The 53705-nt window shown below is 72.1% G+C and carries 64 protein-coding genes and 1 tRNA gene (1 of these 65 running past the window's edge); 42 read left to right on the forward strand and 23 right to left on the reverse strand.

Annotated features, from left to right (window positions below; genetic code table 11):
• Positions 1 to 107: 107 nt before the first annotated feature.
• The 4 genes from E1281_RS02435 (at position 108) to E1281_RS02450 (ending at position 3589) form a co-directional block, all read left to right on the forward strand.
• Entirely contained in the window at positions 108 to 1676 is a 1569-nt protein-coding gene (locus tag E1281_RS02435; RefSeq protein WP_131875456.1) for a 3-hydroxybutyryl-CoA dehydrogenase, read from the forward strand.
• A gap of 13 nt (positions 1677 to 1689) precedes the next feature.
• Positions 1690 to 2001 (forward strand): ATP/GTP-binding protein, encoded by a 312-nt coding sequence (locus E1281_RS02440; RefSeq protein ID WP_131875457.1) that lies wholly within the window; start codon positions 1690 to 1692, stop codon positions 1999 to 2001.
• A 10-nt stretch (positions 2002 to 2011) separates the two neighbouring features.
• On the forward strand, positions 2012 to 2734 hold the full coding sequence (locus tag E1281_RS02445; RefSeq protein WP_131875458.1) for an alpha/beta hydrolase: 723 nt from the start codon (positions 2012 to 2014) through the stop codon (positions 2732 to 2734).
• 63 nt (positions 2735 to 2797) lie between these two features.
• Positions 2798 to 3589, forward strand: coding sequence for an alpha/beta hydrolase (locus E1281_RS02450; protein ID WP_131875459.1), 792 nt, complete (start codon positions 2798 to 2800; stop codon positions 3587 to 3589).
• A 12-nt stretch (positions 3590 to 3601) separates the two neighbouring features.
• Here the strand turns inward: E1281_RS02450 and E1281_RS02455 are convergent, their stop codons facing one another.
• From E1281_RS02455 to mce, 3 genes are all read right to left on the reverse strand, one after another.
• Positions 3602 to 5137: an AI-2E family transporter gene (locus tag E1281_RS02455; protein WP_243716501.1), complete on the reverse strand. Its 1536-nt coding sequence runs from the start codon at positions 5135 to 5137 to the stop codon at positions 3602 to 3604.
• A 152-nt stretch (positions 5138 to 5289) separates the two neighbouring features.
• A complete protein-coding gene (locus tag E1281_RS02460) occupies positions 5290 to 6621 on the reverse strand; it encodes a DivIVA domain-containing protein (protein WP_131875461.1) in 1332 nt (443 codons plus the stop codon).
• Positions 6622 to 6963: 342 nt separating this feature from the next.
• Positions 6964 to 7386 (reverse strand): methylmalonyl-CoA epimerase, encoded by a 423-nt coding sequence (gene mce / locus E1281_RS02465; protein WP_131875462.1) that lies wholly within the window; start codon positions 7384 to 7386, stop codon positions 6964 to 6966.
• A gap of 107 nt (positions 7387 to 7493) precedes the next feature.
• Between mce and E1281_RS02470 the strand changes: the two genes are divergently transcribed.
• Positions 7494 to 8690, forward strand: coding sequence for an acetyl-CoA C-acetyltransferase (locus E1281_RS02470; protein ID WP_131875463.1), 1197 nt, complete (start codon positions 7494 to 7496; stop codon positions 8688 to 8690).
• Between the two features lie 192 nt (positions 8691 to 8882).
• On the opposite strand, the gene E1281_RS02475 is transcribed toward E1281_RS02470, so the two are convergent.
• Complete coding sequence (locus tag E1281_RS02475) at positions 8883 to 9554, reverse strand: DUF4230 domain-containing protein (RefSeq protein ID WP_131875464.1); 672 nt, start codon at positions 9552 to 9554, stop codon at positions 8883 to 8885.
• 122 nt (positions 9555 to 9676) lie between these two features.
• Here E1281_RS02475 and E1281_RS02480 point away from each other — a divergent pair, with 122 nt between their 5' ends.
• Positions 9677 to 9979: a DUF3817 domain-containing protein gene (locus E1281_RS02480; RefSeq protein WP_131875465.1), complete on the forward strand. Its 303-nt coding sequence runs from the start codon at positions 9677 to 9679 to the stop codon at positions 9977 to 9979.
• Positions 9980 to 10055: 76 nt separating this feature from the next.
• Here the strand turns inward: E1281_RS02480 and E1281_RS02485 are convergent, their stop codons facing one another.
• Both E1281_RS02485 and E1281_RS02490 read right to left on the reverse strand, forming a co-directional pair.
• A complete protein-coding gene (locus E1281_RS02485) occupies positions 10056 to 11396 on the reverse strand; it encodes a hypothetical protein (protein WP_207943062.1) in 1341 nt (446 codons plus the stop codon).
• Complete coding sequence (locus E1281_RS02490; RefSeq protein ID WP_243716502.1) at positions 11389 to 12213, reverse strand: ATP-binding cassette domain-containing protein; 825 nt, start codon at positions 12211 to 12213, stop codon at positions 11389 to 11391. Before E1281_RS02490 ends, E1281_RS02485 begins: the two co-directional genes overlap by 8 nt.
• A gap of 505 nt (positions 12214 to 12718) precedes the next feature.
• Between E1281_RS02490 and E1281_RS02495 the strand changes: the two genes are divergently transcribed.
• The gene (locus tag E1281_RS02495; RefSeq protein ID WP_207943063.1) at positions 12719 to 13657 is read left to right on the forward strand and encodes a tetratricopeptide repeat protein; all 939 of its coding nucleotides are present in this window, start codon (positions 12719 to 12721) and stop codon (positions 13655 to 13657) included.
• A 359-nt stretch (positions 13658 to 14016) separates the two neighbouring features.
• Positions 14017 to 15420: an NAD-dependent malic enzyme gene (locus E1281_RS02500; protein WP_131875468.1), complete on the forward strand. Its 1404-nt coding sequence runs from the start codon at positions 14017 to 14019 to the stop codon at positions 15418 to 15420.
• Between the two features lie 60 nt (positions 15421 to 15480).
• Here E1281_RS02500 and E1281_RS02505 read toward each other — a convergent pair whose 3' ends face one another.
• A complete protein-coding gene (locus tag E1281_RS02505; protein WP_131875469.1) occupies positions 15481 to 16122 on the reverse strand; it encodes a hypothetical protein in 642 nt (213 codons plus the stop codon).
• Positions 16123 to 16282: 160 nt separating this feature from the next.
• On the opposite strand from E1281_RS02505, the gene E1281_RS02510 reads away from it, so the two are divergent.
• From E1281_RS02510 to E1281_RS02530, 5 genes are all read left to right on the forward strand, one after another.
• Positions 16283 to 16858, forward strand: coding sequence for a YqgE/AlgH family protein (locus tag E1281_RS02510; RefSeq protein WP_131875470.1), 576 nt, complete (start codon positions 16283 to 16285; stop codon positions 16856 to 16858).
• 10 nt (positions 16859 to 16868) lie between these two features.
• Positions 16869 to 17135, forward strand: coding sequence for a DUF3039 domain-containing protein (locus E1281_RS02515; RefSeq protein ID WP_207943064.1), 267 nt, complete (start codon positions 16869 to 16871; stop codon positions 17133 to 17135).
• Positions 17136 to 17347: 212 nt separating this feature from the next.
• Positions 17348 to 18307, forward strand: coding sequence for a zinc metalloprotease (locus E1281_RS02520; RefSeq protein ID WP_243716504.1), 960 nt, complete (start codon positions 17348 to 17350; stop codon positions 18305 to 18307).
• A gap of 36 nt (positions 18308 to 18343) precedes the next feature.
• Complete coding sequence (locus E1281_RS02525) at positions 18344 to 20086, forward strand: DEAD/DEAH box helicase (protein WP_131875520.1); 1743 nt, start codon at positions 18344 to 18346, stop codon at positions 20084 to 20086.
• A gap of 344 nt (positions 20087 to 20430) precedes the next feature.
• Positions 20431 to 21048, forward strand: coding sequence for a hypothetical protein (locus E1281_RS02530; RefSeq protein WP_131875473.1), 618 nt, complete (start codon positions 20431 to 20433; stop codon positions 21046 to 21048).
• A gap of 18 nt (positions 21049 to 21066) precedes the next feature.
• Here E1281_RS02530 and E1281_RS02535 read toward each other — a convergent pair whose 3' ends face one another.
• The gene (locus tag E1281_RS02535) at positions 21067 to 21483 is read right to left on the reverse strand and encodes a MerR family transcriptional regulator (RefSeq protein ID WP_131875474.1); all 417 of its coding nucleotides are present in this window, start codon (positions 21481 to 21483) and stop codon (positions 21067 to 21069) included.
• Positions 21484 to 21511: 28 nt separating this feature from the next.
• Between E1281_RS02535 and E1281_RS02540 the strand changes: the two genes are divergently transcribed.
• The 4 genes from E1281_RS02540 to E1281_RS02560 all read left to right on the forward strand — a co-directional run bounded on the left by E1281_RS02540 (position 21512) and on the right by E1281_RS02560 (position 24314).
• The gene (locus E1281_RS02540; RefSeq protein ID WP_243716506.1) at positions 21512 to 22261 is read left to right on the forward strand and encodes a methyltransferase domain-containing protein; all 750 of its coding nucleotides are present in this window, start codon (positions 21512 to 21514) and stop codon (positions 22259 to 22261) included.
• 290 nt (positions 22262 to 22551) lie between these two features.
• Positions 22552 to 22926: a metalloregulator ArsR/SmtB family transcription factor gene (locus tag E1281_RS02545; protein WP_131875476.1), complete on the forward strand. Its 375-nt coding sequence runs from the start codon at positions 22552 to 22554 to the stop codon at positions 22924 to 22926.
• On the forward strand, positions 22923 to 23639 hold the full coding sequence (locus E1281_RS02550) for a cation transporter (protein WP_131875477.1): 717 nt from the start codon (positions 22923 to 22925) through the stop codon (positions 23637 to 23639). Before E1281_RS02545 ends, E1281_RS02550 begins: the two co-directional genes overlap by 4 nt.
• Before the next feature lie 486 nt (positions 23640 to 24125).
• Complete coding sequence (locus E1281_RS02560) at positions 24126 to 24314, forward strand: SEC-C metal-binding domain-containing protein (protein WP_131875478.1); 189 nt, start codon at positions 24126 to 24128, stop codon at positions 24312 to 24314.
• 74 nt (positions 24315 to 24388) lie between these two features.
• Here the strand turns inward: E1281_RS02560 and E1281_RS02565 are convergent, their stop codons facing one another.
• From E1281_RS02565 to E1281_RS02575, 3 genes are read right to left on the reverse strand one after another with little or no spacing between them, the layout of a single operon-like run.
• The gene (locus E1281_RS02565) at positions 24389 to 24910 is read right to left on the reverse strand and encodes a gluconokinase (protein ID WP_131875479.1); all 522 of its coding nucleotides are present in this window, start codon (positions 24908 to 24910) and stop codon (positions 24389 to 24391) included.
• 2 nt (positions 24911 to 24912) lie between these two features.
• Positions 24913 to 25494, reverse strand: a complete 582-nt coding sequence (locus tag E1281_RS02570) for an isochorismatase family protein (RefSeq protein WP_131875480.1) — start codon at positions 25492 to 25494, stop codon at positions 24913 to 24915.
• Positions 25495 to 25549: 55 nt separating this feature from the next.
• Positions 25550 to 26899 carry a nicotinate phosphoribosyltransferase gene (locus E1281_RS02575; protein WP_131875521.1) on the reverse strand — a complete coding sequence of 450 codons (1350 nt, stop codon included), beginning with the start codon at positions 26897 to 26899 and terminating at the stop codon, positions 25550 to 25552.
• A gap of 97 nt (positions 26900 to 26996) precedes the next feature.
• Between E1281_RS02575 and clpS the strand changes: the two genes are divergently transcribed.
• The 17 genes from clpS (at position 26997) to E1281_RS02655 (ending at position 37517) form a co-directional block, all read left to right on the forward strand.
• Entirely contained in the window at positions 26997 to 27293 is a 297-nt protein-coding gene (gene clpS / locus E1281_RS02580; protein WP_131875481.1) for an ATP-dependent Clp protease adapter ClpS, read from the forward strand.
• Between the two features lie 47 nt (positions 27294 to 27340).
• Positions 27341 to 27877 carry a DUF2017 domain-containing protein gene (locus tag E1281_RS02585; RefSeq protein ID WP_131875482.1) on the forward strand — a complete coding sequence of 179 codons (537 nt, stop codon included), beginning with the start codon at positions 27341 to 27343 and terminating at the stop codon, positions 27875 to 27877.
• Positions 27878 to 28013: 136 nt separating this feature from the next.
• Positions 28014 to 28937 (forward strand): MEDS domain-containing protein, encoded by a 924-nt coding sequence (locus E1281_RS02590; protein ID WP_131875483.1) that lies wholly within the window; start codon positions 28014 to 28016, stop codon positions 28935 to 28937.
• A gap of 26 nt (positions 28938 to 28963) precedes the next feature.
• Positions 28964 to 29818 carry an MEDS domain-containing protein gene (locus E1281_RS02595; RefSeq protein WP_131875484.1) on the forward strand — a complete coding sequence of 285 codons (855 nt, stop codon included), beginning with the start codon at positions 28964 to 28966 and terminating at the stop codon, positions 29816 to 29818.
• Positions 29815 to 30255, forward strand: coding sequence for an MEDS domain-containing protein (locus tag E1281_RS02600; RefSeq protein WP_131875485.1), 441 nt, complete (start codon positions 29815 to 29817; stop codon positions 30253 to 30255). The genes E1281_RS02595 and E1281_RS02600 overlap by 4 nt, the downstream gene beginning before the upstream one ends.
• Before the next feature lie 5 nt (positions 30256 to 30260).
• The gene (locus E1281_RS02605; protein WP_131875486.1) at positions 30261 to 30653 is read left to right on the forward strand and encodes a hypothetical protein; all 393 of its coding nucleotides are present in this window, start codon (positions 30261 to 30263) and stop codon (positions 30651 to 30653) included.
• Between the two features lie 43 nt (positions 30654 to 30696).
• The gene (locus E1281_RS02610; protein WP_131875487.1) at positions 30697 to 31113 is read left to right on the forward strand and encodes a M67 family metallopeptidase; all 417 of its coding nucleotides are present in this window, start codon (positions 30697 to 30699) and stop codon (positions 31111 to 31113) included.
• Between the two features lie 60 nt (positions 31114 to 31173).
• A complete protein-coding gene (locus E1281_RS39925; RefSeq protein WP_165958759.1) occupies positions 31174 to 31341 on the forward strand; it encodes a hypothetical protein in 168 nt (55 codons plus the stop codon).
• Between the two features lie 94 nt (positions 31342 to 31435).
• The gene (locus tag E1281_RS02615; RefSeq protein ID WP_131875488.1) at positions 31436 to 31708 is read left to right on the forward strand and encodes a MoaD/ThiS family protein; all 273 of its coding nucleotides are present in this window, start codon (positions 31436 to 31438) and stop codon (positions 31706 to 31708) included.
• Positions 31709 to 31728: 20 nt separating this feature from the next.
• Entirely contained in the window at positions 31729 to 32676 is a 948-nt protein-coding gene (locus tag E1281_RS02620) for a cysteine synthase (RefSeq protein WP_131875489.1), read from the forward strand.
• 135 nt (positions 32677 to 32811) lie between these two features.
• Entirely contained in the window at positions 32812 to 33603 is a 792-nt protein-coding gene (locus E1281_RS02625) for a thioesterase family protein (RefSeq protein ID WP_131875490.1), read from the forward strand.
• Positions 33604 to 33745: 142 nt separating this feature from the next.
• Positions 33746 to 34585, forward strand: coding sequence for a glutamate racemase (gene murI / locus E1281_RS02630; RefSeq protein ID WP_131875491.1), 840 nt, complete (start codon positions 33746 to 33748; stop codon positions 34583 to 34585).
• A 30-nt stretch (positions 34586 to 34615) separates the two neighbouring features.
• Positions 34616 to 35365 carry an MBL fold metallo-hydrolase gene (locus E1281_RS02635; protein WP_131875492.1) on the forward strand — a complete coding sequence of 250 codons (750 nt, stop codon included), beginning with the start codon at positions 34616 to 34618 and terminating at the stop codon, positions 35363 to 35365.
• 20 nt (positions 35366 to 35385) lie between these two features.
• Positions 35386 to 36120 (forward strand): ribonuclease PH, encoded by a 735-nt coding sequence (rph, locus tag E1281_RS02640; protein WP_131875493.1) that lies wholly within the window; start codon positions 35386 to 35388, stop codon positions 36118 to 36120.
• Complete coding sequence (gene rdgB, locus E1281_RS02645; RefSeq protein ID WP_131875494.1) at positions 36117 to 36740, forward strand: RdgB/HAM1 family non-canonical purine NTP pyrophosphatase; 624 nt, start codon at positions 36117 to 36119, stop codon at positions 36738 to 36740. Before rph ends, rdgB begins: the two co-directional genes overlap by 4 nt.
• A gap of 137 nt (positions 36741 to 36877) precedes the next feature.
• Entirely contained in the window at positions 36878 to 37081 is a 204-nt protein-coding gene (locus E1281_RS02650; protein ID WP_131875495.1) for a hypothetical protein, read from the forward strand.
• Between the two features lie 232 nt (positions 37082 to 37313).
• Positions 37314 to 37517, forward strand: coding sequence for a hypothetical protein (locus E1281_RS02655; RefSeq protein ID WP_131875496.1), 204 nt, complete (start codon positions 37314 to 37316; stop codon positions 37515 to 37517).
• A gap of 62 nt (positions 37518 to 37579) precedes the next feature.
• Here the strand turns inward: E1281_RS02655 and E1281_RS02660 are convergent, their stop codons facing one another.
• The 3 genes from E1281_RS02660 to E1281_RS02670 form a co-directional block, all read right to left on the reverse strand.
• Complete coding sequence (locus E1281_RS02660) at positions 37580 to 38524, reverse strand: sensor histidine kinase (protein ID WP_131875497.1); 945 nt, start codon at positions 38522 to 38524, stop codon at positions 37580 to 37582.
• A complete protein-coding gene (locus E1281_RS02665; RefSeq protein WP_131875498.1) occupies positions 38524 to 39450 on the reverse strand; it encodes an MEDS domain-containing protein in 927 nt (308 codons plus the stop codon). The genes E1281_RS02660 and E1281_RS02665 overlap by 1 nt, the downstream gene beginning before the upstream one ends.
• A 79-nt stretch (positions 39451 to 39529) precedes the next feature.
• A complete protein-coding gene (locus tag E1281_RS02670) occupies positions 39530 to 40546 on the reverse strand; it encodes a sensor histidine kinase (protein ID WP_131875499.1) in 1017 nt (338 codons plus the stop codon).
• A gap of 226 nt (positions 40547 to 40772) precedes the next feature.
• Between E1281_RS02670 and E1281_RS02675 the strand changes: the two genes are divergently transcribed.
• Positions 40773 to 40857: transfer RNA gene (locus E1281_RS02675), tRNA-Leu, on the forward strand.
• A 56-nt stretch (positions 40858 to 40913) separates the two neighbouring features.
• Here E1281_RS02675 and bcp read toward each other — a convergent pair.
• Complete coding sequence (gene bcp, locus E1281_RS02680) at positions 40914 to 41381, reverse strand: thioredoxin-dependent thiol peroxidase (protein ID WP_131875500.1); 468 nt, start codon at positions 41379 to 41381, stop codon at positions 40914 to 40916.
• A gap of 140 nt (positions 41382 to 41521) precedes the next feature.
• Between bcp and E1281_RS02685 the strand changes: the two genes are divergently transcribed.
• Positions 41522 to 41842 (forward strand): DUF3618 domain-containing protein, encoded by a 321-nt coding sequence (locus tag E1281_RS02685; protein WP_131875501.1) that lies wholly within the window; start codon positions 41522 to 41524, stop codon positions 41840 to 41842.
• Here the strand turns inward: E1281_RS02685 and E1281_RS02690 are convergent.
• The 5 genes from E1281_RS02690 to E1281_RS02710 are packed head-to-tail and all read right to left on the reverse strand — an operon-like array spanning position 41793 to position 46303.
• Complete coding sequence (locus E1281_RS02690) at positions 41793 to 42104, reverse strand: zf-HC2 domain-containing protein (RefSeq protein WP_131875502.1); 312 nt, start codon at positions 42102 to 42104, stop codon at positions 41793 to 41795. The two genes, E1281_RS02685 and E1281_RS02690, sit on opposite strands and share 50 nt — an antisense overlap.
• A gap of 51 nt (positions 42105 to 42155) precedes the next feature.
• Positions 42156 to 43427 (reverse strand): glycoside hydrolase family 4, encoded by a 1272-nt coding sequence (locus tag E1281_RS02695; protein ID WP_131875503.1) that lies wholly within the window; start codon positions 43425 to 43427, stop codon positions 42156 to 42158.
• Positions 43424 to 44098, reverse strand: a complete 675-nt coding sequence (locus tag E1281_RS02700) for an SIMPL domain-containing protein (protein ID WP_131875504.1) — start codon at positions 44096 to 44098, stop codon at positions 43424 to 43426. The genes E1281_RS02695 and E1281_RS02700 overlap by 4 nt, the downstream gene beginning before the upstream one ends.
• 29 nt (positions 44099 to 44127) lie before the next feature.
• Entirely contained in the window at positions 44128 to 45312 is a 1185-nt protein-coding gene (locus tag E1281_RS02705) for an amino acid deaminase/aldolase (RefSeq protein WP_131875505.1), read from the reverse strand.
• A 52-nt stretch (positions 45313 to 45364) separates the two neighbouring features.
• Positions 45365 to 46303 (reverse strand): PHB depolymerase family esterase, encoded by a 939-nt coding sequence (locus tag E1281_RS02710; RefSeq protein ID WP_131875506.1) that lies wholly within the window; start codon positions 46301 to 46303, stop codon positions 45365 to 45367.
• A gap of 146 nt (positions 46304 to 46449) precedes the next feature.
• Between E1281_RS02710 and purU the strand changes: the two genes are divergently transcribed.
• The 6 genes from purU to E1281_RS39930 all read left to right on the forward strand — a co-directional run bounded on the left by purU (position 46450) and on the right by E1281_RS39930 (position 51315).
• Entirely contained in the window at positions 46450 to 47298 is an 849-nt protein-coding gene (gene purU, locus E1281_RS02715; protein WP_131875507.1) for a formyltetrahydrofolate deformylase, read from the forward strand.
• 117 nt (positions 47299 to 47415) lie between these two features.
• A complete protein-coding gene (locus E1281_RS02720; RefSeq protein ID WP_131875508.1) occupies positions 47416 to 48030 on the forward strand; it encodes a DUF6286 domain-containing protein in 615 nt (204 codons plus the stop codon).
• Between the two features lies 1 nt (position 48031).
• Positions 48032 to 48589 carry a hypothetical protein gene (locus E1281_RS02725; protein WP_131875509.1) on the forward strand — a complete coding sequence of 186 codons (558 nt, stop codon included), beginning with the start codon at positions 48032 to 48034 and terminating at the stop codon, positions 48587 to 48589.
• Positions 48590 to 48833: 244 nt separating this feature from the next.
• Positions 48834 to 50438, forward strand: coding sequence for a sensor histidine kinase (locus E1281_RS02730; protein WP_207943066.1), 1605 nt, complete (start codon positions 48834 to 48836; stop codon positions 50436 to 50438).
• A complete protein-coding gene (locus E1281_RS02735; RefSeq protein ID WP_131875510.1) occupies positions 50435 to 51106 on the forward strand; it encodes a response regulator in 672 nt (223 codons plus the stop codon). Before E1281_RS02730 ends, E1281_RS02735 begins: the two co-directional genes overlap by 4 nt.
• Positions 51107 to 51153: 47 nt before the next feature.
• Positions 51154 to 51315 (forward strand): hypothetical protein, encoded by a 162-nt coding sequence (locus tag E1281_RS39930; RefSeq protein ID WP_165958760.1) that lies wholly within the window; start codon positions 51154 to 51156, stop codon positions 51313 to 51315.
• Between the two features lie 500 nt (positions 51316 to 51815).
• Here the strand turns inward: E1281_RS39930 and E1281_RS02740 are convergent, their stop codons facing one another.
• The 3 genes from E1281_RS02740 to glyA form a co-directional block, all read right to left on the reverse strand.
• A complete protein-coding gene (locus E1281_RS02740; RefSeq protein ID WP_131875511.1) occupies positions 51816 to 52199 on the reverse strand; it encodes a type II toxin-antitoxin system death-on-curing family toxin in 384 nt (127 codons plus the stop codon).
• Positions 52196 to 52405 (reverse strand): toxin-antitoxin system HicB family antitoxin, encoded by a 210-nt coding sequence (locus E1281_RS02745; RefSeq protein ID WP_131875512.1) that lies wholly within the window; start codon positions 52403 to 52405, stop codon positions 52196 to 52198. The genes E1281_RS02740 and E1281_RS02745 overlap by 4 nt, the downstream gene beginning before the upstream one ends.
• A gap of 162 nt (positions 52406 to 52567) precedes the next feature.
• A protein-coding gene (gene glyA, locus E1281_RS02750) for a serine hydroxymethyltransferase (protein WP_279433582.1) crosses the window boundary here: on the reverse strand, positions 52568 to 53705 show its 3' portion. The gene runs 119 nt beyond the window's last position; 1138 of the gene's 1257 nt are visible here — the last part of the coding sequence; the start codon falls outside the window, past its right edge — the gene reads right to left on this strand; its stop codon occupies positions 52568 to 52570.

The raw sequence follows: 53705 nt of genomic DNA on the forward strand, positions 1-53705 counted from the left end.
GCTGGAGGACGGTGGGGGAAGCGGGTGGTGAGGAGGAAGGTTCCGAAGCGCACGTCCCCGTCGTACCCGCCATCGTGGGCGCGCGAGCGCTTTGGGAGACTGCCGTCATGACTGGTGGTTCGTTCAGCAGGGTCGGCGTCGTCGGACTGGGCACGATGGGCGCGGGCATCGCGGAGGTGCTGGCGCGCGGTGGCCTCGCGGTCGTCGGCATCGAGGTGGGCACGGAGGCGCTGGAGCGCGGGCGCGGGCACCTGGAGGGCTCGACCGGACGGGCCGCCAAGCGCGGCAGGCTCACCGAGGATGCGCGGCGTGAGATCCTCGGCCGGGTCACGCTGTCGACGGACTTCGCCGACCTCGGCGGCTGCGACCTCGTCATCGAGGCCGTCCCCGAACGGCTCGACCTGAAGCGCACGGTGTTCGCCGAGCTGGACCGCGTGTGCCGGGACGACGCCGTCCTCGCCACCAACACCTCCTCGCTGTCGGTCACCGACATCGCGGTCACCACCGGCCGCCCCGCCGAGATCGTCGGGGTCCACTTCTTCAACCCGGCGCCCGTGATGAAGCTCGTCGAGGTCATCGGGACCGTCCTGACCGAGCCGGCCGCCGTGGCGCGCGTCGCGGACCTGGTGAAGGGCCTCGGCAAGACACCGGTCACGATCGGGGACCGCGCCGGGTTCGTCGCGAACCGGCTGCTGTTCGGCTACCTGAACCAGGCCGCGTCGATGCTGGAGTCGGGGCACGCGACCCGCGACGACATCGACACCGCGATCACGGCGGGCGCGGGCCTGCCGATGGGCCCGTTCACGCTCATGGACCTGATCGGCCTCGACACCTGTGTGGAGGTGCTGGACGCGATCTACGCCGAGTCGCGGGACCGCCGCCACGCCGCCTCCCCGCTGCTGCGCGAACTCGTCACCGCCGGGCTCCTCGGCCGCAAGACCGGCCGCGGCTTCCACGACCACGGCGGGTCCGCCGCCGGGGAGGAGGCCCCCGCGGGAGCGCCGCCGGTCGTGGGCATCATCGGCGTCGGCCCGCTGGCCGACGCGATCGCCGCGCGGTGCGAGCGGGCGGGCGCCCAGGTCCGCGACTCCGCCGCGACGCTCGGCGACTGCGACCTGATCATCGAGGCGGCCGAGGACGCCGAGGCCGGGCGGGCGCTGCTGTCGACCGCCGCCCAGGCCGCGGGGTCCGGCGCCGTCCTGGCCGTCACGTCGGTGGACGGCTCGGTGATCGCGCAGGCGATGGCCACCGGACGCGCCGCCGACGTCGTCGGCCTGCACCTGCCCGACCCGGCGGGGGACCTCGCCGAGGTCGCCTCCACGGTCGCCACCGGACCGGAGGTCGCCGACCGGGCCGCCGGCCTCGTCCGGCGGCTCGGCCTGACCGCCGTCCGCTGCCGCGACCGCGCCGGCTTCATCGTGGACGCCCTGCGCTTCCCTTACCTGAACGACGCCGCGGCGATGCTCGGCGCCGGCTACGCCGACGCCGACTCGATCGACGCCGCGATGACGCTCGGCTGCGGCTACCCGACCGGCCCGATCGCCGACCTCGACCGCCTCGGCCTGGACCGCGCCGTCACCGTCCTGAACGCCCTCCACGCCGAGACCCGCGAACCCGCGCTCGCGCCCGTGCCCCTCCTGACCGAGCACCTCACCGCCGGCGCCCCGCTGCGCTGAATATCCTCGAACCATGAGCCCCCGGAAGAACCGCCGTACCGTGTCGGGCGGCCCGTCGCGCGGCGGCGGGGCGTGGACTCAGGAGACCGAGGAGGGACCGGACGGTGAATGGATCGTCCGGGCGATCTCGGGGGCGGGGGCGGCCAAGGCGTACCGGTGCCCCGGGTGCGACCAGGAGATCCCGCCGGGCGTCGCGCACGTCGTCGCGTGGCGGGCGGACGACGAGGGCGGCCGGGACCGGCGGCACTGGCATCGTCCCTGCTGGCAGGCCCGCGACCGGCGCTCGCCCCGTGTCATGCGTTCGCGTGACGCGCCCCGCTACTAGAAGGAGACCCATGGCGGAGATCAGGGCGGCCACCGTGCTGCCGGCGCGGCGCGAGGAGATCACGCTGCACACCTCCGACGGCCTGGAACTGGTCGGGGAGCTGGCGCTGCCCCCCGAGCGGCCGCCGGCCGCGACGCTGGTGTGCCTGCATCCGCTGCCCACGGCCGAGGGCATGATGGACAGCCACGTCCTGCGCAAGGCGTCCTACCGGTTGCCCGCGCTCGCCGGCCTGGCGGTGCTGCGGTTCAACACGCGGGGCACGTCGTCGGCGCGCGGCACGAGCCAGGGCGAGTTCGGCGAGGGGGAGACCGAGCGGTTCGACGTCGCGGCGGCCCTGGAGTACACCGAGTACCACGACCTGCCGCGCCCGTGGCTGCTCGGCTGGTCGTTCGGCACCGAGCTGGCCCTGAAGTGGGGACGCGACCCGCTGGTCGAGGGCGCGATCCTGCTGTCCCCGCCGCTGCATCGCGCGGGCGATGCCGACCTGGACGCCTGGGGCGCCGACGGGCGGCCCGTGGTGGCGCTGGTCCCGGAGTTCGACGACTACCTGCGTCCGGCGGAGGCGCGTGAGCGGTTCAAGCGCGTCCCGCAGGCCGAGGTGGTCGCGGTCGACAACGCCAAGCACCTCTGGGTCGGCGAGCCGTACGTCCGGATCGTGCTGGACGAGGTCGTGCGGCGGGTCGCTCCGGAGGCGTTCCCCCTTCCCACCGAATGGGACGAACCGGGCGAATAACCTCATGCGGCCGATCGCGGCCACTCTCGTCACGCACGACCCCATAGCGGGTAACGATGGCGTATGACCGTGCAGCTTCACGCCAGGGACGTCGGAACCGGCACACCGCTCGTCCTGCTGCACGCCTTCCCGCTGTCCTCGGCGATGTGGCTCGCCCAGCGGGAGGGGCTCGCGAACCGGTTCCGCGTCATCACCCCTGACCTGCGCGGCTTCGGCGGTTCCGTGCTCGGCGACGACGAGCCGTCGGTCGACGCGATGGCCGACGACGTCGCGGCGGTGTTCCGGCGGCTGGGCGTCGGGCGCGCCGTGGTCGGCGGCCTGTCGATGGGCGGCTACGTGGCGATGGCGCTGTGCCGGCGGCATCCCGACCTCGTCCTCGGCCTGGTCCTGGCCGCCACGCGCGCCGCCGCCGACGCCGAGGCCGTCCGCGAGGTCCGGTTGCGGCAGGCGGGGCGCCTCGAAGCCGACGACAGCACGCAGGTCCTGGTGGACGAGGTGCTGCCCGGCCTCGTCGGGCCCACCACGATCCGCCAGCGCGCCCTCGTCTACGGGCGGGTCCGCGGCCTCGTCCAGGCCACCCCGCCGCGCGCCGCCGCGTGGGCGCAGCGCGCCATGGCCGGGCGCGCCGAGGCGTTCGACACGCTCCGGAGCGTGCGGGTGCCCGCCCTCGTCATGGTGGGGGACGAGGACGCGCTGGCCACCGAGGACGAGGCCCGCGCCATGGCCGACGCGCTGCCCAACGCGGAACTGCTGGTCATCCCGCGCTCCGGGCACCTGTGCGCCGTCGAGCAGCCGGACCTGTTCAACCAGGCCGTCGCGGAGTTCGCCGCCGCCCTCGCCCGGATCGGCCGCTGAGCGCCCGCCCGGTCAGAGCGTCTCCTGCCTCGGCATCGCGACCTCGCGGATCAGCAGCGCGATCGCCGCCGCCGTCGGGATCGCCAGCAGCGCGCCGACCACGCCGAGCAGGGCCGCGCCGACGAGCGCCGCCACGATCGTCACCGCCGGCTGCACGTCCACCGTCCGCTTCATGACGCGCGGATACAGCACGTAGTTCTCCACCTGCTGGTAGACGAGATAGAAGATCACGACGATGATCAGGTCCGTGGTGCTCCCGGTCAGGAACGCGACGAGGCCCACGACCACCGCGCCGATCGTCGCGCCGACGAGCGGGATCAGGGCCGTCACCGCGACGATCAGCGACAGCGCCAGGCCGTAGTCCACCCCGAGGATCGACAGGAAGATGTACGACGACAGGCCCGCGATGAACGCGATCGTGAACTGGCCGGCGACGTAGCCGCCGATCCGGTCGAGGATCTCGTCGCCGAGCAGGGCGACGCGCGCTCTCCGGGAGCGGGGCGCGAGCCGGTAGAAGAACGTCTTGATCTGCGGCAGCGAGCTGAGGAAGTACAGCGTCAGGATCAGGATCGTGACCGTCTGGAAGGCGCCGTTGATCGCGACCCTGCCGATGCCGGTGGCGGTGTCGGTGAGCGTGTTCTGGAAGTCCGGGCTGTTGACCGTCTGCTCCGCGCGGTCGAGCAGCCCGTAGCGCTCGTCCCACTCGGCCAGCGTCTCGTTCTCCTGCAACTGCCCGACGTACTCGGGGATGCTCTCGCGCAGCTCGTTGACCTGCTCGGTGACCGGCTGGACGAGGGAGGCGACGAAGCCCGCGAAGAACAGGAGCACGGCGATGAACACCGTCGCCACCGCCGCGCCGCGCGGGAACCCGACCTTGCGGAGCCGCTCCACCGCCGGGTTCAGGCCGACCGCGAGGAACATCCCCACCACGATCATCACGATCACGGACTTGGCGTTCGACGCGGCCTGCACGAGCAGCCAGGCGGTCATGACGCCGAGCGCCGCGGTGAACCCGAACACGAACGGGTGCGCCCGGCCGAGCGGCTGGCCGGGCCGGCCGAACGGGAACAGGTGGTCGACGCCGGCCTCGCGCCTGCGCTGCTCCACGTCGTCCACCGGGTCGGGCGAGTCCGGCCCGCGCGCCGGCTGCTCGGCCACCTGCACCGCCGGGAGGTTCACCGGCGCGCCGGTGGCCGGGTCGCGCTCCCCGGCGGGCTCCTCGGTCTCCTCGGGTTTCAGCGCTCCGCTGGGCGCGCGGCCGTCCTCGTCCGGCTCGTCGCGCCCGCCTTCCCGGGACGCCTCCGCTTCACCGCGGCCGTCCTCGCCGGACGTCTCGTCGTCGCCGGACGTCTCGTCGTCGCCGGACGTCTCGTCGTCGCCGGACGTCTCGTCGTCGGCGCGGCCGGGTCCGGTGGCCTGGTCGTCCTCGTCGGCGGGTCGGTCGTCGTCGGCGGGTGAGGTGGGAGCGGGGATCCTGCGACCGGTGGCGGAGCGACCCGTGCCGGGGGTCGCCTCCGGCTCGTCCTCGCGGGGGGTCTCGTCGGGCACGCCGCTCTCCTCTTCCATCCTGCCGTGGTCCGGCACGCGCGGCGCGGGCCGGGCCGCGCGCTCCTGGGTGAGACGACGGAAAGCCTAGAGGCGTTTCCTGCGCCTCTAGGCTCTCCCGTCACGGTGCGGCCGCCGTCAACCGGCCGGCCGGTTCACTCCTGCCACCAGTCCTCGTCGTCCTCGTCGGACTTCTTGGCCTGGGGGGCCTGCTTGGCAGGTGCTGCCTTGCCCGCGGGCTGCTGCTGCCGGGGCTGCTCGGCCTGCTGCGCCGGGGCCTGCTTGGGCTCGGGCGCGGGGATCGCGGCCGGCTCCGGCGGTGCGGCAAGCTCGTCGGCGCCCAGGTTCGGCGCGACGCCGCCGATCAGCTGGCGCAGCTGGTTGAGGTGACTGGTGATGCTGTCGCGCTGGCGCGTCAGCTCGTCGACCTGCCGCTGCGCCGCCGTCCGGACGCGGTCGGCCTCGGCCTTGGTCTCGGCGAGCAGCTGCTCGGCCTGCGCCTTGGCCTCGGCGATGACGTTGTCGGAGTTCTTGCGGGCGTTGGCCATGAGCTGCTTGGCGTGCGAGTCGGCCTCGCGCCGGGTCTGCTCGGCCTGCTGGGTGGCCTTGCCGGCCCGCTGCTCGGCGGACGCGGCGCGCTGCTCGGCCTCGGCGACGAGCTTCTGCGTGGCGGCCTGGGCGGCGCCGTGGCGCTCGGCGTCCTGCCGGTCGGCCTCCTCGCGGCGGGCCGCGAGCTGGATCTCGAACTCGGCCTCGGCCTGGGCGCGCTGGGCCTCGCTCTCCTCCAGGATGCGCTGGGCCTGGGCCCGCATCTCGTCGGCCTGCCGCTTGGCGGTGGTGAGGATCTCGTCCCGCTCGCGCTTGGTGGACGCGCGCAGCTGCGCGACCTCGCGCTCGGTGGTGGTGCGCAGCTTGGCGATCTCACGCTCGGCGGCGGCGCGCTTCTCGGCGACCTCGTGGTCGGCGGTGGCGCGCAGCTTGGCGACCTCGCGCTCGGTCGTCGAGGTGAGCTCGTCGGCCTCACGGCGGGAGGAGGTGCGCACCTCCTCGGCCTCCCGCTCGGCCGCGCCCCGCATGTCGTCGCCCTCGCGCTGCGCGTTGGCGCGCAGCTCGGCGGCGTCGTTCTCGGCGGTGGCGCGCTGCTCGGCGGCGTCGACCTTGGCCGCGGCCTTGATCTCGTTCGCCTCGGAGCGGGCGGCCTGGACGAGCTCGGTGGCCTGCTCCTCGGCGAGCCTGAGCAGCTGCTCGATGCGCGCGCCTAGACCGGAGTATGTGGGACGTTCCTGCTCTTGCAGCTGCCGATGGGCGTCCGACAGCTCCCGCTGTAGGGCCTGTGTCTGCTCGCGGGTCTGCCGGACCTCGTTGTCGAGCGATTTGATGTGCTCGTCGACCTGGTGCCGGTCGTAGCCGCGAAGCACCACGTCGAATTCGCGCGGGGGCGTGTCTTCAAAGAAGTTGCTGAGCTGGGCGTCGATGTCGGACTGCATGTGGCTCAATCCTGATGTGACGGAGGCTACGGGTAGTTCCGGGGACCGGTTGATCGCCTGGCATGACGGGCGCAGTGCCCCAGACCTCTTCCGGCGAATGAAGCGTACTCCGGACACTGCCGTGTTGGGGGCTCATCTTGACGCGCTGCGTATTTTGTCCCTTTTGTGAACTCCCTTGCCCCGCCGGTCGCCGCCCAGGTACGGGCACCACAAATGCACCAGATGTGTCGGAACGGTCACACAGCGGCAGTCGGCACCCCGCCGTCCGTGACGGTGATATCGAACACGTCACGATCCGGTCGCGCCCCTGTGGCGACGCCTCCGGAAGATCATGCGGGACGGTCAGCGCTTCTGCACGAGCTCCGTGAGGACGCCGTGGCAGTCCTTGGGGTGCAAAAAGTTGATCAAGGATCCCATCGATCCGTTGCGCGGCGCGTCGTACAGGACGCGGACGCCCTTGCCCGCGATGCCGGACGCCTCGTCCTCGACCGTCCCGTCCGTCCCGAAGGCGATGTGGTGCACGCCCTCGCCGTTCTTCGCCAGCCATTTCGCGACAGCCGAGTCGTCCCGGATCGGCTCGATCAGCTGCAGGTAGCTCGCCGCCCCGTCCCCGGTGTCGTTGATCTTGAGCATGCACTCGCGGACGCCCTGCTCCTCGTTAACCTCGAAATGCGCGTCGGTGAAGCCGTACGTCGCCTTGTAGAACTCGACGGTGGCCTCCAGGTCGTGACAGGCGATGCCGATGTGGTCGATGCGGGTCAGCATGGGCGTACTCCCTACTCGGGCGGCCGGGCCGGGGGCGAACGAAACCGGACAATGTTCTCCTGGGTATGGTGGCAAACGTCGCGCAGCACCACCCTGGAGGCCCCCTCATGAGCACGTCCGTGATCGTCGCCGGAGCGCGCACCCCCATCGGGCGCCTGATGGGTTCGCTGAAGGACTTCTCCGCGGCCGACCTCGGCGCGCACGCGATCAAGGCGGCGCTGGAGCGGGCGGGCGTGTCCGGCGACCAGGTGCAGTACGTGATCCTCGGCCAGGTGCTTCAGGCGGGCGCAGGCCAGATCCCGTCCCGGCAGGCGGCGGTCAAGGCGGGCATCCCGATGAACGTCCCGTCGATCACGATCAACAAGGTCTGCCTGTCCGGGCTGGACGCGATCGCGCTCGCCGACCAGCTGATCAGGGCGGGCGAGTTCGACATCGTCGTGGCGGGCGGGATGGAGTCGATGACCCGGGCCCCGCACCTGCTGCCGAAGTCGCGCGGCGGCTACAAGTACGGCTCTGTCGAGGTTCTCGACCACATGGCCTACGACGCCCTGACGGACGCGTTCGACGGCATCGCCATGGGCGAGTCGACCGAGCACCACAACGCGAAGCTGAACATCTCCCGCGAGGAGCAGGACGAGTTCTCCGCCCGCTCCCACCAGCGCGCCGCCGAGGCCATCAAGAACGGCGTGTTCGACGACGAGATCGCCCCCGTCGAGATCCCGCAGCGCCGGGGGGAGCCGGTCGTCTTCTCCGCCGACGAGGGCGTCCGCGGCGACACCACCGCCGAGGGGCTCGCCAAGCTGCGCCCCGCGTTCAGCAAGGACGGCACGATCACCGCCGGTTCGTCCTCGCAGATCTCCGACGGGGCCGCGGCGGTCGTGGTGATGTCCAAGGCCAAGGCGGAGGAGCTCGGCCTCACCTGGCTCGCCGAGATCGGCGCCCACGGCAACGTCGCCGGCCCGGACAACTCGCTGCAGTCCCAGCCGTCCAACGCGATCAAGCACGCCCTCGGCAAGGCGGGGCTGACCGTCGGCGACCTGGACCTCGTCGAGATCAACGAGGCGTTCGCCTCCGTGGGCATCCAGTCGATGCGCGACCTCGGCGTCGGCCCCGAGAAGGTCAACGTCAACGGCGGCGCCATCGCGGTCGGCCACCCGGTCGGCATGTCGGGCGCCCGCATCGTCCTCCACCTGGCCTACGAACTGAACCGCCGCGGCGGCGGCCTCGGCGCGGCGGGCCTCTGCGGCGGCGGCGGCCAAGGCGACGGGCTGCTTATTCGTGTCCCGACCCGAACCCTCGCCTAGCGGCTGCGTTCATTGCAGTTCCCTTGGCGTCGGGCCCTGGGGGCCCTCCTTCGGCGGGGACTGCGGTGCGATCGCTGCATCGCTCCGACTCGCTGCGCGATCAGGTTTCTCGCAGGCTCGAAACCTGCCTTCGGACGCGATCGCGATCGTTGAGGTTGTTGCGGTTACGGCGGTGGCTGAGGCCGGTGCTTATCACTGCGTGGCGGGGGTGATGGTGACCGTGGTGAAGCCCAGGGCCTTGAGCATGTTCTCCAGCATCGTCTTCGCGTTGGCGTCGGCTCGCTGCTTCAGGCCGCTCTGGGCGGCGGCCTCCTGGATCTTCTGGGACGCCAGCACGTAGAGCTGCTGCTGGTTGTTCGGGTTGTCGCTGAAGAAGTCGCCGAAGCGGTCGATCAGGCCGCGTTCGGTGGCGTGGACGTAGCTGTGCTTCGGATCCAGGTTGGTCTTCTCCAACTGGGCGGGCGGCAGCTTGACGGTCGCCGACGTCCGGTCGGCGTTCACCTCCACGGCGCCCGAGCCCAGCTTCGAGAAGTCCACATAGGCGTCGACGGACCCGTTGCCGACGAACAGGGTGCGCTCGCCGCGCAGCGATCCCGGCAGGAACTTGGCGTCCTTCTCCAGGTCCACGACGACCTGGAAGTTGCCGCGCGCCGCCTCGTAGCGGTGCATGTCGCGGATCGACTTCAGCAGGACGGGCCCGCTGCGGTCCTTGGTCTCCACGCCGAACGGGTTCAGCCATCCCGGCAGGCCGCGCAGGGCCTGCTGGGCCACCAGAACGACCGCGACGGTCGCGACGACGAGGAGGACGGGGGTGAGCAGGCCGCGCCACCGGGCGCGGGGGGCGTCGTTCTTCGGGCGAGCCATGTAGCGGGACATTCCCGGCTGGATCGCCCCGTACCTGACGCGCGGGTTAGGTCGATGTGAGCGAGGCCATAGCCCGGGACGAAACCCCGGGCTGAGGCCGGTGCGTTGGAACCGGCGTGGACATGATTCGTGTTTTCCGCCTGGTCTCCATCGCCGAGGCGGCCTCGTTCCTGTTGCTGCTGCTGGTCGCGATGCCGCTGAAGTACGGAGCGGACATGGAGGTCGGCGTGCAGCTGATGGGCCCGATCCACGGAATCCTGTTCATCGCCTACGTCGGGATGGTCTTCCTCGTCCGCGAGGCGCTCCGCTGGGACATGAAGCGCACGGTGCTGGCGCTGGGGGCCTCCGTGCTCCCCGTCGCCCCGTTCCTCGTCGAGCGCCACTGGACGACACCCGCCGAGACGCCCGCGTCGAGCGCCGCCTGAGCCGCGCGCCGATCGCGACACGGCCTTGTGCGGCCGCGGCCGGCTGGGGGTCCGCCGCGGCCGCACAGGGGCAGGCTCAGTCGTCGCGCCCCAGGGGGTTCTGCCGCGCGGTGTCGCGTAGGTCCCTCGCCGCGCGTTCCGCCTGCTTGGAGGTCCGGCGGGGCTTGATCGACCGGAAGTCGGCGGGGCCCAGGGCGCACGACCGGTATGCGGCGAAGTTGAGGCGCAGCCAGGCGCGGCGCTCCATCTCGCTCCACGACGCGAACCGTCCCGCCGCGCGCGTGTCGGCGATGGCGGGCGGGGCGTCGCCCAGGAGCCACGCGTCGACCAGCGCGCGGTAGCCGTTCGGGGACTCCGGGGACGCGGCGCAAGTGGCGGCGTCCCTGATGCTCCGGCTGATCTGCCGGACGGCCCGCGCCGCGTACCCGGGCGAGAGGTCCTGGTCGAGATGGACGGTGGCGACGCCGTCCGCCACCGAGACGGGCGTCCACGCCGGGCGCTGCTCCACCCTCGTGAACGCGCCGGGCGTGTCGTCCAGGCGTGCGGCGAGGGGGGTGGCCGCCGCCGTGAGCCGGGGCAGCGCGTCGCTCAGGGCGGGATGGACGCAGACGGTCAGCGGCCATTCCCGGCACACCGGCTCCGCGGCCATGGGCGCGACCGTCGTCCCGCCGGAGCCGTGCAGGCCGAGCGTCGCGGCGGACGTCGCGGCGAGCGCCGTCAGCAGGGGCAGGACGATCAGGAACCGCCGCGTCGCCCACATCACGTAGCCGAGGATCAGCGCGGTGATCAGCCCGGCCGTCCAGGTGGCCTGGTGGACGAGCACCTGGGGGCGCAGGGTGGTGAACAGGGCGATCTGGTCGAACGCCGCCGGCGGGAGCAGGCTCCACCAGGACATGCCGGGCACGCGCAGGCCGGCCCACAGCGCCGTCACGGTGAGGACCAGGGCGGCGGTCGCCCGGTGCGGGACGGCGCGTCCCGCCAGGTAACCGGCGACGACGTGCAGGACGAGCGAGCCCGCGCCCGCGGCCACGCCGGCCGGGTGGAGGTGCCCGGCCCCGCCCTGCGCGAGCGTGACGGCGGCGACCACGGCCGCGACCGTGGCGTAGGAGACCAGCGCGGCGGCGGACAGCAGCAGCAGATCGAAGAGCACGCCGGTGGCGGGGGAGCGCGCCGTGAGGTCGCGCAGGTAGTCCAGCGGACGCTCCCGTACCGCCGTCCAGGCCGCCAGTCCCGCGGCGACGGGCCCCAGGAAGCGGACCGCGTTGACCAGCGCGACGACCGCGTTGTCCCAGTACGCGACCGACGGGCACAGCGACAGCACGGCCGCCGCCGTCCCGACCACGGTGAGGACCGGCACCGCGACCAGCAGTGCCGTGCGGCGGGCGTCCAGCCGGAGCACCCGCCCGAGGTCAGACACCGGTGGCGCTCCTGGCGGGCGGCCGCCGTGCCCGCAGCCTCGTCATCTGCGGCAGCGGCACGCTGGGCAGCGTCATCTGCGGCAGCGTCAGCCGGGCGGGCCGGCGCTTGGGCGGCACCGGCACCGGCGCGGGCGCCGGGTCGGGGGCCCGCCGGTCGGCGGCGCTGCGCCCGCGGCGCGCCGCGGCGGACTGCGTGGGGTGCTCGGTGAGCCTGCCCCGGGCGAGCGTGAGGAGGCGGTCGCACCAGCCGGTGAGCGTGTCGGTGGCGTCCGCCGAGACCAGCACCGCCGGGGCGAGGGTGCGCAGCACCGGGATCAGCTCCGTCATGGCGGACGTGAGCACCTGCCTCCCGGGCCCGTCGGCGCCGGTGGGCCAGGGCTCGGCGGCGGCGCACAGCTCGCCGAACGGGTCGTCCAGGAGCAGCATGTCGGGCTCGTGGACGCACGCGGCGGCGAGCCCGGCGCGCAGCCGGACGTCGGGCGGCAGCAGCCCCAGCTCGGTGCCGGCCGCCTCGGCGAGGTCGAGCCGCCGGACCATGGAACGGGCCGCGGACGTGCTGGTCCGCTTGTAGTACGCCGCGTACTCGACGAACTCCCCGGCCGTCATGTGCTCCGCCCGGGAGAACCGCGCGGGCAGGTATCCGATCGCGGCCCGCGCGGCCCGCAGGCCGGTGGACTGCGCGATGTCGTGTCCGAGAATGTGCAGCGCGCCGGCGTTCGGCCTGCGCAAGGTCGCGAACGTGGCCAGCAGAGTGGATTTACCGGCACCAGGTGGACCGGCCAGGCCGACCACGCCTTCGGGCACGCCGAAGGTCACCGGGCGCAGGAGCCACCGCCCCCCGCGGCGGACACCCATTCCTCGGGCCACGATCACGGAATGCTCCGCGATCACAGTTTCCCCCCATTGCTCGTCATGCGGTCGCGGCGGCGGGCGGCGAGCCCCGGATGTCCGGGTGCGTCGGCGGCCTCGGTCCCCCAACCCTGCCGCTCGGCACCCGCCGGCCGGGCCGCCTCTCGGTGGTCCGGCACGCCGGTCGCTTTAGCCGTGCCGCGATGCATCGACATCGTGACTATAACCGGGCTTGGTGATGGCTGCCAGCAATCTTTTTGCCTTTACGGCAGGACGCCTGGATTCTTTGCCCGCCGCGCCCCTACGGCGAATTCGAAAAAGGCATTCAATTGCCGAATTGTGCGACGGATCCGGACGGATCCGGACGCATCGGCCGTCCGATGCGGGCGCCGCGCTCCGCTGGGAGCGTACGGACGCACAGCCACGGGCGCTCATGAGGCAGGATGGACCCATGCCTTCTCGGGACTTTTCGTTGCACGGGGCCATCGACCTGGGGGCGCGCCAGTCGGCCGCCAGGAAGCAGCAGGAGCGCCGGGCCCAGGGCGGCGGCGGCGCGTCCGCGGGCGCGGCCGGCGGCCAGTACGTCGTGGACGTCACCGACCAGACGTTCAACACCGAGGTCGTGGAGCGGTCGCAGTCCGTTCCCGTCCTCGTGGACTTCTGGGCCGAGTGGTGCGGGCCGTGCAAGCAGCTCGGCCCCATCCTGGAGAAGCTCGCCACCGAGGCGGCCGGCAAGTGGATCCTCGCCAAGGTCGACGTCGACGCCAACCCGCAGCTCGCGGCGTACATGCAGCAGATGGGCGTCCAGGGCATCCCGTTCGTCGCTGCGGTCGTCGCCGGGCAGCTGCTTCCGTTCCTGAACGGGGCGGCGCCGGAGCCGCAGGTGCGCCAGGCCATCGACCAGCTCTTCGAGGCGCTGCGCAAGGAGGGCATCCTGCCGGACGCCCCCGAGGGCGAGCAGCCCGCCGACGCCCTGGACGCGGCCGGAGCGCCCACCGCCGACCCTGTGTACCAGCAGGCGGAGGACGCCATCCAGCGCGGTGACCTGGACGGCGCCAAGGCGGCGTTCGAGGCCGTCCTCGCCTCCGCTCCGGGCGACGCCCAGGCCAAGCAGGGCCTCGCGCTGGTCGAGCTGAGCCTGCGGGTCCGGTCGCTGGACGCCGAGGGCGCCGTCCAGGAGGCCGCCGCCAAGCCGGGCGACGTCCAGGCGCAGATCAGCGCGGCCGACGTGGAGATGGTGTCCGGCGGGCCGGAGCGGGCGTTCGATCGGCTGCTGACCGCCGTGCGCGGGATGGCGGGCGACGACCGCGACGCGGCCCGCAAGCACCTGCTGTCGCTGTTCGAGATCCTTCCGCCGGACGACCCGCGCGTCGCCAAGGCCCGCCGCTCCCTCCAGTCGGCCCTGTTCTGACCGTTCCGGCGGGGTTCGCGGACCCGGGACGCCCGGCCGAACCGGGACGAGCTGCGCCGACCGGGGCACCCGACCGCGATGTTGAGCGTATGCTCGATGACAACGACCGCGCCCGGGACGGCCCTACGTGAAGCACTTCTACGGGGCCGATCCCGCCGATCCGCGGCTCTCCACCTCGTGATCGACACTACGAGGCCGTCCGTGCCCGCGACCGTCGAACCGATCGTCGCTGCCCGGCGCGTGTGAGCCGCGGGACGGGACCCGGCCGCGGCCCCCGGACGCACCGTTCCGCGCGCCGACCCGGCCGCGGCGGGGCGAGCGGGACATGGGTCACCCATTCGCAGTAGGGAGCATTTGCCGTGGCGAGCGTGCCAAGCGTGTCGTACTCGATCACCGTCCGGCTGGAGGTCCCGGCCGGCGGCCGGGCCGTCAGCCAGATCACCCACGTAGTCGAGAACGCCGGCGGCATCGTCACGGCCCTCGACGTCAACACCGCCGGCCACGAGACGCTGCGCATCGACGTCACGATCGCCACCCGCGACACCCAGCACGCCGAGGCGATCTCCGGCGCGCTGGAGCGGATCGAGTCCGTCAAGATCCACAAGGTCAGCGACCGGACGTTCCTGATGCACCTCGGCGGCAAGATCGAGATGCAGTCCAAGGTGCCGCTGCGCAACCGCGACGAGCTGTCGATGGCCTACACGCCCGGCGTCGCCCGGGTCTCCCTCGCCATCGCCCGCAACCCCGAGGACGTCCGCCGCCTGACGATCAAGCGCAACAGCGTCGCGGTCGTCACCGACGGCTCCGCCGTGCTCGGCCTCGGCAACATCGGCCCGGAGGCCGCGCTGCCCGTCATGGAGGGCAAGGCCGCCCTGTTCAAGCGGTTCGCCGGGATCGACGCGTGGCCGATCTGCCTCGACACGCAGGACACCGACGAGATCGTCCGGACCGTCCAGATCCTGGCCCCCGCGTTCGGCGGCATCAACCTGGAGGACATCTCCGCGCCGCGCTGCTTCGAGGTCGAGGCCCGGCTGCGCGAGCTGCTGGACATCCCCGTCTTCCACGACGACCAGCACGGCACCGCGATCTGCGTCCTCGCCGCGCTGACCAACGCGCTGCGCGTCGTCGGCAAGGACATCGGCTCGGTCCGCATCGCGATGGCGGGCGCGGGCGCCGCCGGCAGCGCCATCCTGAAGCTGCTGATGCACGCGGGCGCCCGCGACCTCGTCGTCTGCGACTACCGCGGCGCCGTCCACAAGGGCCGCGACGACATGGACGACTCCCTCGCCTGGATCGCCGACAACACCAACGCCGCCTGCTACGAGGGCGACCTGCGCGGCGCCGTCAAGGGCGCCGACGTTTTCATCGGCGTGTCCGCCCCCGGCATCCTGACCGGCGAGGACATCGCCACGATGAACGACGACGCGATCGTGTTCGCGCTCGCCAACCCCGAGCCCGAGGTGTCCCCGGACGAGGCCCGCGAGCACGCCGCCGTCATCGCCACCGGCCGCAGCGACTACCCCAACCAGATCAACAACGTGCTGGCGTTCCCCGGCGTCTTCCGCGGTCTGCTGGACGCCCAGGCCGACATCGTCACCACGGACATGCTCGCCGCCGCGGCCACCGCCCTCGCCGAGGTCGTCACGCCGGACGAGCTGGGCCCCAACTACATCATCCCCAGCGTCTTCCACCCGGACGTGAGCAACTTCGTCGCCGGCTCCGTTCGCGAGGCCGCCGGCGGCCGCCCCCGCACCGAGGCCTGACCCGGCCGTCCACCGCGCCCGGCGGGTCGGCCGGGTCGGCGGGTCAGTCGGGTCGGCGGGTCAGTCGGTGTTCTTCGGGAGCATCGGGTCGCGGCGGCGGGGCCAGATACCGCCGTACCAGAAGATGATCGCGCCGGTGAGGATGATGGCGACGCCGGTCGCGCCGCGCGCCCACAGCACCGCGTCGGGTCCGGTGTTCGGCAGCTCCTCCGGCGGCGTCTTCGTCGGTGCCGCGCCCGCCTTCTCGCAGTTCGCCTTCACGGTCTTGCTCTCGATCCGCTTGTTCGCCCAGTTGACCGTGATGCGGGTGGAGCGGTCCTCCCGGAGTTCGACGGCGACGGTGCGGGTCGAATTGGCCTGGATCTCACCGGGGATCGCGGCGGTGTCGTCGTTCTTCTCGACGGCGAAGTCCTCGTTGCGCTGCCCGGTGTTGCGGATCGTGACGTTCACCGTGCTCGCGGGGCAGGAGACCGACTCGATCGAGGCCGTCACCGCCTGCGCCGGCGTCTTGGACGGGCTCGGCGACGGCGAGGTCGCGGTGCCGGACGGGCTCGGGCTCCCGGACGGGTCCGGGCTCCCGGAGGTCGTCGCGCCCGTCGAGGCGCTCGACTCGCCCCCCGCGCCGTCGAAGATGGCGGGGACGGCGATCAGCGCCCCGATGACGAAGAACACGGCGGCGATGACGACCCTGGGCAACTGCATCGCTGTCCTCCCGGCGCGCACCAAGCGGGTGGCCGATGATCCTAGATCATTCTTAACCTAGGTCCTTGTCGTGCCGATATCCCCATCGATAGGAATGCGTAACAGGCTAACGAGTGGGGGGACGTGCCGCCGGAGGTCCGCGCAACGCATCATGGAACCCATGGAAGACGGCATCAGGGTGGGGCACCTGCTGGTCGCGACCCCTCAGCTGGAGGATCCCAATTTCCGGCGGAGCGTCGTCCTGCTCGTCGAGCATGACGGCGACGGCGGCACGCTGGGCGTTGTCCTCAACCGGCCGACCGAGGTCCCCGTCGACCGCGTGCTGCCGCCCTGGTCCGATTTCGTCACCGGCCCGGCCGTGGTGTTCCAGGGCGGCCCGGTCGGGCTGGAGAACGCGCTGGCCCTGGCGCGCCTGCCGGGGGAGGAGGAGCCGCTCGGATGGCGTGCGCTGGACGGCGGCGCGGAGGTCGCCAGGGTCGGCCTGGTCGACCTGGAGGCCCCGCCGGACCTGCTGGCGGCGGAGCTGCTGCAACTGCGGGTGTTCGCGGGCTACGCCGGCTGGTCGGCCGGGCAGCTGCACGCGGAGGTCGAGGACGGCTCCTGGTACCTGGTGCCCGCCGAGGCCGGGGACGTCTTCGCGGCCGACCCTGACCGGCTCTGGCAGGAGGTGCTGCGCAGGCAGGGCGGCGACCTGGCGTTCGTCTCCACTTTTCCCGAGGACCCCACGCTGAACTAAGGTGAGCGACGTGAGTACGAAGATTCTTCCCGACGGTGACACCCAGAGTGATGTCCGGCCGGACCTCTCGCACGGTGACGGCGACCACGAGCGGTTCGCCCACTATGTGAAGAAGCAGAAGATCACCGAGAGTGCCGTGAGCGGCACGCCGGTGATCGCACTGTGCGGCAAGGTCTGGGTGCCGAACCGGGATCCGAAGAAGTACCCCGTCTGCCCCGAGTGCAAGGAGATCTACGAATCCATGCGGTCGGGCGGCGACGGCGACGGCGAGAAGTGAGTAGGCCGCCCGGGGGCGGCTGAGGGCGCGCCGCCCGCTTCGGCGTGCGCGCGGACGGTCCCGCGGCCGGCGTTCCACCGCCGGGATGAAACCCGGTGGCGCGCCCGCCGCGGGACTTGGTGTTTTCCAGAACATACGGGGGATGAATGCGGCGGCTGGCCGGGGTTTCGGTGTGCGCACTACTGGTCACGGTGTGTGCTGTTTCAGGTTCGGTGAGTGACAGGACGCGGATCCGGGCCGCCCCGGCGGCGGAACGGGACGACGGGTGCGTCCCCGACCCCGCCGCACGGCGTGCGGGCGCCCGGCCGCACGACCACGCCGACCTCGGCCGCGAGCAGGTCGTCGCCATGCTCGGCGACCTCCGCCGGACGCTCCACGACCGTTTCGGCACGTCCGACGAACGGCGCCTCGACTCCACACTGCGCAAGGCGCGGCGCGTCGTCGTCCCGGTGCGGTTCCACGTCGTCCACAGCGGACGCGAGGGCCGGCTGTCGAAGAAGGCCGTCCGGCGGCAGATCTCCACGCTGAACGCCGCGTACGGAGGCAAGAAGGGCGGTGTGGACACCCGCGTCAGGTTCCGCCTGGCCGGTTACGACCGGACGGGCAACCCGTCCTGGTTCCACCACCCGCGGAAGCACGAGAGCCCGATGAAGAAGCGCCTCCGCGAAGGAGGACGCCGCACGCTCAACGTCTACACGGCCGCCGTGGGCACGGACGTCCTGGGCTACTCCACGTTCCCCCAGTGGTACCGGGAGGACCCGCGCATGGACGGCGTCGTCATCGACCACCGCAGCCTGCCGGGCGGGTCGTTCCAGCGGTTCGACCGCGGCTACACGGCCGTCCACGAGATCGGGCACTGGCTCGGCCTGTTCCACACGTTCGAGAACGGCTGCTCCTCGCCCGGGGACGGGGTCGCCGACACCCCGTACGAGGCGAGCCCCGCGCAAGGATGTCCGCACTCCCGCGACACGTGCCCGCAGAAGGGCCGCGACCCCGTCCACAACTTCATGGACTATGCCCACGACGCCTGCATGAGGGAGTTCACCGCAGGTCAGGGCCGTCGTATCCGGGCGGCCTGGGCCGCCTACCGCGCCCGTCCGAGCGGCCACCGCGGTGTGGATCTGGGCACACGTGAGGCGGCGGGGGCCCATTCTGTCGGCGGGGCTCGGTAGCCTCGGATGACCGTGAGCACCTTTGCCGCATCGAACATGCCTCCCGCCTTCCCCGAGCGGGCCGCCTGGGGGACGGCGTCGTCCCTGCGCGCCTGGCAGCAGCAGGCGCTTGAGGCGTACTTCGGAGCGGACGGTCAGCAGCCCGGCCCGCGCGACTTCCTCACCGTCGCGACGCCCGGCGCGGGCAAGACGACGTTCGCGCTCCGCCTCGCCCGCGAGCTGATGGAGCGCCGCGTCATCTCCGCGATCACGATCGTGTGCCCCACGGAGCACCTCAAGCGGCAGTGGGCCGAGTCGGCGGCCCGCGTCGGCATCAGGATCGACCCCGAGTACCAGAACGGCCAGGGACCCGTCGGCAAGGACTTCCACGGCGTCGCCATCACCTACGCGACCGTCGCCGCGCGTCCCGCCCTGCACCGCAACCGCACCGAGTCCCGCAAGTCGCTGGTCGTCTTCGACGAGGTGCACCACGCGGGCGACGGCCTGTCCTGGGGCGACGCCGTCCGGGAGGCGTTCGAGCCCGCGGCCCGCCGCCTCGCGCTGTCCGGCACGCCGTTCCGCACCGACATCAACCCGATCCCGTTCGTCCAGTACGACGAGGGGCCGGACGGCATCAAGCGCAGCCGCGCCGACTACACCTACGGCTACGGTCCCGCCCTCGCCGACGGCGTCGTCCGCCCGGTGATCTTCCTGGCCTACGCGGGCGAGATGCGCTGGCGCACCCGCGCCGGCGACGAGATCACCGCGACCCTCGGCGAGCCGCTCACCCAGGACCAGACCGCCCAGGCCTGGCGCGCCGCGCTCGACCCCAAGGGCGACTGGATCAAGCAGGTCCTCGCCGCCGCCGACCGGCGCCTCACCGAGCTGCGCCGCGTCATCCCGGACGCGGGCGGCCTGGTCATCGCCACCGACCACGAGACCGCCCGCGCCTACGCCAAGATGCTGCGCGCCGTCACCGGCCAGGGCGCCACGGTCGTGCTCTCGGACGACCCGGGCGCGTCCAAGAAGATCAAGCAGTTCGCCGACACCGAAGACCGCTGGATGGTCGCGGTCCGGATGGTCTCCGAGGGCGTCGACATCCCGCGCCTGTCCGTCGGTGTGTACGCCACCTCCACCAGCACGCCGCTGTTCTTCGCACAGGCCATCGGCCGTTTCGTCCGCGCCCGCAAGCGCGGCGAGACGGCCTCGGTCTTCCTGCCGTCGGTGCCGACCCTCATGGGGCACGCCTCCGACATGGAGGAGGAGCGCGACCACGTCCTCGACCGCCCCGTCCGCGAGGACGGCCTGGACGACGAGCTGCTCGCCGAGGCCAACCGCAAGGAGGACACGCCCGACGTGGGCGAGGAGCTCCCGTTCGAGACGGTCGAGGCGTCCGCCACGTTCGACCGCGTCGTCTACGACGGCGGCGAGTTCGGCATGCACGCCCAGCCCGGCTCCGCCGAAGAGGAGGAGTTCCTCGGCATCCCCGGCCTCCTGGAGCCCGACCAGGTGTCGGCCCTCCTGCGCAAACGCCAGGCCGCCCAGATCGCCGGCGAACGCAGGCGCAAGACCGGCGACCCCCGCGACGACCGCACCGCCGCCGAGGACATCGCCACCCTCCGCCGCGAGCTGAACGGCCTGGTCGGCGCCTGGAACCACCGCACCGGCAAGCCCCACGGCGTCATCCACACCGAACTCCGCGCCGCCTGCGGCGGCCCCGCCATAGCCCAGGCCACCGCCGAGGACATCCAGAAGCGCATAGCCAAAATCCGAGACTGGGCCACCAAACGCCGCTCCTGACCAGGGGAAGCCTCACGGCGTCACCGCGGCCTTTCGGGCTCGCGCCACCCCACGCGATCCCGAAGAATGCCATCGAGAATGCCCGGTGCCCCGACGGCCCGACTCGCACGGGTATTCGATCCAACGCGGAACTCCGCAAAATCCATCGCCTGCCGAACCGCATTGTTGTGACGCTCAATGCCGCGTCCTCGGCCGCCTCCGCGAAGGTCCGAAGCGGCGCCCCCGTACTGAAAACTGTCCAGTGCTAACTGCTTATGGCAAGGGATCGGTTGAAGTCGAGTCGCAGGGTGTGGGAGAGTGCGCCATGAGTTGCATTAATCGAACACGGTGAGAGGTGCGCGGGTATGGGTGCCGACATGGAAATGGCAGAGTTCGCGCCGGGATTCATCGCGAGCAAGTGGGCTCCCCACCTGCTCGGCGGCTGGTACAGCCCACCGCCTGAAAAGGTCAGCTGGGCCGGAGATCTCGTCGTGGTCGACACTGTGGTGCGCTGGACGAGCCCCGAACGCGAGAACGAGGGGGCCGGAGCGTTCGTCCATCGCGTGCCGGACGGCACCTACCCCGTGTACGTGAACGCCGGCGTGCCCGAGGGCGAGGGCGAACCGGGGCGGTATCGCGTGGACACGCTCTTCATACCTCTCGCGGGACCTGAGCGGTTGCGCACGACGAGATGGAGTAGCGGCTACGACGACGTGGGCCAGCTACTCGGGGACTACGCGTGCCTGCGGAGCCAGGGCGCGAGCCGTGGCGAGCAGAGCGCGATTCTCAGGGCGAAGCAGACCCTGCTGTCCGAAGAGTCCCGCACCCGGACGGACAATTGGACGAATGAGGTCGTCGATCCGGAGACCGGTGCCAACATCCTCTCGTTCCCGGTGGCTCCCTATGGCGAGGTGCACGGTTTCGAAGCCCTGAGCGAAGACAATGAAATCCTCGCCCTTCTGTTCCTCACCAACCACGATTGATCCGGGTGACCGGGTAGTCTACTCGCTTCGTGGGGCGCGCGTGCCTATTCGGTCGGCTACCAGGGATTGGTAGTTGGGGCATTCGGTGATGTCCTCGTGGTCGCAGTTCAGGCCGCCTTCGATGAAGTTCAGGGCGGCCTGCATCTCCGCTATTCGCCGGGCCAGGTCATCGCGGTGGCGGCGCTGGATGTCGCGGCGCTTCTCGACGTCGGCGGTCGTCAGGATGTCGCGGATGTCGGTGAGGGCGAGGCCCGCCTCCTTGGCGAGCAGGATGCTCGCGACCCGGTAGAGGTCGGAGCGGCCGTACCGGCGGCGACCTCCGGTCGCGCGCTCGGGGGAGAGAAGGCCCATGGTCTCCCAGTGGCGCAGCACGTGCGTGGCCAGGCCGAAGTGCCCGGCCACCTCGCCGATGCTCATGGTCGCGCTTGACTTCATGTCGACATTAAGTCGCAGCATGGCGTGCATGTCCAACGAAGCGATCGAGGCCCTCATCCCGCAGCTCGACGCCGTCGACGAGAGTCCCGGCGCCGCCGCGCTGCGCGCCCGCTCGTACGAGCTGCTCCACGCCGCCCCGGGCGCCCCCGTGGTCGACGTCGGCTGCGGCTCCGGGCGGGCCGTCGCCGAGCTGGCGGATCGGGGCATACCGGCGACGGGGATCGACGTCAGCGACCAGATGATCGAGGTGGCGCGGAAGCGCCGGCCGGACGGCGAGTTCCGCGTCGGCGACCTGCATGCCCTGCCGTTCGAGGACGGGGAGGTCGCGGGCTACCGGGCCGACAAGGTCGTCCACACGCTGGCCGACCCGGGACGGGCGCTCGCCGAGGCGCGGCGTGTTCTCGCTCCGGGCGGGCGCGTCGTCCTGGCCGGGCAGGACTGGGACACCTTCGTGATCGACTCGGCCGACCCGGAGCTCACCCGCACCATCGTGCGGAAGCGCGCCGACCAGGTGGCGTCGCCGCGGGCCGCCCGCCAGTACCGCAACCTGCTGCTGGACGCCGGCTTCCGCGACGCGACGGTGGAGGTGCACACGGGGGTGTTCACCGACGCCTCGTTCCTGCCGCTACTCACCCGCCTCGCCGAAGTCTGCTGCGAGCACGGCGCGGTCACGCGGGTGGAGGCGGACGCGTGGATCGCCGACCAGCGCGAACGCGCCCAGGCCGACCGCCTGTTCGCGGCCGTCCCGATCTTCATGGCGGCGGCGACCAACCCGTGAGCGGGCTCGTCCACCCCGAGCACCCGGATTCGCTTCCACCGGTCTCAGGTGGTCCGCACGCGGCTGTCGTCAGGCCCGGAGGCGCAGTCGGGTCCGCCGGGACGGCGGCGGCGAAGGAAGCCAGGACCGAGGCCGCCTGGCCACCTGATCTGCGGTTTCAACATGCACACCGCCCACTGGTGGCGTCGGATGGGCAGGGCGGGATGTCGGCGCTTCGCGGCCCGGGCACGCCTTGACGAATTACGTACGGCGGATATCATCACGGTATGGCGATTGATTCTGATTGTGGAATGACTTCCTTGGACGGGTTGGCGCCGGCGGCCGCGCTGTTCCACTCCCTGGCCGATCCGGTTCGGTTGTCCGTCGTCCAGCGGCTGGCTCGCGGCGAGGCGCGGGTGGTGGACCTGACCCGTGAGCTGAAGCTGGCGCAGTCCACGATCTCCAAGCACCTGGCCTGCCTGCGGGGATGCGGCCTGGTGGACTATCGCGCCGAAGGCCGCCAGTCGTTCTACTCCATCGCCGCACCCGAGTTGCTGGACCTGCTGCGCTCGGCCGAGCATCTCCTCGCCGCCACCGACCGCGCCGTCGCGCTCTGCCCGACCTACGGCACCGCCGCCGGCCGGCAGTCGGGTGCCTGCACGCCCGATACCCAGGCGCGACCATGACCACGGTGTCACCGGCGTCCTCGCCGTGGCGGCGGGCGGTGCTGGCGCGGCGGGTGCGTTGGCTGGTGGCCGCCACCATCACCTACAACGTCATCGAGGCCGTCATCGCGATCGGCGCCGGGACCGTTGCCTCGTCGGGCGCGCTGGTGGCCTTCGGGCTGGATTCGGTGATCGAGGTCGCCTCAGCGGCGGCGGTCGCGTGGCAGTTCTCCGCCCGCACCCCGGAACTGGTCGAGCGGCGTGAGAGGCGTGCGCTGCGGATCATCGCGGTCTCGTTCTTCGCGCTGGCGGCCTACGTCACCGCCGACTCGGTCCGCGCCCTGGCCGGGGGTGGGGAAGCCGAGCACTCCACGCCCGGACTGGTCCTGGCCGCCTTGTCACTGGCCGTCATGCCGTTCCTGTCGGCCGCGCAGCGCCGGGCAGGCCGCGAACTGGGTTCGGCGAGTGCGGTGGCCGACTCCAAGCAGACCCTCCTCTGTACGTACATGTCGGCCGTGCTGCTGGCCGGGCTGGCGGTCAACAGCCTGTTCGGCTGGGTCTGGGCCGACCCGATCGCCGCGCTGGTCATCGCCGCCGTCGCGGTCAAGGAAGGCCGCGCGGCCTGGCGCGGCGACGCCTGCTGCACCATTCCCACCCCGCCGACCGGCGCCACCGCCGAGAGCACCGACGACGCCTGCGCCTCCTGCAAGCCCGGCTGCGCCTGCTGTTCCTGACGCGAATGGTGGGCCAACATCCCGGCGGAACGCGGTGAAGCACGGCCGCCGCACACGGTTCCGGCAGCTGATCTCCGGCTTCCCCACCGGGAAACTCAAGGCGCGGCTGACCTCGATGGCCGCCGAGCAGGGCCTGGCGATCGTCGCGGTCGACCCGGCCTACACCTCGAAATGGGGCGACCAGCCCTGGCGCAAACCCCTGTCCACCAGCAAACGTCAGATGACCCGCCATGACGCCGCCTCGGTGGCGATCGGCAGACGCGCCCTCGGACACCCGATCCGGCGACGGACGACACCGCCCCCGCAGCACCAGAGCGATGCCGCGGGGCATCGGACCGTCCAGGCCGAACCGAGTGTCCGCAGGCGTGAGGAAGCCCGCCCACCGGTTACCGGGCATGCACACGATGCACGTCCCGGAACCAGGACACACCGAACGCGGGCAACCAGCGCATCCAACACCGTTCGGGATACGCGCAGTACCGGGCCATGGGTCCAAGACCCACTCCTGGACACTGTTTAGAAACGGTTCCCCTTAGCGAGACCAAGGTCAAGCGCGGCGACCGCACGGTCGGCGTCGACACCGAGCTGGTCGAGAAGATCGGCGGCAACGACCCCTGCCCGTGCGGGTCCGGGCGGCGCTTTCCGGCGCTGCTGCCGTCCCACCGGACGTTATGACGGCGTCCTCGGCCACTACTACGTCCGCGACTGACGGTGGTTCCGCGTCGAGATCCAGAGCTGACCGGGCGCGGTCAGTGCCGGCGGGGGGCGAGGTGCAGGGAGGCCAGGATGTGGGCGACCGTCTCGTCTGGGGTGCCGGTGATGGGGGCCGTGACGACGTCCTCGTCCGGGGCGGGGAGTTCCAGGTCGGCGAACTGGGTGTCCAGGAGGGTGGCGCTGAAGAAGTGGCCCTTGCGGGCCTTCATGCGGGCGGCGATCGTGTCGCGGTCGCCGTCCAGGAGGACCGTCGCCACCGCTTCGCGGTCGCCCGCGAGGATGTCGCGGTACTTGCGTTTGAGGGCGGAGCAGGAGACGACGCCGGGGCGGTCGGTTCTGAGGCGGTCGTCGATCCAGGCGGCGATGGAGGTGAGCCAGGGGAGGCGGTCGGCGTCGGTCAGCGGGTGGCCCGAGCGCATCTTCTCGATGTTGGCTTCGGAGTGGAACTCGTCGGCCTCGGCGTAGTCCCAGCCGAGGCGTTCGGCGAGCTTGGTTCCGATGGTGGTCTTGCCGCTGCCGGACACGCCGGCGATCAGTACGACCCGGGGGGTGGTCATGATCAGGTGATCACCACCGGGGCGCCGGACAGGGCGACCTTCTCCTGGGCCAGCTCGTCCAGCGCCCGGTCGACGGTGGGCTTGGCGACGCCGGCGGTGAGGTCGAGCAGGACGGTGGTGACCAGGCCCGTGCGGGCGGCGTCCACGGCGGTGGCGCGGACGCAGTGGTCGGTGGCGATGCCGACGATGTCCACGGTGTCGACGCCGCGGGCGGCGAGCCAGTCCGCGAGCGGGATCTCGTCGTCGGAGACGCCTTCGAAGCCGCTGTAGGCGGCGGTCTCGCGGCCCTTGCTGAAGACCGCCTCGATGGGGGCGAGGGCGAGGTTGGGGTGGAAGTCCGCGCCCGGCGTGCCGATGACGCAGTGCGGCGGCCACGAGTCGACGAAGTCGGGCGCCTCGGCGAAGTGGTCGCCGGGGTCGAGGTGGAAGTCCCGGGTCGCCACGATGTGCGCGTAGTCGGACCGGTGCCCGGCCACGTACCCGGAGATGGCCGTGGCCACGTCCGCCCCGCCGGAGACGCCCATCGACCCGCCCTCGCAGAAATCGTTCTGCACGTCCACGATGATCAGAGCCTTCTTGCCCATGACCGCTCCCTGTCCCGGTTACTCCTGACGCTACCTCAGCACCGCTGAGCCGGGGTCACCTGCGCGGGCCACCGTTGACGAACTCCGTGGGGACGGCGGGTTCACCCTTGGAGAGCTGCTTCGCCGTCGGCGGCAGTTCCGCGACCGACCGTGCGTGGCGTTCCCTCATCGCGGCCAGTGATTCACGTCCGACGACCTCGCCGTCCCGCACCAGCGGCACCTGGAGGACGCGGTCGCGCGGGCCGGGGGCCGGTTCGCCGGTGGAGACGGTCTCGGCGTAGGCGGCGCCGTGGCCGTCGATGCGGCGGACGGCGGTCTTGCGTCCGCCGCGGCTCGGCTTGCCGGTGGAGCGTTTCGCCACCGGGCGCATGGGGGCCTCCTCCTCGGGGCCGTCCGACCGGGCGACGAGCTTGTAGACGAGGGACGCCGTGGGCGCGCCCGAGCCGGTCACCAGGGACGTTCCCACGCCGTACCCGTCCACGGGGGCGGCGGCCAGGGCCGCGATGCCGTACTCGTCCAGGTCGCCGGTCACCACGATGCGCGTCCCGTGCGCGCCCAGCGAGTCGAGCTGGTCGCGGACGCGGAGCGCCAGGACGCCCAGGTCGCCGCTGTCGAGGCGGACGGCCCCGAGCGACGGCCCGGCCAGGTCCACGCCGGTGCGGACGGCCCGCTCGACGTCGTAGGTGTCGACCAGGAGCGTGGTGCTCTCGCCGAGCGAGGCGAGCTGCGCCTCGAAGGCGTGCCGTTCGCTGTCGTGCAGGAGGGTGAACGAGTGCGCGCTCGTCCCGGCGGTCGGCACGCCGTAGCGGCGGCCCGCCTCCAGGTTCGAGGTGGTGGCGAACCCCGCGATGTAGGCGGCGCGGGCGGCGGCCACGGCGGCGCGCTCGTGGGTGCGCCGCGACCCCATCTCGATGAGGGGGCGGTCCTGGGCGGCCTGCGCCATCCGGGAGGCGGCGGACGCGATCGCGCAGTCGTGGTTGAGGATCGACAGGACGAGGGTCTCCAGGAGGACGGCCTCCCCGAACGTCCCCTCGACGACCAGGATCGGCGATTCCGGGAAGTAGCAGTCGCCCTCGGCATAACCCCAGACGTTCCCGGTGAAGCGGTACCGCTCCAGCCACTGCACCGTGGGCTCGTCCACGATGTCGTTGGAGGCCAGGAAGTCCAGCTGGGCGGGCTCGAAGCGGAAGGACTCGATCGCGTCCAGCAGCCGGCCCGTGCCGGCGACGATCCCGTACCGGCGGCCCGCGGGGAGGCTCCGCGCGAACACCTCGAAGACCGCGCGCCGATCGGCCGTCCCGCTGCGCAGTGCGGCCTGGAGCATGGTCAGCTCGTACTGGTCGGTCAGCAGGGCGGTACCGTCACCTAGGTCCACACGTGGCACTCTAGGCCCCGCAGGCACCATGATCGTGCGGGGCATCGCACCCGGACGGAGCAGTCGCGCATAGCATCGGGTTCGAGGGCGGACCGACGCGGAGAGGGGGAGACGCGGAATGAGCGCCATGAGCACGGCGCCCGCGCCCGTCGAACTGGAACGGCCGGACGCCGAGGAGGACGTCAGCGCGGACCGGCCGTGGCTGGCCATCGTCTGGAACGACCCCATCAACCTGATGTCGTACGTCACGTACGTGTTCCAGGCCGTCTTCGGCTACCCGAAGACCAAGGCCGAGAAGCTGATGCTCGACGTGCACCACAAGGGCCGCGCGGTCGTGGCCAACGGCACCCGCGAGGAGATGGAGCGGGACGTGGAGATCCTGCACTCCTACGGCCTGTGGGCGACCGTGAAGCGGGACGACTGAGCCCGTGGGCGGAGCCATTCGATGAGCCGTCTGGAGCGGAGCGAGCCGTGAGCCATGTGAAGAAGACCCGCCAGGGCATCAGGGTGCGGCTGGAGGCCGAGGAGATCGCGCTCCTGCGCGCCCTGATGGAGCAGCTGCTCGCGCTGCTCGGCGACGCTCCCGGTGAGGACGACGAGCTGGCCTCCGTGGGCATCTCCGAGAACGCCACCAAACCGGACGACCCGGTGCTCGCGCGGCTGTTCCCGGACGCCTACGGCGACGACGGCGACGACGGCGAGGCCGCGGGGGAGTTCCGCCGCTACACCGAGATGGGGCTGCGCGACGGCAAGCGCGAGGCGGCCGGGGTGGTGCTGGGCGCGCTGGGCGGCCCCAAGGCCGACATCTTCCTGGACGAGAAGCAGGCCCAGGCGTGGCTGCGGGCGCTGAACGACGTCCGGCTCGCGCTCGGCACCCGGCTCGACATCACCGAAGAGTGGTACGAGGAAGCGGAGAAGCTGGATCCGAAGGACCCGCGGGCCCCCATGTTCGCGGCCTACGACTGGCTCACGATGCTGCAGGAGAGCCTCGTCCGCGTCCTCTGGTGACCGTCTCCGGCGTCCGCACTCGGTCATAACGGACATCACCGATTGTCGGGACGGCGATGCGGAGGGTCGCTAGTGTTGCCTCCAGGGGGCGTTCCACAGCCTGCCCCGGCGGGCCCGAGACCACTCGGAGGCCGCCATGTCCGCGGCGAGCACCCATCACAAGCCGGTGGGCAGGATGGAACTGGGCGACCATCTCGCCCTCATCTTCGACGACGACGGCGAACGGCGGTCGATCATGGCCGCCTACGCGCGTGACGGAGTCCGCGCGGGCCAGAAGGTCATCTACATCTCCGACGCCGTCCCCGCCCGGGAGGTGCTCGGCTGGCTCCTCGCCGCGGGCGAGGACGCCGGCTCCGGCACCGACGACGAGTTGGTCGATCTCACCGATGCGATGAACGCCGGGCACTTCGTCGTGCGGACCGCCGAGGAGACGTTCCTCGCGAGCGGCCGGTTCGACCCGTCCGCGAGCATCGAGCTCATGGCGACCGAGATCGACCTCGCGCTCGTCCAGGGCTACCAGGGCGTCCGGATCGCGGGCGAGGCCAGGTTCTCGCTGCGCCGCTGGCCGGGCACCGAGCAGTTCGGCGACTTCGAGCGGATGCTGGACGAGGTCTTCATGACCACCGATCTGAAGGCGATGGCCATCTGCCAGTTCGACCGGCGGTGGTTCGACGACGTCCGGCTCGCGGAGGTCGAGGTCGGCCACATGGGACGCGTCCGGGCCAACGACTACTACGACGACGGCTCGCTGCGCATCACGCCGATCTTCAGCCCGCCCGGCGCCGAGCTGGCCGGGGTCATCGACGGGTCGACCCGTCCCGCCGCCGAGTCGGTGCTGGCGTCGATCACGACCCGGACCGGCCTGCTCTGCCTCGACCTCGGCGGCGTGACGGGCTGCGACGCGGACGGGCTGCGCCTGCTGGCCGGCGCCGGCCGCCCGGACCGGGGCGAGGGGCGCGGGCTGCTGCTGCGCGGCGTGCCGCCCGCCCTGCGCGACCGGCTGCACGCCGAGGGTCTCGTCGACGCCCCGGGCATCTCCATCGAGCACCGCACCCGGTGACGCGAGGCGCCTTCTGAGGAGGTCGCATGGCTCCCGAGCAGGCCCGTGACCGGCCGGGCGAGCCCGTCCGGCCGGTCGGGGCCATGCGGCCCGGCGATCATCTGTGCCTGGCCTACGTCAACGACGAGGAGCGGCACGCGGTCCTGACGGCGTTCCTCAACGACGGACTCCGCGCCGGCGACGCCCTGATCTACCTGGTGGACGACGCGCCGGCCGGCTCCGCCGCGGGACGCCTCCGCGACGGCTTCGGGGCCGCGCTCGACGACGGCCGGCTCACGGTCCTGCCCACCGCCGGAACCGACCTCGGCGCGGTGATCGACTCCGCCCTGGCGCGCGGCCACCCGGCGGTGCGCGTCACGGACGAGGCGTCCCCGTCCCTGCGCGGCTGGCCCGGCACCGAGCGGTTCGCCGAGTACGAGGGCGCCCTGCACCGGGCCGTCACGCGGCGGGCGCGGCCCGCGATGGCGCTGTGCCAGTACGACCGCCGCTGGTACGCGGGCGACCATCTGCGCGAGGTGGAGAGCCGCCACGGCGGGCGTGCCGGCCCCGACGCCGTGTTCGACGACGGCGTCCTCGAGATCGTCCCGCTGTTCGCGCCTCCCGGCCTGCGGCTGTCCGGCGCGATCGACGAGTCGACCCTGCCCGCGCTGGTCGAGGCGCTGCGCGACGTCGACGCCGGAACCGCGCACCTGTGCCTGGACCTGTCCGGGCTGGACTTCTGCGACCTGGACGGCCTGCGCACCCTGATCCGCGCCAACGAGACGAGCAGCGTCCTCGACCGCCAGGTGATCCTGCGCTCGATGCCCGGCTGCGTGAAGCTCATGCTGCGCGTCTCCGGCTGGGAGACCGCGCCCGGCATCGTCGCGGAGGCGGCACCGTGATCGAGTCAGGCACACCGGAGCAGGGGACCGTCGCGCGGGACGTGCTCGTCCACCGGGCGCTGCTGTACGGGTCGTGGAGCGAGTTCCTGCTGACCGCCGTGCCGTTCCTGCGCGCCGGGCTTCAGGCGGGCGACGCGGTCGTCGCGATCGTCGCGCCGCCGGTGGCCGGTGCCCTGCGCGAGCGGCTCGATCAGGGGACGGCCACGGCGGTCGAGTTCCTCGACCCGGCGGAGTGGCTCGGCGGCCCGATGCACGCGCTCGCGTCCCTCCATGACCGCGTCCCTCCATGGCCGCGTCCCTCCATGACCGCGTCCCTCCATGACCGGGCGCGCGGCGACTGGTGGCCGCGCGGGCGGCTGCGGCTGCCGGCCGAGCCGGTTGGGACGGCCGCACGCCGCTGGAGACGCGGGAGTGGAAGCGCCACGACGCGCTGCTGAACGTCGTGTTCGCCGGAACCCCGACGCGGATCGTGTGCGCCTACGACACGGCCGCGCTGCCGGAGCTGCGGGACTTCTTGTCGGACGAGGCCGCCCGGCTCGGGCTGCCGCGGGAGCGCACGCTCCCGTTCGTGCTGGCGGCCAACGAGGTCGCCACCGGCATCGTCCGGGACGGCGGCGGGCGCGGCGCGCTGTGGGTGTGGGCGGAGGGCGGCGAGCTGATCTGCGACGTCACCGATCCGGTGGGCGCGCTGACCGAACGGTTCCCCGGCTACGAGCCGCCGGGCGCCAAGGGACACGACCCCGCGATGTGGGCCGTCCGCCGCCTGTGCCACATCGTGGAGCCCCGCTCGACCCCCCACGGCCTCCAGGTCCGCCTCCGCCTCAAGCTCACCTGACGGCGGGATCCGGATCGTGCGCGGTGCCCGGTAGCCTTTCAGCATGCTGACGATCGAGCGTGCTCTGGTCGAGAAGATCGTCGCGCATGCGCGCGCCGACCACCCCGACGAGGCCTGCGGCGTCATCGCGGGCCCCGCCGGCTCGGACCGGCCCGTGCGGTACGTCCCCATGGTCAACGCCGAGCGGTCTCCGACGTTCTACCGGTTCGACTCCCAGGAGCAGCTCAAGGTGTGGCGCGAGATGGACGACCGGGACGAGGAGCCGGTGGTGATCTACCACTCGCACACCTCCACCGAGGCGTACCCGTCGCGCACCGACATCTCCTACGCCTCCGAGCCGAACGCCCACTACGTGCTCGTCTCGACCCGCGAGGACGACGACACCGAGTTCCGGTCGTTCCGGATCGTGGACGGCGAGGTGACCGAGGAAGAGGTCGCCGTCGTGGACGCCTACAACTGACACGGGCAACTAGGACGGGCAACGAGGACGGGCACCTGAGCACGGGCGGCCGGGTACGGCTTGGACGCGGCGGGAATCGTCATGGTGGCGGCCGGTAAACTGGTCGACATGTGGACGAGCGGGTACGGGACGGGCGGCCGGCGCCGCGCCGGATTCCCCGCGGTGCCGCCCGTACAGAGCTTCCTGTTCGGGCACTCGCGCGCCGAGGTCGTCTACGACTGTCGCTGACGCGCCGCATCCGCCTGGAATCAACCCGCTCCCGGCCCGGTTGTCGACCGATGAGGGCGGGGAGCCCCGTACGACGTAGAAGGAGATCACCGCGATGGCGATCGAGGTCCGCATTCCGACGATCCTGCGCAACCTCACTGATGGCTCCAAGGCCGTGGAGGGCAAGGGCGCCACACTGGACGAGCTGTTCAGCGACCTGGACTCGCGCCACGCCGGCCTGCGCGACCGGCTGGTGGACGACAAGGGCCTGCGCAAGTTCGTCAACGTCTACCTCAACGACGAGGACGTCCGCTTCCTCGGCGGGCTGGAGACGGAGGTCGCCGACGGCGACAACGTCACCATCCTCCCGGCCGTGGCCGGCGGCTGAGCCGGGGCTGGACGAGGCACATGCGATTCGACTCGCTGCTGGACTCGCTCGGCCGCACACCGCTGGTCGGCCTGCCGCGGCTGTCGCCGCGCGACGACGTCCGGCTCTGGGCCAAGCTCGAGGACCGCAACCCGACCGGCTCGGTGAAGGACCGTCCCGCCTTCTACATGATCGAGAAGGCGGAGAAGGAGGGGTTGCTCACACCGGGCTGCACGATCCTGGAGCCGACGTCCGGCAACACCGGCATCTCGCTGGCGATGGTCGCCAAGCTGCGCGGCTACGAGATGGTGTGCGTGATGCCGGAGAACACCTCCGCCGAGCGCCGCCAGCTGCTGGAGATGTGGGGGGCGCGGATCATCTCCTCGCCGGCGGCCGGCGGATCGAACGAGGCCGTCCGGGTGGCGAAGGGGCTGGCGGAGGAGAACCCCGACTGGGTGATGCTCTACCAGTACGGCAACGAGGCCAACGCGCTCGCGCACTACGAGACGACCGGGCCGGAGATCCTGGAGGACCTGCCCACGGTGACGCACTTCGTCGCCGGGCTCGGCACCACGGGGACGCTGATGGGCGTCGGCCGGTACCTGCGCGAGCAGGTGCCGGACGTGCGGATCGTCGCGGCGGAGCCCCGCTACGGGGATCTGGTGTACGGGCTGCGCAACATCGACGAGGGCTTCATCCCGGAGCTGTACGACGAGTCGGTGCTGACCACCCGGTTCTCGGTCACCTCGGGGGACGCGCTGCGCCGCACCCGCGAGCTGCTGGAGCAGGAGGGCGTCTTCGCGGGCATCTCGACCGGCGGCGCGCTGCACGCGGCGCTCGGCATGGCCGCGAAGGCGGTCAAGGCCGGGGAACGGGCCGACATCGTCTTCGTGATCGCCGACGGCGGCTGGAAGTACCTGTCCACCGGCGCGTACGGCGGGACGCTGGAGGAGGCGGAGGCGCACCTCGAAGGCCAGCTCTGGGCCTGACCCCGCCGCGGACCTGGCGGACCCCGACCGCCGTGGCCTGCCGTCCGGCACGGTAGAGTCCCGAACGAGATTCTAGAACGGTGCCGGACGGGCGGGCCCGCGCCCGCCCGTCCGGCAGGACGCAGGAGTGTGCGGATGAGCGGGTTCGGCGACGCGACCGCGGTCAAGCAGGTCGGCGAGGGCCGGTACGAGATCGTCCTGGACGGCGGCTACGCCATCGGCGAGGCGCTGAACGGCGGCTACCTCATGGCCGTGCTCGCCCGCGCCGCCGTCGACGCCTCCCCGCACGCCCACCCCGTCTCGACCGCGACGAACTTCCACCGGGTCGCCAAGGCGGGCCCCGCCGAGGTGATCGTCGAGCCGCGCAAGGAGGGCCGGACGGCCGCCGCGTCGCGGGTCGCCCTCGTCCAGAACGGCCGCACCGCCATCGACGCACTGATCACTACCGGGACCCTCGACGCCGCCGCCGAGCCGGACTGGTCCGGTGAGGCGCCCCCCGCGATCCCCCCGCTGGAGGAGTGCAGCGACCTGCACCCCCCGGCGGGCCGCGGTTTCGCCGACCAGGTCGACATGCGCTTCGACCGCTCGACGATGGGCTGGCTGGACGGGCAGCCGACCGGGCGTCCCGAGGTCCGCGGCTGGTTCCGGCACCGCGACGAGTACGCGATCGACGCCTACTCCCTCGCGCTCGCCGTGGACGCGCTGCCGCCGGTCGCGCTGAACCTGGGCGCGAAGGGCTGGGCCCCGACCGTCGAGCTGACCTGGCACATGCGGGCCGTGCCGGTGCCCGGCTGGCTGGCCGTGCACGGCACCGGACGGCTCCTCGCCGACGGCTGGTTCGACGAGGAGGTCGAGGTGTGGGACGCCGCCGGCCGGCTCGTCGCGCAGAGCAGGCAGCTCGCCCGGGTCCCCCGCACCGGCCCCTGACGCGATCCACCGGCGTTTCGCGGGTACTTCGTGCCCGGAACACCGCGCACGGTCTGAACTGGACGGTTTTCCGGCATGTGACGGTGTGATGTCCAACGCATGACGCACCCGTGGCGGGCCATCTCGCTTAGCCTTGTGCACCATGTCAGCTGTATCCCGGGGGGACGGCCTCCCGGACGCCCCCATCGGGATCTTCGACAGCGGTTTCGGTGGGCTCACCGTGGCACGTGCCATTCTCGACCAGCTGCCGAACGAGCCGATCGTCTACCTGGGGGACTCGGCCCGCCAGCCGTACGGGCCGCGTCCCATCGCGCAGGTCCGCGCGTACGCCTTGGAGATGCTCGACGAGCTCGTCGACGAGGGCGTGAAGATGCTGGTGATCGCCTGCAACAGCGCCAGCTCGGCGATGCTGCGCGACGCCCGGGAACGCTACGACGTCCCGGTCGTGGAGGTCATCAACCCGGCGACCCGCCGCGCGGCCCGGGCCACGTCCAACGGGCGGGTGGGGCTGATCGCCACGGAGGCCACGGTGAACAGCCGCGCCTACGAGGACGCGTTCGCCGCGGCCCCGCACATCGACCTGGTCAGCGCGGCCTGCCCGCGCTTCGTCGAGTTCGTCGAGGCGGGCGTCACCATGGGCGGGGAGCTGCTGGAGGCGGCCCGCGGCTACCTGCGCCCCATCGTGGACGCCGGCTGCGACGCCCTCATCCTCGGCTGCACCCACTATCCCCTGCTCACGGGCGTCATCTCGTATGTGGTGGGAGATGGGGTCACACTGGTGTCAAGTGCCGACGAGACCGCGAAGGACGTGTATCGCGTGCTGCACGATCGGGGCTTGGCCCGGGACGAGGCGACGCCACGCCCGCGGCACCGGTTCCGCGCGACCGGGGACCCGGCCGTGTTCGCCGACCTCGGCCGCCGGTTCCTCGGCCCGGAGATCGGCTCGGTGGAGACCACGGCGGGCAAGGCGCTGACGACCTGATTCCTCGGGGATCCGAAGGAGGAGTTGAGCGTGCGGGTCACTGTGATCGGCTGCTCCGGCAGTTTCCCGGGGCCGGACAGCCCCGCGTCCAGCTACCTGATCGAGGCGGACGGGTTCGCGCTGGTGCTCGATCTCGGCAACGGGGCGCTCGGCTCGCTGCAGCGCTTCCGCTCGCTGTACGAGATCGACGCCGTCTGCATCTCGCACCTGCACGCCGACCACTGCCTGGACCTGTGCGGATACTGGGTGGCGCGCACCTACCGGCCGGGCGGCCCGCCGCCGCCGATCCCGGTGCACGGCCCCTCCGGCACGGCGGCGCGGATGGCGCGGGCGTACGACCTCGACCCCGAGCCCGGCATGACCGGGACCTTCGACTTCCGTGCCCTGCGCCGGGGCCCCTACGAGATCGGGCCGTTCCGCGTGACGACCGCGCTGATGCCGCACCCGGTCGAGGCGTACGCGTTCCGCATCGAGCACGGCGGCAGGACCGTCGTGTACTCCGGTGACACCGGCGCGTCCGACGATCTGGTCGAGCTGGCCACCGGCGCCGACCTGTTCCTGTGCGAGGCGTCCTTCCTGGACGGTCCCGGCCTGCCGTCCGCGCTGCACCTGACCGCCCGCGAGGCCGGGGAGCACGCCGCCCGCGCCGAGGTCGGGAGGCTCGTCCTCACCCACCTGGTGCCGTGGAACGACGCCGACCTCTCGCTGAAGGAGGCCAAGGCGAGCCCTTACGACGGCGCCGTCGAGCTGGCCCGCGTCGGCGCCCAGTACACGCTCTGAGTGCCGCTAGGGTGGAGCGCATGCCTCGCCCCGATGACCGTGCGTCCGACCAGCTCCGTCCCGTCCGCATCCAGCGCGGGTGGCTCGACCACGCCGAGGGGTCGGTGCTGGTCGAGTTCGGCGCCACGCGGGTGCTGTGCGCGGCGTCCGTGCAGGACTCGGTGCCCCGCTGGCGGCGCGACAGCGGCCTCGGCTGGGTCACGGCCGAGTACGCGATGCTGCCCCGCGCGACCAACACCCGCAATGACCGCGAGTCCGTCAAGGGGCGGATCGGCGGGCGCACCCACGAGATCTCCCGGCTGATCGGCCGCTCCGTCCGGGCCTGCCTCGACTTCAAGGCGCTCGGGGAGAACACCGTCCAGCTCGACTGCGACGTCCTTCAGGCCGACGGCGGCACCCGCACCGCCGCGATCACCGGCGCGTACGTCGCGCTGGCCGACGCGGTGAGCTGGATGCGGGGGCGTAGGCTCCTCAAGGGCGACCCCCTCATCACCTCGGTCTCGGCGATCAGCGTCGGCGTCGTGGACGGCGAGCCCCGACTGGACCTGTGCTACGAGGAGGACTCCGCCGCCGGGACCGACATGAACGTGGTCTGCACGGGCGACGGCCGGTTCGTCGAGGTGCAGGGCACCGCCGAGGGCACCCCGTTCGACCGCGCCGAGCTGGACGCGCTGCTCGACCTCGCGGCGGGCGGCTGCGCCGAGCTGACCCGGCTCCAGGCGGAAGCCCTCAGCACGGAGATTCTCACCCGATGACGCGGATCGTCCTCGCGACGCGCAACGCGGGCAAGGTCGCCGAACTGGAGCGCATCCTCGGCGGCCTTGACGCGATCGGCTTGGAGGTGGCCGGTCTCGACGAGTTCCCCGGCGCGCCCGACGTGGCCGAGACCGAGCTGACGTTCGAGGGCAACGCCCTGCTGAAGGCCCGCGCGATCGCCGCGTTCACCGGCCTGCCCGCCGTCGCCGACGACTCCGGGCTGTGCGTGGACGCGCTGAACGGCATGCCCGGCGTCCTGTCGGCCCGCTGGTCGGGACGGTTCGGCACCGCCACCGGCGACCGCGACACCGCCAACCTGCGGCTCGTCCTCGACCAGATCGCCGACGTCGGCGACGGACAGCGGGGAGCGGCGTTCGCGTGCGCGGCCGTCCTGGTCGTCCCGGGCGGTGCCGAGCACGTCGTGCAGGGACGCATGCGCGGCACCCTCCTCCGCGAGCCGCGCGGCTCCGGCGGCTTCGGGTACGACCCGATCTTCGTCCCCGACGGCGAGACCCGCACGAACGCGGAGATGCCCGCGGAGGAGAAGAACGCCATCAGCCACCGAGGCAAGGCGTTCCGCGCCCTGGCCGGCATCGTCTCCGGCATGGATCTGCCCTGACCCTCGCGTGATCGGACTGTGAGGTGCGCGACCCCCGCCGCGTGTTGCGTCCGGTCGTCCGCAGACGACTGTCTCTGATGTCACACGGTGACCGTCGGATCAACGGGTTCGACGATGGACGACAAAGGAGAGAACCCATGCCCACCATCACGCTGCGCGCGGTCAACGTCCCGGACAAGGGCGAGATGGGCAAGCGCAAGGTCAAGGCCGTGCTCTGCACGGAGCTCGGCCTGCCCCTCAACGCCGCCGTGAGTATCCGGGTGATCACGTGGAACTCCTCCCCTCAGATCGGCGGCGGACTGGAGTTACACACGAACGTGAAGGTGGAGTACGACCTCTAGTCCACCTTCCCTGCCGTCCCGTCGCCTCCCCGTTTCACGCGGGGAGGCGACGCTCTTTTCGGAGCCGCGATGGAGCGGCACCGTGACCCGGCGATCACGATCGGTGTGTGAAGCGCGCCACACGCGCTGGGCATTGCGTCCGGTCATCCGCGGCCGGACTGTCTCTGGTGTCACATCGTGACCGTTGGATCACAAACAGGGTCCAGCGAAGAACAAACAAGGAGAAGACAGAATGGAGACCACAACGCTCCCCGCGGTCAAGGTCCTGGACAAGCACGAGCTGGGCCAGCGCAAGATCAAGGCCCTCCTCCGCGAGAAGCTCAGCCTGCCCGGCGACGCTCCGGTCAACCTGCTGAACGTCACGTGGAGCTCTCACCCCACGATGGACGGGCTGTACGAGCACCACGAGAACGTGACGGTGGACTACTCACTGTGACCACCGTCGCCACCCGCCGCCCTCTCCGTTTCCCACGGAGAGGGCGACGCTCTTTCCGGAGGTCACCGGGACCGGCACGGGGAATCGCGGGACACGCGCAGCCGGACGAAGGTGCCGTCCCAGCCCGCGCGCAGTTCCATCAGGTCGACGAGGAGGCGGACGGTCCACAGGCCGAAGCCGCGCTGGAGCGCCGTGTCCGGGGGGATGAACCCCGTCAGGGGGCTGGGGCCCGGCCGCCAGAAGCCGTTGTCGCCGATCTCGCAGACGAGGTCGGCGCCGTCCTGCCACACCCAGAGGCCGATCGGCGGCGTGCCGTGCTGGAGCGCGTTGGCCGCGGCCTCGTTCGCGGCCGTGACGAGGTTGCGCGCCGCCTGCTGGACGAGGCCGTGGCGGCAGGCGCGCTCGCCGAGGAACGACCGCAGCGCGGACAGGTCGTCGTCCTTGATCGGGAGGTACTCGGCGGTGCGGGGACGGTCGAAACGCAGCCCCCGGTCGCAGCCGGCCCCGAACGTCACCGGGTCGACGTAGTCGTCGTTCAGGCCGCGGTGGTCGGGGGCGAGCAGCAGGGGATGGGTCCGCCTCGCCTCCGCGACGACGCGGGGCGGCAGCGTGCCGGTGTCGTAGGGGCACAGCGCACGCGCCCCCGAACCTTCGAACACCACGTTGATGAGGGACTCGTAGCGGATCCACTCCAGCGTCTGCCGCTCGTCCCAGCCGTCCCAGAAGGGCTCGGCCAGCGCGCACACGCGGCGCGGCGCGCTCTTCTTCACGACGTTCTGGTAGTCGCGCAGGGTGTGGACGGGGTGCCGGTAGAACTCCGCCGAGTCGAAGTACTCGATCGGCGCGTCGCCCGGCGGGAGCACGTCGCGGAGCGCGGCCAGGTTGGGTTCGCGGACGACGGCGATGACGGCCTGGTCCCGCTCCAGCCCGGACCGGAGGTGCGGCACGGTGACCGACAGGAAGTCGTCGAGGTCGCGGTACAGGAATGCCTGGTGCTCCATGGCCATCAGCTCGCCCCCTCCGTGTCCGGGCGCCCCGGCCGGCCGCCGCGGGCGAGGCCCGGCAGCCGGTGCCAGCCGACCATCTCGATGACGCTCTCCACGTCGGGCGCGAGATGGTCGAGGACCAGCGGCTCGCCGGCGGGCAGCCCGGTCGCGTGCCGGGCCAGCAGGTGCAGGCCGCCGAGGTCGATGAAGGCGAGCCGGGACAGGTCGAGGTGGACGCGGCGCCGTTCGGTGCTCACCTGCGCGAGCTGCTCGGCGAACACGCTGTGCCGGGCGGCGTCCAGCTCGCCCTCGACCCGCAGGCCGTCAGGTTCGAATGTGCGCACTATCTTCAGGATCCCGTCATCGAATTCGGGGTTCACTTCCACGAGGACCTCGTGTGTGTCGCGGAGGGCGAGCAGCTTTTCGGGCGGGCACGCGTGGCGGTCGATCTGGCAGATCGCCATCGCCATCGTGCTCGGCGAGACCGCGTCGCCCACCCGGTGCTCGCAGCCGAGCATCCGGCCGAAGTCGGGCGGCTCCGGCAGGTTCATCAGCCCGCTGTGGTCGGTGGTGAGGCGCACGGCGCGGAAGCCCTGCGCGAACGCGCCGCCGACCTCGCGGCCGATCGTGTCCAGCATCATGGCGGGTTCGAACTCGCCCCGCCGGTTGAGGCAGGCGTCCTGCAGCGAGATCACCCGCAGCTGGCCCGCCCTGCCGTAGGCGTCCAGGTCGATCCGGTGCCGCGGGCCGAGGCCGGGGAGCCGGTCGGCCGGCGCGTCGGTGACGTACACGACCTTCTCGTTGGTCTGCAGCCCCTCCCGGACGAACGGGCCGATGACCCGGTCGCGCTCCTCGAAGCCCCGGTAGGCCAGCCAGCCGTGGTCGCCCGGTCGGACGGCGCTGACGGGACGGGTGTCGAACCAGGGGGTCTCCCGCTCGCTGATCATGGGGCCTGCCCATCGGGGTCGGTGGTGTGTTCAGCGTACGCCGCTCGGAGGTCTTTGGAAGCCCAACGCATGGAACCGATCACTCTCCGTTCGGCCGGGAAGGGCCGGTCCGGGCGGGGAGGTCGAGGTCGAGCCTGAGCCGGACGACGCTGCCGCGGTCGCCCGTCCTGACCTGCACCGTCGAGCACAGCAGCCGCACCGCCCACAGCCCGAACCGGCTCCCCGCGGCGGTGCCGGGCGGACGCGGAGGGATGAGCCCGTACCCGGTGCCGGGCGCCCACCGCCCCTCGTCGGCGACCTCGCAGACGAAGGCGGCGCCGCCCGCGCCGTCCTCCGTCCACATGCGAAGGACGATGGGCGGCTCGCCGTGCCGCATCGCGTTGGTGACGACCTCGGTGACCGCGATGAGCAGGCGCTTGCGGTCCTCGTCCGGGAGCGGCGTCTGCCGCGCGTAGTCGGTGACGTACGCGCGCAGCCAGTACAGGTCCGCCTGCTCGATCTCCAGCGTGTCGGCGCCGGGCGGCGGGTGGGGGAGCGGCTCCCGGTCGCACTGCTCGCAATAGGCCCAGGGGTCGATGAAGCCGGGGTTGGTGAGGGACCGCCCGCCCCGCACGGTCTCCGGATGGGTCTTGCGCGCCGCCGCGACGGTGCCCGCGGGGAGCGTGGCCGAGTACGGGCACATGAGGGACGCGCCGGTGCCGCGGAACGCGACGTTGAGGACGGCCTCGATCCGCTGCCATTCGAGGACCTCCAGCGGGGACCGCGACGCCCACGCCGGCTCCCCGAGGAGGCGCAGCCGGCTTCCCCGCAGGACGGCGTCGTCGGCCTGGCTCAGGCAGTCCGCCAGCGTCCGCGCGGGGTGCGCGTACCAGGACGACGGTTCGGCGAACTCGACGCCGGCGTCGGCGGGGCCGAGCGCGTCCCGCAGCAGCATCTCCTGCCCGGTCCCGCAGACGGCGAGGACGCGGTCGCCGCCGTCGAGCCCGTCCAGCAGGAAGGGGACGGCGCCGTCGAGGAACTGGTCCGCGCCGTCGTAGGGCAGTAGCCGGTGCGTGAAGGAGGCGTTCAGGACGGTTTCCGAGGAGCTCGTGATCATGGCGTCACCGACTGTGCCGAAGGCCGGACCCACCAAGCCTAGGCCGCCCGGCGGGCTCCCGCCGAGAGCGTTTTGCAGATTGTGCCGCAGGATTCGCGCAGCTCATGTCCGCAACTCCATTGCGGTTCTGTCCTTTATCCGGTCCCGTTCCCGCGCGGAGGCGAATTCCGTTGCCGGGGCCGCCGCCGCGAGCGCTAAGCTGAACGCGCTCCCGGCGGGAGCGTCTGCGGGCGTGGCGAAACCAGGTATACGCGGCAGGTTTAGGTCCTGTTGGTGGCGACACCGTGGGGGTTCGAATCCCCCCGCCCGCACCCCGGGAACGCGAAGAACCGGCCCGCGGCGCGCGGGCCGGTTCTGCCGGTCGGGGCTAGATGCCGAGGTCGCGGCGGAGGCGTTCCACGTGGCCGGTGGCCTTCACGTTGTAGTACGCCTTCTCGATCCTGCCGTCGGCGTCGATGATGAAGGTGGAGCGGATGACGCCCACGACGACCTTGCCGTACAGCTTCTTCTCCCCGTAGGCGCCGTAGGCCTTCAGGACCTCGGTGTCCGGGTCGGACAGCAGCGGGAAGGTCAGGCCCTCCTTCTCCCGGAACTTCGCCAGCTTGGCGGGTTTGTCGGGGGAGACGCCGACGACGGTGGCGCCGGCGGCCTCCAGGTCGGCCAGGCTGCTTTCGAAGTCGACCGACTCCTTGGTGCAGCCGGGCGTCATGGCCGCCGGGTAGAAGTAGAGGATCACGCGCTTCCCGCGCAGCGAGGCCAGCGACACCGGGGACGCGTCGGCGTCGGGAAGCTCGAAATCGGGGGCGACGTCGCCCGGCTGAAGCCGCTCGGACACCCTGACCCGCCTTTCGCTCGGAAGATGGCCCCAACGGTACCCGGCCGGGGGTGTGGCGGGCGTTCGGGGGGAAGACCTGCCAGACTGTTCGGATCATGCTTCGCTGGTCGAGATTTCGCCCCACACGATAAGGACACGGCATGGCTGACAGGCCCAGCGACCCGGAGGGGCTGGAAAGGTACATCGAGCGTAACGTCCAGGAGCTCGCGCTCGTCGTCGACGAGTTCGCCGACCGGGTCCATCCGAAGAAGGTCGCGCAGCGGGGCGCCGACCGGCTGAAGGAGGAGGCGGGTCAGGTCGCCAAGGCCGTCGGCGCGCTCGTGCGTCCGTCCGCGGACGAGGAGGGCGACGACGTCCCCGGGGGCGGCGGTGTCGACAAGCGCCTGGTTCTGGCGGGTGTCGGGGCCGCGGTCACCGTGACCGCCCTGGTCCTCCTGAGCCGTAGGCGCAAGCGCCGCTGAGCCCCCTCAGGGAGGCGCCGGTCCGCGGTCTGCGGCCGGCGCCTTTTCGCGCCGTGCCGGCGCTCGCGCGGGCGGGGGCGGGGCGCTGCGGGACGGTGTGGGCGAGGAGTTCGGCGACGACCCGCAGCTCGGCCAGCTCGGCGCGGCAGGGCGGGCAGCCGCGCAGATGCGCCGACAGCGCGTCGGCCTCGGCGCCCGGCAGCCGCCCCAGGGCGTAGACGCCGAGCCCGATGCGGTAGTCCCCGCAATCCGTTCGTCCCACATCAGGGAGTACGGGTCCTGGACGTTCGCCGTTCAGATGAACGAGGCACCCTCAGGCGACCTGGGGGAGGTGCTCGCGGTGGGCGGCGAGCCCCTCGTCCAGGATCTTCCGGGCGGTGTCCCTGCTCCGGACGAACGGGTGCGCCATGAGGGCCTGCAGAGCGGTCCGGCGGTCGCCGGTGACGGCGGCGTCGGACGCGAGCCGCTCGTAGGCGTGGATCGCCTGGGTGAGGCCGCGCACCGGCCCGGGAAGCGGCCCCATCGTCAGCGGGACCGGGCCGGAACGTCCGACCAGCGACGGGACCTCGACGATCGCGTCGGGGTCCAGGCACGGGATCGCGCCGTTGTTGCGGGTGTTGACGATCATCCGGCGGCCCTCGTCGCGGTGCAGCGCGCAGATGACGTCGACGGCGAACTCGCCGTGCTCACCACCGCCGCGCTCGCGGGACGGGTCGGGATCGGCCTTCCGGGACTCGGCGGTGACCTGCTCGTAGTAGGCGGGAAGCATGGCGAGGATGTCCTGCGCGCGGGTCGTGCCCTTCTCGCGCAGCTCCTCGACCACCTCGTCGTGGAAGAAGTAGTACTTCGCGTAGGAGTTCGGCAGGAAGCCGAGCGTCTTGGCGAGTTCGGCCATGCGGGACGGGTCGCGCCACGGGGTCGCGCCGCCGCCGGGGATCTCCAGGTCGTCCAGCAGGAGCGGGACGTCGAGGTCGTGGCCGTCGAGCCGGAGCCGCTGGGCCCACGTGGCGTGGTTGAGGCCGATCCAGTCGGCCTCCAGCCCCTCGGACGGGAGGCCGAGCAGGCCGGCCCACATCTCCGTGTCGCCGATGGCCTGGTCGCACAGCCCGATGACGCGGGCGCCGGTGGCGCGGGCGACGGCGTCGGTGACGATGTTCGTGGGGTTGGTGTAGTTGACGATCCAGGCGTCCGGGCCGGCGGCGGATGCGATCTCCAGCAGCACGGGCACCGAGCGCAGCGCCATCAGGAACCCGCCCGGCCCGGCGGTCTCCTGCCCGACGACGCCGTGCTTGAGCGGGATCGACTCGTCCAGGTGCCGCGCCGCGAGCCCGCCGGGACGGAACGTCGTGAAGACGTAGGACGCACCGTCCAGGGCGGCCTTGAGGTCGGTGTGCGCGGAGACGGTGAACGCGGCGTCCCGGGCGGCGAACATGCCGCGCGCCAGCCGCGTCATGACCGCCAGGTGGCCGGTGTCGATGTCGTGGCAGGACAGCTCGGTGCCCGCCAGGTCGCCGGCGCGGTGCAGCAGCCCCCGGATCACGCCGGGCATGTAGCCGCTGCCCGCCCCGATGATCGCGATCTTCACCGCGGCTCCAGGTCCGGGGGCGACACGGTGAAGCGCGCCTCGACGGCGGCGCGGACGACCTGCGCGGCGGGCTCCAGGTCGATCGGCTCCGGCTCCGCGCCCGCGCCGCCCGGCCCCGTCCCCCCGTACGCGGCGGCGAGCGCGACGCCCCGCTCCTGGGGTCTGCCGAGCCCCTCGTCCGACAGCTCGACCAGGCCGGTGAGCCGGGACCCGAGCGCCTCGGCGTAGCTCCGGGCGCGCGCGACGGCCTCGTGGGCGGCCTGCCGCGCGGCCCGCCCGTACACCTCGCTTTCGCGCCGCAGGTCCCACTCGGGGCCGTCCACGGCGGTGCGCTCGAGGTCGCCGAGCCGGGCGACCAGCTCGCCGAGCACCCCGAAGTCCGCGACCGTGATCTTGATCTGGACGGTGCCCCGGTAGGCGCGGATGTCGCCCTCGCGCCGCTTGTACTTCAGCAGCGGCGTGATCGAGAGCCGGCCCGTCTCCAGCTTCTCGACGGCCTGGCCGTAGGACTTGACGAGGTCGAGGCAGCGCTGGTTGCGCTCGGTGAGCCGGTCCAGCGCCGTGCGCCGGTCGGACTCCTGCGACTGGACGTGCACGGTCAGCCGCGCGATCTCCGGCTCGGCCTCCAGCACCGCCTCGCCGCGGACACTGATCATGGGAGCGTCGCTCATACGCCCAACCTAGACGCTCGCGCGCGGGGTCAGAGAAACGTCTTGCCCTCGCCCCGGTAGGTGGGGGAGGCCCCGACGACCCGGTCGCCGTCGATGAGGTGCAGGGCGTCGAAGCGCTCGCACAGCTCGCCGGCCTTGGTGTGCCGGAACCAGACGCGGTCGCCGATGGACAGCAGGTCGGCGGAGCGGCCGAGCAGCGGCGTCTGCACCTCGCCGGCGCCCTCGTTGCCGTCGTAGGCCAGGCCGGTCGGCAGGTACGGCTGCGGGAGGCGGACGGTGTCGCCGGTGCCCGAGGCGAGGTAGCCGCCGCCCAGGCAGGTCGCAACGCCGGGCGCCGGGCGCCGCACGACCGGCAGGGCGAACAGCGCGGCGGGCCTGCCGCTGAAGTTGGAGTACTGGTCGAACAAATGCGGCTGGTAGAGGCCGGACCCCGCCGCGACCTCGGTGACCGCGCGCTCGGCGGCGGTCTTCTCGACGCTGCCGGTGCCGCCGCCGTTGACGAACTCCAGGTCGGCCAGCTCCCGGACGGTCCGGACGATCGCGGCCCGGCGCCGGGCCAGCTCCATCCGGGACCGCTGCTGCATGCCGCGGATGACGCGGGCCCGCGTGGGGCGTCCGGGCGGGACGTCCCCGACCCCGGCGATCTGCGACTCGTAGGCCATGAGCCCGACGAGGTCGAGCGACGGGCGCTTGAGCACCTCCTCGGCGAACGCGCCGACCTGGGCGGGGGTGCGCAGCGGGGAGCGCAGCGCGCCGATGCGGACCCGTCCGGCCAGCGGGCGGTAGGAGGCGTCGATGTCGATGCAGACGCGGACCGCCCGGTCGCCGGCGGCCGACTCGATCAGGTCGAGGTGCTCGGGGCAGTCGACCATGAGCGTGACGGCGCGGGCGGCGGCGGGGTCGGCGGCCAGTTCGGCGACCGCCGTGCGGTCGGCGGTGGGGTAGGCGACGAGGATGTCGTCGCTGACGCCCTGCCCGGCCAGCCAGAGCGCCTCGGGGAGCGTGAACGCCATGATCCCGGCGAAGCCGTCCATGGCGAGGACGTCCTCCAGCAGCGACCGGCAGCGCACCGACTTGCTCGCCACCCGGATCGGCTTCCCGGCCGCGCGGCGGAGGAGCCCGGCGGCGTTGGCGCGGAACGCCGCCAGGTCGACGACGGCGAACGGCGCCTCGATCCCGGCCGTCGCGGCGTCATAGCGGTCCCGGAGGTTCATGCTGGCCACACTGCCACACTACCGCTGAATGTGAATAGCTCTCATGTAACGCTCAGCGGCCGCCGCGCGGATGGTCGGCGAAGAAGTCCCACAGCATCGCGCTCGCCTTGTCCGGCCACACGTGCCCACCGCCGTTGATCTTGCAGAAGGCCACCGCGACGCCCCGGTCGCCCTTGCCCGTGCTCTCGCACTCGGTGTCGTCGGTTCGTGCCTTGACCTGCTTGGCCGGTTCCGGCAGCCCCGCGACCCGGCGCCAGAAGTCGACGGCCTCGGACACGGGCGGGAACGGCCGGCGGTCGTTGAAGTCGCGGTTGCCGCCGCCGTTGAACGGCACGTTCCCGTCCGCGGTCCCATGGAAGATCATCGCGGAGACCGGTTCGCCGGGATCGCAGTCGGTGACCAGCGCGCCCTCCACGACCCCGATCGCCGCGACCTTCCCGGGCTTCTCGCACGCCATCCGGTACGCCATCCCGGCGCCGTTGGAGAACCCCGTGACGTAGACGCGGTCCGGATCGGCCAGCCCGGCGCCGGTGATCTTGTCGATCAGCCGGGTGAGGAATCCGACGTCGTCCACGTTCCCGACCTTCGCCGCGCCGCAGCAGTCGCCGGCGTTCCACGTGGTCATGACGCCGTTCGGGTAGGCGACGAGGAAGCCGTTCTCGTCCGAGAGCCCGTTGAAGCCGGACATGTCCTCCATCTTGCCCATGGTGGCGAGCCCGCCGTGCAGGGCGATGACCAGCGCGGGCGGATCGGCGGGCTTGCCGTCCTTCCAGTCGCCTCCGGACACCTTGGACGGGACGTGCAGCAGGAACTCGCGGTGCCCGATCGTGCCCACGTCCATCTTCTGCTTGTGCGTGCCCTGCGCGGTGGGGATGCCGTCCACTTTCGCGGGCCGCCCGCCCTGGCCGCCCGTGCCCTCGCCGCCGCCCTCGGTGGTGCAGCCCGCGAGCACGAGGGTGACCGCCAGTCCAACCAGCAGGATTCGCCGCATGGAGGCAAAACTAACCTCAAATCAAGCCCGTAAACTACTCATCAGTAGTCCTCGGGGGCGTCCGTACGCGCGTACGCTCGGAGGACACCAGCCTGAGCTGCCGGATCGCGCCAGGCCCCGTCCCACCGCGAACAAGAGTGAGACCGTTGAACGAATACGTGCTGACCCTCTCCTGCCCCGACCGGACCGGCATCGTCGCCGCCGTCTCCGGGCTGCTGGCCGAGCGCGGCTGCAACATCCTGGAGAGCCAGCAGTTCGGCGACGGAGAGTCCGGCACGTTCTTCATGCGGGTGCAGTTCGCCGCCCTGGACGACACCGACCCCGACGAGCTGCGCGGCGCGTTCGCGTCCCTGGTGCCCGAGCTCGGGCTGCAGTGGCGGCTGCACGCGCTGGCCGAGCGGCCGCGCGTCCTGATCATGGTGTCGAAGGGCGGGCACTGCCTCAACGACCTGCTCTACCGGACGCGGTCGGGGCTGCTCGACATCGACATCGTCGGGGTCGCGTCCAACCATCCCGACCTGCGGCCCCTCACCCAGTCGTACGGGATCGACTACCACCATCTGCCGGCCGGGTCCGGAGGCAAGGCCGCGCAGGAGGCCGAGATCCTCACGCTGGTCGAGCACTACCGCGCCGACCTCGTCGTCCTGGCCCGGTACATGCAGATCCTCTCCGACGACTTCTGCGCCAAGCTCCCCGGCGCGATCATCAACATCCACCACTCGTTCCTGCCGAGCTTCAAGGGCGCCCGCCCCTACCACCAGGCGCACGCGCGGGGCGTGAAGCTGATCGGCGCCACCGCGCACTACGTCACCGCCGACCTGGACGAGGGGCCGATCATCGAGCAGGAGGTCGCGCGTGTCGAGCACACCCACAGCCCGGAGGAATTGGTGGCCGTGGGACGCGACGTCGAGTGCCTGGCCCTCGCCCGCGCGGTCCGCTGGCACTGCGAGCACCGCGTCCTCCTCAACGGGGACCGGACGATCGTCTTCCGCTGACCTGCACGATCTCTCCCGGGAACGCGGGGGACGTCGGCATGGCGCGTGTCACTCCACGTCACGATGGCGCACCATGGGTGATGATGTCGGACGTGCCTAGGGCTCACGGGGGTGGCCATGACCGAGGCATTGGTCAAGGACCTGATCGAGGAGGCGCAGAACACGCGGCAGGCGCGGCGGCTCGCCGTCCGTGAGTTCCGGCCGCGCCGCGCCGTCGCCGGGTTCGCCGCGGCGCTGCTGGTCGCCGCCGCGGGCGGGGCGGCCGCCATCGAGCTGCTCGCCGCCGCACTGGGCTCGGGCGTCCACCCGGTCCCGGGCGTGGAGGCCCTGGCGGACGGCCTGCGCGGGCGCGGCTGGCACGACCCGGAGATCCTGCTGTGGACGGGGTCGATCACCGTCTTCGGCCTCGCGTTCCTGCTGGCCGCGCTGCCCGGCCGCCTGCGCGGCGTCCCGCTGGCCGGTTCCGACCCGCGGCAGGCCGGCGCCATCGGCCGCGCCGCCCTGCGCCGGTCGCTGGCGGACGCGGCGCTCACCGTCCCCGGCATCGAGACCGCCCGCGTCCGCGGCCTCGGGCTCGTCCGCCGGGGCGTCGTCGTCCGGGCGGCCACCCGGTACCGGAACCCGGCGAACCTCGAAGAACTCATCCACGACGCCGTCGACGCGCGGCTGGACCGCATCGAGCCGATGCACCGGCCGCGGGTCGGCGTCCGGCTCCGCTGGCGGAGGGACTGACGTGCGGATCGCGATCGCGTTGACCGGGGCGGTGCTGTTCGCGTGCGGCGGCGCGGCGCTCACCGCCGGACTCGGCGTCTTCGGCCCCCCGGCGGAGGGGCCGCTGCTCGATCCCGCGCTGGCGCGGTTCGCCGGCGGCAGCGGCTGGTTCCTGCCCGCCGCGGCGGGCGTCGCGGAGATCCTCGCCCTCGCCGGCCAGCTCTGGCTGGTCGTCCAGGCCCGCTACCTCGTCCACCAGTGGTGGCCGGACCTCGACGCCCAGACCCGCGCCCGCGCCCGCGACGCCGGTGACGCGCTGATCCGGGACGCGCGGGACCTGCCCGGCGTCCACGACGTCCGCGCCCGCCTCACGGGCACGGCGGACAGGCCGCGCCTCCTGCTGAAGGTCGCCTGCGCCGGCGACACCCTGATCGGCGAGGTGTACGGGGAACTGGGCGCGGGCCCGGTCGAACGCTACCGCCGCGCCGTCGGCATGCCCGATCTGCCGGTGGTGATCCGCTTCCGGCCCGCCCTGCCGCGCCCCGGAAAGGCCCAGGAGCCCCAGCCGGAGCCCGCCTGACCGGACGCGACCGATCGCCGGCCCCGCGCGGGCCTGGACGGGCGCACGCACCCTGGGCAGGCGCCCATGTGCCGGCGGAGCGGGCACATGCACACGGTGGGCGCCTGCGCTCGGGGGAGGGGCGCGGTTCGGAACGGGATCGGCGACGTCGAGGTTCTGCACCCGTGACTATGCGCGCTACGAGGCGAATGGTCACCCTTGTGTACATTGCGTTCACGGAGAGGCAGAGACGGAAGGTGCGCGTGTGCGGCGTCCCGAATGGGCGGTCCCCGGTCGCTGGAGCCTGGCGCGGCAGCTGCTCGTGCTGCAGGCCGCGATCGTCGGGCTGCTCGTGGCGGCCGGCGCGGCCATCGCCTACCTGGACGCCGGGCGGTCCGCCGACGACGCCGCGGCGCGGACCGTGACGGCGGTCGCGAAGAGCATCGCCGATGCCGACAACGTCCGCACGGCGCTCGCGTCCCCCGACCCCAGCCGGCTCCTGCAGCCGTACGCCGAACGCGTCCGGCGCGACACCGGCGTCGACTTCGTCACGATCATGGACCCGGCCGGGATCCGCTTCACGCATCCGAACCCGTCCCGGATCGGCGGGCACTTCGTCGGCAACACCGGGCCCGCCGTGGCCGGGCGGACGTTCACCGAGACCTACACCGGCACGCTCGGCCCGTCCGTCCGCACCGTCGCCCCCGTCCTCGACGGCGGCCGCGTCGTGGCGCTGGTCGCGGTCGGCATCACGATCCGCGTCATCTCGGCGGAGCTCCGCCAGCGGCTCCTCTCCCTCGCCGGCATCGCCGCCGCCGTCCTGGCCGTCGGGGTGGGCGGCAGCTCCCTGGTCGCCGCCCGCCTGCGCCGCCAGACCCGCGGCGTCGCGCCCGGCGAGCTGCGGGAGATGTTCGAGTACTACGAGGCGATCCTGCACACCGTCCGCGAGGGCCTCCTCCTCCTGGACCGCGCGGGCCGCGTCGTCCTCTGCAACGACGCCGCCCGCCACCTCCTGGACCTGGAGCCCTCGGCGGATCTGCGTGGACGGGCCGCCGCGGACCTGGGGCTGCCGGACGAGCTCGTCGCCACCCTCGTCTCCCCGGAGCCGCGGTCCGACGAGGTCCACCTCGCCGACACGCGGGTCCTCGTCGTGAACACCTCGCCGGTGCGGTCGCGGGACCGGGCGAAGGGCAACGTCGTCACCCTGCGCGACCACACCGAGCTGCAGGTGCTGACCGGCGAGCTCGACACCGTGCGCGGGTTCGCCGAGTCGCTGCGCTCGCAGGCCCACGAGGCCGCGAACCGCCTGCACACCGTGGTGTCGCTGGTGGAGCTGGGACGCCCGGACCAGGCCGTCGAGTTCGCCACCGCCGAGCTGAAGACCGCCCAGTGGCTCACCGACCGGGTCGTCGGCTCGGTGACCGAACCGGTGCTGGCCGCGCTGCTGCTCGGCAAGTCCGCGGAGGCGGGGGAGCGCGGCGTCGACTTCGCCGTCACCGGGGACACCGTGATCGAGGGGACCGCCGAGCCCCGCGACCTCGTCACCATCCTCGGCAACCTCATCGACAACGCGGTGGACGCCGCCCTCGCGAACGCGGACGCGCGCCCGCCGCGCGTGGCCGTCCGGGCCCGGAAGGAGGGCGGCGACCTCGTCCTGGAGGTGTCCGACAGCGGGCCCGGCGTGGACCCGGACGCCGTGCCCGACATGTTCCGGCGCGGGTGGACGACCAAGACGTCCGGCGGGCCGGTCGGCCACGGGCTCGGGCTCGCGCTGGTCGGGCAGGCCGTCCGGCGGCACGGCGGCGAGGTGCGGGTGAGCCACGACGACGGCGCGGTGTTCACCGTCCGCCTGCCCCTGGACGCGCCATGATCACGGTGCTCGTGGTCGAGGACGACCCGGTCGCCGCCGAGGCGCACCGCTCCTACGTCGAGCGCGTCGCCGGGTTCGCCGTCGCCGGGGTCGTCCACTCCGGGGCGGACGCGCTGCGGTTCTGCGAGCGCACCGCCGTCGACGTCGTCCTGCTGGACTTCTACCTGCCCGACACCCACGGCCTCACGGTCTGCCGCGCGCTCCGCGCCGGGGGCAGCGACGTGGACGTCATCGCCGTCACCTCCGCCCGCGACCTGGCGGTGATCCGGTCGGCGGTGTCGGTCGGCGTCGTCCAGTACCTGCTCAAGCCGTTCACGTTCGCGATCCTGCGCGACAAGCTCGACCGGTACGCGCGGTTCCGGGAGCGGGCGGTCGGCTCCGGCGAGGTCAGCGGCCAGGCCGACGTGGACGGAATGCTCGCCACCCTCCGCACCCCCGACCACCGCACGCTGCCCAAGGGCATGAGCGAGGAGACGCTCCAGGCCGTCACCGAGGTGCTGACCGGCGCCGCCGACGGGCTGTCGGCCGCCGCGGCCGCCGATCTCACCGGCGTCTCCCGCGTCACGGCCCGCCGCTACCTCGAATACCTCGCCGAGAACGGGCTGGCGCACCGCCGCCCCCACTACGGGCAGGTCGGCCGGCCGGAAGTGCGCTTCTATCCCGGGTAGACGGGGTACGCATGGGGCGAGGGTGAAACGACATCGGGGGAGTTGTCGTGAACGACAAGCCAGACAAGGCCGAGGAAAAGACGACCGAGGACGCCGGGCCGGAGCGCGAGAAACGTCCACCCCGCGGCGAGGACACCGCGGCCAAGGGCCAGCAGAAGAAGAAGCCCGGCGACGCCGCCCGCAAGATGCGTGCGATGTTCAAGGGCTGAGCGCACCCGGGAACCGACCGCGATCCACGGCTCCCCCGCCCGACGCTGGGCGGGGGAGCTTTGACGGGACCTTGGGGGGTGTTTGGCGGCATATATCCATTTATGCGGATAATGTCCGAAGTGAACCTGACGTCGAGGGGTGAAGGAGGCACGCTTGTCCGACCTTTCAGTCTCGGGCGGCTCCACCACGGGGTCCTTCGACGTATGGAGGGAACAGACGGACCACGGCATGGGCCCCTCCCGCTGAGCGGCCCGACGGCCCGGGGGTCACGGCGGTATACGCCGCGGCCCCCGGGTTTGTGCGTGCGTCAGGCCGCGCGACCCCCGGCATATCCGGAATGATGTAAAGAAGAGGGCATCGGGGAGCGGGTCGCGGTCAAGCTGCTGCGCGGCCTGGACGGGCGCCTGCGCGATCTGGTCCGGTCCTGCCTCGCCAAGGACCCGGTCCAGCGACCCGCCGCGCTGTTGGCGGGGGAGGTGACGATGTGCTCCCCGGCGGCTCAGCGAGTCGGTCGGGGGATGACCTGTAGTGCCGCGGCGATCTCTTTCACCTCGATCTCCGAGCACGACGTGGCGATGTGGATCACGAGGTCGAATGCCTGATCGTCGGTGACGGCGGCGACATGGCCGTTCGCGACGAGCATGATCTCCATGGCGGCCCATGCGGTCCGCTTGTTGCCGTCAACGAACGGGTGATTGCAGATGATCGAGTGGAGCAGCGCCGCAGCCTTCTCCTCCAGAGTCGTGTACGCCTCGAAACCGAATGCAACCGTCTGAGGTCGGGCGACCGCGCTCTGCACTAGCCCGACATCTCGGACGGCTGGCTGGCCTCCCAGATGCTTGGCGTTGAACCCGATGACTTGTTCGACCGTCGGGTAGATCATGTGTCGGCCAACCGGTTAAACAGCTCTGTGCGGTCGGCGAAGACTTGGTCGGCGGCGGCCGTGATGGCCGCTTCCTGTGAGCGTCGGGTAAGTACCTCGTCAAGGGCGCGAATGATGGCGGAGTTCACGGATATGTGATCTTCCGCTGCCATGGCGGCCAGCTTGGCGTCGAGTTCGTCAGGGATCCGGACACTGCGAGTGGTCATACCAGAATGGTATCACTCGCCGGGTCGGCGTCCGGTTGCTTCGGACCGTCGGTATGAGAGAGGAAGGGGTGACCCCGGGTCTGAAGAGGTCGAAACGCTGATGGCTATTGCTCCTTGCCGTAGCTTGCGCCCCCTTCCGGGGTGGAAGGGGGCGCGGTCGCGTCACAGGTTCGGGTACAGGGGATGCTTGTCGGCCAGGGCCTTCACGCGGGCCGCCAGCGCGTCGCGGTCGAAGGACGGCTGGAGGGCCAGCGCGATGACGTCGGCGACCTCGGTGAAGTCCTCGGCGGTGAAGCCGCGGGTGGCCAGGGCCGGTGTGCCGATGCGCAGGCCGGACGTGACCATCGGCGGGCGCGGGTCGTTCGGTACGGCGTTGCGGTTGACCGTGATGCCGACGTCGTGGAGGCGGTCCTCGGCGTCGCGGCCGGTGAGCTCGGAGTCCACGAGGTCGACCAGGACGAGGTGGACGTCCGTCCCGCCGGTCAGGACCTTCACGCCGGCCTTGGCGGAGTCCTCGGCGAGGAGCCGGTCGGCGAGGATGCGGGCCCCCTCGACGGTGAGCGACTGGCGGGTGCGGAACTCGTCCGAGGCGGCGATCTTGAGGGCGACGGCCTTGGCGGCGATCACGTGCTCCAGGGGGCCGCCCTGCATGCCCGGGAAGACCGCGGAGTTGATCTTCTTGCCGTACTCCTCGCGGGCGAGGATCAACCCTCCGCGGGGGCCGCCGAGCGTCTTGTGCGTGGTGGTCGTGACGATGTCCGCGTGGGGGACGGGCGAGGGGTGCAGCCCCGCGGCGACCAGGCCCGCGAAGTGCGCCATGTCGACCATGAGCAGCGCACCGACCGAGTCCGCGATCCTCCGGAAGGCGGGGAAGTCGAGCTGCCGCGGGTACGCCGACCAGCCCGCCACGATCATCTTCGGACGGTGCTCGGCCGCCAGCGAGGCCACCTCGTCCATGTCGACCAGGCCGTCCTCGGCGCGGACGTGGTACGGGACCACGTTCAGCGTCTTGCCCGAGTAGTTCAGCCGCATCCCGTGGGTGAGGTGCCCGCCGTGCGCGAGGTCGAGGCCGAGGATCGTGTCGCCGTGCTGGAGCAGCGCGAAGTAGACGGCCGTGTTGGCCTGCGCCCCGCTGTGCGGCTGGACGTTCGCGTGCTCGGCGCCGAACAGCGACTTCGCGCGGTCGATCGCGAGCTGCTCGGTGACGTCGACGTGCTCGCAGCCGCCGTAGTACCGCCGGCCGGGATAGCCCTCGGCGTACTTGTTGGTCAGGACCGAGCCCTGCGCCTCCAGGACGGAG

The organism is Actinomadura sp. KC345, from assembly GCF_004348515.1.
Taxonomy (GTDB): domain Bacteria; phylum Actinomycetota; class Actinomycetes; order Streptosporangiales; family Streptosporangiaceae; genus Spirillospora.

What these genes read in the sequence shown, in the direction of transcription:
- E1281_RS02470 (WP_131875463.1), top strand. Translation starts at nt 7,494, where the DNA reads ATGAGCACGTCCGTGATCGTCGCCGGAGCGCGCACCCCCATCGGGCGC.
- E1281_RS02460 (WP_131875461.1), bottom strand. Translation starts at nt 6,621, where the DNA reads ATGCAGTCCGACATCGACGCCCAGCTCAGCAACTTCTTTGAAGACACG.
- E1281_RS02575 (WP_131875521.1), bottom strand. Translation starts at nt 26,899, where the DNA reads ATGGTGCCTGCGGGGCCTAGAGTGCCACGTGTGGACCTAGGTGACGGT.
- E1281_RS02510 (WP_131875470.1), top strand. Translation starts at nt 16,283, where the DNA reads ATGGAAGACGGCATCAGGGTGGGGCACCTGCTGGTCGCGACCCCTCAG.
- E1281_RS02670 (WP_131875499.1), bottom strand. Translation starts at nt 40,546, where the DNA reads ATGATCACGAGCTCCTCGGAAACCGTCCTGAACGCCTCCTTCACGCAC.
- E1281_RS02700 (WP_131875504.1), bottom strand. Translation starts at nt 44,098, where the DNA reads ATGAGCGACGCTCCCATGATCAGTGTCCGCGGCGAGGCGGTGCTGGAG.
- E1281_RS02650 (WP_131875495.1), top strand. Translation starts at nt 36,878, where the DNA reads ATGCCCACCATCACGCTGCGCGCGGTCAACGTCCCGGACAAGGGCGAG.
- E1281_RS02610 (WP_131875487.1), top strand. Translation starts at nt 30,697, where the DNA reads ATGCTGACGATCGAGCGTGCTCTGGTCGAGAAGATCGTCGCGCATGCG.
- E1281_RS02435 (WP_131875456.1), top strand. Translation starts at nt 108, where the DNA reads ATGACTGGTGGTTCGTTCAGCAGGGTCGGCGTCGTCGGACTGGGCACG.
- E1281_RS02705 (WP_131875505.1), bottom strand. Translation starts at nt 45,312, where the DNA reads ATGAACCTCCGGGACCGCTATGACGCCGCGACGGCCGGGATCGAGGCG.
- E1281_RS02445 (WP_131875458.1), top strand. Translation starts at nt 2,012, where the DNA reads ATGGCGGAGATCAGGGCGGCCACCGTGCTGCCGGCGCGGCGCGAGGAG.
- E1281_RS02620 (WP_131875489.1), top strand. Translation starts at nt 31,729, where the DNA reads ATGCGATTCGACTCGCTGCTGGACTCGCTCGGCCGCACACCGCTGGTC.
- E1281_RS02505 (WP_131875469.1), bottom strand. Translation starts at nt 16,122, where the DNA reads ATGCAGTTGCCCAGGGTCGTCATCGCCGCCGTGTTCTTCGTCATCGGG.
- E1281_RS02450 (WP_131875459.1), top strand. Translation starts at nt 2,798, where the DNA reads ATGACCGTGCAGCTTCACGCCAGGGACGTCGGAACCGGCACACCGCTC.
- E1281_RS02735 (WP_131875510.1), top strand. Translation starts at nt 50,435, where the DNA reads ATGATCACGGTGCTCGTGGTCGAGGACGACCCGGTCGCCGCCGAGGCG.
- E1281_RS02440 (WP_131875457.1), top strand. Translation starts at nt 1,690, where the DNA reads ATGAGCCCCCGGAAGAACCGCCGTACCGTGTCGGGCGGCCCGTCGCGC.
- E1281_RS02560 (WP_131875478.1), top strand. Translation starts at nt 24,126, where the DNA reads ATGGGTCCAAGACCCACTCCTGGACACTGTTTAGAAACGGTTCCCCTT.
- E1281_RS02720 (WP_131875508.1), top strand. Translation starts at nt 47,416, where the DNA reads ATGACCGAGGCATTGGTCAAGGACCTGATCGAGGAGGCGCAGAACACG.
- E1281_RS02475 (WP_131875464.1), bottom strand. Translation starts at nt 9,554, where the DNA reads ATGGCTCGCCCGAAGAACGACGCCCCCCGCGCCCGGTGGCGCGGCCTG.
- E1281_RS02615 (WP_131875488.1), top strand. Translation starts at nt 31,436, where the DNA reads ATGGCGATCGAGGTCCGCATTCCGACGATCCTGCGCAACCTCACTGAT.
- clpS (WP_131875481.1), top strand. Translation starts at nt 26,997, where the DNA reads ATGAGCACGGCGCCCGCGCCCGTCGAACTGGAACGGCCGGACGCCGAG.
- E1281_RS02655 (WP_131875496.1), top strand. Translation starts at nt 37,314, where the DNA reads ATGGAGACCACAACGCTCCCCGCGGTCAAGGTCCTGGACAAGCACGAG.
- E1281_RS02740 (WP_131875511.1), bottom strand. Translation starts at nt 52,199, where the DNA reads ATGATCTACCCGACGGTCGAACAAGTCATCGGGTTCAACGCCAAGCAT.
- rph (WP_131875493.1), top strand. Translation starts at nt 35,386, where the DNA reads ATGCCTCGCCCCGATGACCGTGCGTCCGACCAGCTCCGTCCCGTCCGC.
- E1281_RS02595 (WP_131875484.1), top strand. Translation starts at nt 28,964, where the DNA reads ATGGCTCCCGAGCAGGCCCGTGACCGGCCGGGCGAGCCCGTCCGGCCG.
- E1281_RS02525 (WP_131875520.1), top strand. Translation starts at nt 18,344, where the DNA reads ATGCCTCCCGCCTTCCCCGAGCGGGCCGCCTGGGGGACGGCGTCGTCC.
- E1281_RS02660 (WP_131875497.1), bottom strand. Translation starts at nt 38,524, where the DNA reads ATGGCCATGGAGCACCAGGCATTCCTGTACCGCGACCTCGACGACTTC.
- E1281_RS02685 (WP_131875501.1), top strand. Translation starts at nt 41,522, where the DNA reads ATGGCTGACAGGCCCAGCGACCCGGAGGGGCTGGAAAGGTACATCGAG.
- mce (WP_131875462.1), bottom strand. Translation starts at nt 7,386, where the DNA reads ATGCTGACCCGCATCGACCACATCGGCATCGCCTGTCACGACCTGGAG.
- E1281_RS02590 (WP_131875483.1), top strand. Translation starts at nt 28,014, where the DNA reads ATGTCCGCGGCGAGCACCCATCACAAGCCGGTGGGCAGGATGGAACTG.
- E1281_RS02665 (WP_131875498.1), bottom strand. Translation starts at nt 39,450, where the DNA reads ATGATCAGCGAGCGGGAGACCCCCTGGTTCGACACCCGTCCCGTCAGC.
- E1281_RS02710 (WP_131875506.1), bottom strand. Translation starts at nt 46,303, where the DNA reads ATGCGGCGAATCCTGCTGGTTGGACTGGCGGTCACCCTCGTGCTCGCG.
- murI (WP_131875491.1), top strand. Translation starts at nt 33,746, where the DNA reads ATGTCAGCTGTATCCCGGGGGGACGGCCTCCCGGACGCCCCCATCGGG.
- E1281_RS02535 (WP_131875474.1), bottom strand. Translation starts at nt 21,483, where the DNA reads ATGAAGTCAAGCGCGACCATGAGCATCGGCGAGGTGGCCGGGCACTTC.
- E1281_RS02540 (WP_243716506.1), top strand. Translation starts at nt 21,512, where the DNA reads ATGTCCAACGAAGCGATCGAGGCCCTCATCCCGCAGCTCGACGCCGTC.
- rdgB (WP_131875494.1), top strand. Translation starts at nt 36,117, where the DNA reads ATGACGCGGATCGTCCTCGCGACGCGCAACGCGGGCAAGGTCGCCGAA.
- E1281_RS02625 (WP_131875490.1), top strand. Translation starts at nt 32,812, where the DNA reads ATGAGCGGGTTCGGCGACGCGACCGCGGTCAAGCAGGTCGGCGAGGGC.
- E1281_RS02745 (WP_131875512.1), bottom strand. Translation starts at nt 52,405, where the DNA reads ATGACCACTCGCAGTGTCCGGATCCCTGACGAACTCGACGCCAAGCTG.
- E1281_RS02530 (WP_131875473.1), top strand. Translation starts at nt 20,431, where the DNA reads ATGGGTGCCGACATGGAAATGGCAGAGTTCGCGCCGGGATTCATCGCG.
- E1281_RS02480 (WP_131875465.1), top strand. Translation starts at nt 9,677, where the DNA reads ATGATTCGTGTTTTCCGCCTGGTCTCCATCGCCGAGGCGGCCTCGTTC.
- E1281_RS02550 (WP_131875477.1), top strand. Translation starts at nt 22,923, where the DNA reads ATGACCACGGTGTCACCGGCGTCCTCGCCGTGGCGGCGGGCGGTGCTG.
- E1281_RS02570 (WP_131875480.1), bottom strand. Translation starts at nt 25,494, where the DNA reads ATGGGCAAGAAGGCTCTGATCATCGTGGACGTGCAGAACGATTTCTGC.
- E1281_RS02565 (WP_131875479.1), bottom strand. Translation starts at nt 24,910, where the DNA reads ATGACCACCCCCCGGGTCGTACTGATCGCCGGCGTGTCCGGCAGCGGC.
- E1281_RS02545 (WP_131875476.1), top strand. Translation starts at nt 22,552, where the DNA reads ATGACTTCCTTGGACGGGTTGGCGCCGGCGGCCGCGCTGTTCCACTCC.